Origin of the sequence: Actinomadura vinacea (assembly GCF_039532545.1) — a bacterium.
Lineage (GTDB): Bacteria > Actinomycetota > Actinomycetes > Streptosporangiales > Streptosporangiaceae > Spirillospora > Spirillospora vinacea.
Window position 1 is genome coordinate 57,672 of the sequence record NZ_BAAARW010000037.1, and the last position, 55,187, is coordinate 112,858.

The 55,187-nt window shown below is 73.5% G+C and carries 56 protein-coding genes and 3 pseudogenes (1 of these 59 only partly in view); 23 read left to right on the forward strand and 36 right to left on the reverse strand.

The window, feature by feature from the left end; all coding sequences use genetic code 11:
* Positions 1–146: 146 nt before the first annotated feature.
* A pseudogene (locus tag ABD340_RS48210) lies at positions 147–458 on the reverse strand (trimeric intracellular cation channel family protein); the annotation flags it as partial.
* Between the two features lie 284 nt (positions 459–742).
* Between ABD340_RS48210 and ABD340_RS39170 the strand changes: the two are divergent.
* Complete coding sequence (locus tag ABD340_RS39170) at positions 743–1,498, forward strand: cupin domain-containing protein (RefSeq protein WP_344596166.1); 756 nt, start codon at positions 743–745, stop codon at positions 1,496–1,498.
* On the opposite strand, the gene ABD340_RS39175 is transcribed toward ABD340_RS39170, so the two are convergent.
* The 6 genes from ABD340_RS39175 to ABD340_RS39200 form a co-directional block, all read right to left on the reverse strand.
* Complete coding sequence (locus ABD340_RS39175) at positions 1,416–1,751, reverse strand: alpha/beta hydrolase family protein (RefSeq protein WP_344596167.1); 336 nt, start codon at positions 1,749–1,751, stop codon at positions 1,416–1,418. The two genes, ABD340_RS39170 and ABD340_RS39175, sit on opposite strands and share 83 nt — an antisense overlap.
* Before the next feature lie 82 nt (positions 1,752–1,833).
* Entirely contained in the window at positions 1,834–2,136 is a 303-nt protein-coding gene (locus tag ABD340_RS39180) for an alpha/beta hydrolase (protein WP_344596169.1), read from the reverse strand.
* On the reverse strand, positions 2,133–2,729 hold the full coding sequence (locus ABD340_RS39185; protein WP_344596170.1) for a LysE family translocator: 597 nt from the start codon (positions 2,727–2,729) through the stop codon (positions 2,133–2,135). The genes ABD340_RS39180 and ABD340_RS39185 overlap by 4 nt, the downstream gene beginning before the upstream one ends.
* The gene (glmS, locus tag ABD340_RS39190) at positions 2,726–4,528 is read right to left on the reverse strand and encodes a glutamine--fructose-6-phosphate transaminase (isomerizing) (protein ID WP_344596171.1); all 1,803 of its coding nucleotides are present in this window, start codon (positions 4,526–4,528) and stop codon (positions 2,726–2,728) included. Before glmS ends, ABD340_RS39185 begins: the two co-directional genes overlap by 4 nt.
* Before the next feature lie 36 nt (positions 4,529–4,564).
* A complete protein-coding gene (locus ABD340_RS39195) occupies positions 4,565–4,828 on the reverse strand; it encodes a hypothetical protein (protein WP_344596172.1) in 264 nt (87 codons plus the stop codon).
* Positions 4,829–4,923: 95 nt separating this feature from the next.
* Entirely contained in the window at positions 4,924–6,201 is a 1,278-nt protein-coding gene (locus ABD340_RS39200) for a hypothetical protein (RefSeq protein WP_344596174.1), read from the reverse strand.
* 56 nt (positions 6,202–6,257) lie between these two features.
* On the opposite strand from ABD340_RS39200, the gene ABD340_RS39205 reads away from it, so the two are divergent.
* The 4 genes from ABD340_RS39205 (at position 6,258) to ABD340_RS39220 (ending at position 9,649) form a co-directional block, all read left to right on the forward strand.
* On the forward strand, positions 6,258–6,794 hold the full coding sequence (locus tag ABD340_RS39205) for an MMPL family transporter (RefSeq protein ID WP_344596175.1): 537 nt from the start codon (positions 6,258–6,260) through the stop codon (positions 6,792–6,794).
* A 93-nt stretch (positions 6,795–6,887) separates the two neighbouring features.
* Entirely contained in the window at positions 6,888–7,691 is an 804-nt protein-coding gene (locus ABD340_RS39210) for an ABC transporter ATP-binding protein (protein WP_344596176.1), read from the forward strand.
* 478 nt (positions 7,692–8,169) lie between these two features.
* Entirely contained in the window at positions 8,170–9,444 is a 1,275-nt protein-coding gene (locus ABD340_RS39215; RefSeq protein WP_344596178.1) for a lysine N(6)-hydroxylase/L-ornithine N(5)-oxygenase family protein, read from the forward strand.
* Positions 9,445–9,448: 4 nt separating this feature from the next.
* Positions 9,449–9,649 (forward strand): MbtH family protein, encoded by a 201-nt coding sequence (locus ABD340_RS39220; protein ID WP_344596180.1) that lies wholly within the window; start codon positions 9,449–9,451, stop codon positions 9,647–9,649.
* A gap of 82 nt (positions 9,650–9,731) precedes the next feature.
* Here ABD340_RS39220 and ABD340_RS39225 read toward each other — a convergent pair whose 3' ends face one another.
* Both ABD340_RS39225 and ABD340_RS39230 read right to left on the reverse strand, forming a co-directional pair.
* Positions 9,732–10,004, reverse strand: a complete 273-nt coding sequence (locus ABD340_RS39225; protein ID WP_344596182.1) for a hypothetical protein — start codon at positions 10,002–10,004, stop codon at positions 9,732–9,734.
* A 358-nt stretch (positions 10,005–10,362) separates the two neighbouring features.
* On the reverse strand, positions 10,363–10,761 hold the full coding sequence (locus ABD340_RS39230) for a hypothetical protein (protein WP_344596183.1): 399 nt from the start codon (positions 10,759–10,761) through the stop codon (positions 10,363–10,365).
* 268 nt (positions 10,762–11,029) lie between these two features.
* Between ABD340_RS39230 and ABD340_RS39235 the strand changes: the two genes are divergently transcribed.
* The 3 genes from ABD340_RS39235 to ABD340_RS39245 all read left to right on the forward strand — a co-directional run bounded on the left by ABD340_RS39235 (position 11,030) and on the right by ABD340_RS39245 (position 12,288).
* Positions 11,030–11,647 carry a hypothetical protein gene (locus tag ABD340_RS39235; RefSeq protein WP_344596185.1) on the forward strand — a complete coding sequence of 206 codons (618 nt, stop codon included), beginning with the start codon at positions 11,030–11,032 and terminating at the stop codon, positions 11,645–11,647.
* Between the two features lie 106 nt (positions 11,648–11,753).
* Positions 11,754–11,960 carry a helix-turn-helix domain-containing protein gene (locus ABD340_RS39240; protein WP_344596187.1) on the forward strand — a complete coding sequence of 69 codons (207 nt, stop codon included), beginning with the start codon at positions 11,754–11,756 and terminating at the stop codon, positions 11,958–11,960.
* Positions 11,961–12,039: 79 nt separating this feature from the next.
* Positions 12,040–12,288, forward strand: a complete 249-nt coding sequence (locus ABD340_RS39245) for a hypothetical protein (protein WP_344596189.1) — start codon at positions 12,040–12,042, stop codon at positions 12,286–12,288.
* A 1-nt stretch (position 12,289) separates the two neighbouring features.
* On the opposite strand, the gene selD is transcribed toward ABD340_RS39245, so the two are convergent.
* On the reverse strand, positions 12,290–13,294 hold the full coding sequence (selD, locus tag ABD340_RS39250; protein WP_344596191.1) for a selenide, water dikinase SelD: 1,005 nt from the start codon (positions 13,292–13,294) through the stop codon (positions 12,290–12,292).
* A gap of 55 nt (positions 13,295–13,349) precedes the next feature.
* Between selD and selB the strand changes: the two genes are divergently transcribed.
* The 4 genes from selB to ABD340_RS39270 all read left to right on the forward strand — a co-directional run bounded on the left by selB (position 13,350) and on the right by ABD340_RS39270 (position 18,617).
* Positions 13,350–15,095, forward strand: a complete 1,746-nt coding sequence (selB, locus tag ABD340_RS39255) for a selenocysteine-specific translation elongation factor (protein ID WP_344596192.1) — start codon at positions 13,350–13,352, stop codon at positions 15,093–15,095.
* Between the two features lie 225 nt (positions 15,096–15,320).
* Complete coding sequence (locus tag ABD340_RS39260) at positions 15,321–16,736, forward strand: MFS transporter (protein WP_344596194.1); 1,416 nt, start codon at positions 15,321–15,323, stop codon at positions 16,734–16,736.
* 130 nt (positions 16,737–16,866) lie between these two features.
* On the forward strand, positions 16,867–18,441 hold the full coding sequence (locus tag ABD340_RS39265; protein WP_344596195.1) for a hypothetical protein: 1,575 nt from the start codon (positions 16,867–16,869) through the stop codon (positions 18,439–18,441).
* Between the two features lie 53 nt (positions 18,442–18,494).
* Positions 18,495–18,617: a hypothetical protein gene (locus ABD340_RS39270; RefSeq protein ID WP_344596197.1), complete on the forward strand. Its 123-nt coding sequence runs from the start codon at positions 18,495–18,497 to the stop codon at positions 18,615–18,617.
* A gap of 2 nt (positions 18,618–18,619) precedes the next feature.
* Here the strand turns inward: ABD340_RS39270 and ABD340_RS39275 are convergent, their stop codons facing one another.
* Positions 18,620–20,761 carry a HelD family protein gene (locus ABD340_RS39275; protein WP_344596198.1) on the reverse strand — a complete coding sequence of 714 codons (2,142 nt, stop codon included), beginning with the start codon at positions 20,759–20,761 and terminating at the stop codon, positions 18,620–18,622.
* Positions 20,762–20,973: 212 nt separating this feature from the next.
* On the opposite strand from ABD340_RS39275, the gene ABD340_RS39280 reads away from it, so the two are divergent.
* Complete coding sequence (locus ABD340_RS39280; RefSeq protein WP_344596200.1) at positions 20,974–21,351, forward strand: sulfurtransferase TusA family protein; 378 nt, start codon at positions 20,974–20,976, stop codon at positions 21,349–21,351.
* A 10-nt stretch (positions 21,352–21,361) separates the two neighbouring features.
* On the opposite strand, the gene ABD340_RS39285 is transcribed toward ABD340_RS39280, so the two are convergent.
* The 9 genes from ABD340_RS39285 to ABD340_RS39325 all read right to left on the reverse strand — a co-directional run bounded on the left by ABD340_RS39285 (position 21,362) and on the right by ABD340_RS39325 (position 29,781).
* Positions 21,362–22,285, reverse strand: coding sequence for an NADP-dependent oxidoreductase (locus tag ABD340_RS39285; protein WP_344596201.1), 924 nt, complete (start codon positions 22,283–22,285; stop codon positions 21,362–21,364).
* 74 nt (positions 22,286–22,359) lie between these two features.
* A complete protein-coding gene (locus tag ABD340_RS39290; protein WP_344596202.1) occupies positions 22,360–22,830 on the reverse strand; it encodes a PPOX class F420-dependent oxidoreductase in 471 nt (156 codons plus the stop codon).
* A 120-nt stretch (positions 22,831–22,950) separates the two neighbouring features.
* Complete coding sequence (locus tag ABD340_RS39295) at positions 22,951–23,571, reverse strand: class I SAM-dependent methyltransferase (protein WP_344596203.1); 621 nt, start codon at positions 23,569–23,571, stop codon at positions 22,951–22,953.
* 23 nt (positions 23,572–23,594) lie between these two features.
* Entirely contained in the window at positions 23,595–24,443 is an 849-nt protein-coding gene (locus tag ABD340_RS39300) for a hypothetical protein (RefSeq protein WP_344596205.1), read from the reverse strand.
* Positions 24,440–25,222, reverse strand: coding sequence for a MerR family transcriptional regulator (locus ABD340_RS39305; protein WP_344596207.1), 783 nt, complete (start codon positions 25,220–25,222; stop codon positions 24,440–24,442). The genes ABD340_RS39300 and ABD340_RS39305 overlap by 4 nt, the downstream gene beginning before the upstream one ends.
* Before the next feature lie 33 nt (positions 25,223–25,255).
* Positions 25,256–26,650, reverse strand: a complete 1,395-nt coding sequence (locus ABD340_RS39310) for a glycoside hydrolase family 5 protein (RefSeq protein WP_344596208.1) — start codon at positions 26,648–26,650, stop codon at positions 25,256–25,258.
* 31 nt (positions 26,651–26,681) lie between these two features.
* Entirely contained in the window at positions 26,682–27,575 is an 894-nt protein-coding gene (locus tag ABD340_RS39315) for a carbohydrate ABC transporter permease (protein WP_344596210.1), read from the reverse strand.
* Entirely contained in the window at positions 27,572–28,447 is an 876-nt protein-coding gene (locus tag ABD340_RS39320; protein WP_344596212.1) for a carbohydrate ABC transporter permease, read from the reverse strand. Before ABD340_RS39320 ends, ABD340_RS39315 begins: the two co-directional genes overlap by 4 nt.
* Positions 28,444–29,781 carry an extracellular solute-binding protein gene (locus ABD340_RS39325; RefSeq protein WP_344596213.1) on the reverse strand — a complete coding sequence of 446 codons (1,338 nt, stop codon included), beginning with the start codon at positions 29,779–29,781 and terminating at the stop codon, positions 28,444–28,446. Before ABD340_RS39325 ends, ABD340_RS39320 begins: the two co-directional genes overlap by 4 nt.
* A gap of 183 nt (positions 29,782–29,964) precedes the next feature.
* Here ABD340_RS39325 and ABD340_RS39330 point away from each other — a divergent pair, with 183 nt between their 5' ends.
* Entirely contained in the window at positions 29,965–31,023 is a 1,059-nt protein-coding gene (locus ABD340_RS39330; RefSeq protein ID WP_344596215.1) for a LacI family DNA-binding transcriptional regulator, read from the forward strand.
* A 120-nt stretch (positions 31,024–31,143) separates the two neighbouring features.
* Here the strand turns inward: ABD340_RS39330 and ABD340_RS39335 are convergent, their stop codons facing one another.
* Positions 31,144–32,040 carry an NAD-dependent protein deacetylase gene (locus ABD340_RS39335; RefSeq protein ID WP_344596331.1) on the reverse strand — a complete coding sequence of 299 codons (897 nt, stop codon included), beginning with the start codon at positions 32,038–32,040 and terminating at the stop codon, positions 31,144–31,146.
* Between the two features lie 159 nt (positions 32,041–32,199).
* On the opposite strand from ABD340_RS39335, the gene ABD340_RS39340 reads away from it, so the two are divergent.
* Genes ABD340_RS39340 through ABD340_RS39350 form a run of 3 tightly spaced genes read left to right on the forward strand, consistent with a single transcriptional unit; the run spans position 32,200 to position 35,389 of the window.
* Positions 32,200–33,564, forward strand: coding sequence for a cytochrome ubiquinol oxidase subunit I (locus ABD340_RS39340; protein ID WP_344596217.1), 1,365 nt, complete (start codon positions 32,200–32,202; stop codon positions 33,562–33,564).
* A gap of 4 nt (positions 33,565–33,568) precedes the next feature.
* Complete coding sequence (locus ABD340_RS39345) at positions 33,569–34,567, forward strand: cytochrome d ubiquinol oxidase subunit II (RefSeq protein WP_344596219.1); 999 nt, start codon at positions 33,569–33,571, stop codon at positions 34,565–34,567.
* A 21-nt stretch (positions 34,568–34,588) separates the two neighbouring features.
* The gene (locus tag ABD340_RS39350) at positions 34,589–35,389 is read left to right on the forward strand and encodes a putative protein N(5)-glutamine methyltransferase (RefSeq protein ID WP_344596221.1); all 801 of its coding nucleotides are present in this window, start codon (positions 34,589–34,591) and stop codon (positions 35,387–35,389) included.
* 66 nt (positions 35,390–35,455) lie between these two features.
* Here ABD340_RS39350 and ABD340_RS39355 read toward each other — a convergent pair whose 3' ends face one another.
* On the reverse strand, positions 35,456–36,655 hold the full coding sequence (locus ABD340_RS39355) for a cytochrome P450 family protein (protein WP_344596222.1): 1,200 nt from the start codon (positions 36,653–36,655) through the stop codon (positions 35,456–35,458).
* Positions 36,656–36,821: 166 nt separating this feature from the next.
* Here ABD340_RS39355 and ABD340_RS39360 point away from each other — a divergent pair, with 166 nt between their 5' ends.
* A complete protein-coding gene (locus ABD340_RS39360; protein ID WP_344596224.1) occupies positions 36,822–37,124 on the forward strand; it encodes a DUF1905 domain-containing protein in 303 nt (100 codons plus the stop codon).
* 4 nt (positions 37,125–37,128) lie between these two features.
* Here ABD340_RS39360 and ABD340_RS39365 read toward each other — a convergent pair whose 3' ends face one another.
* From ABD340_RS39365 to ABD340_RS39405, 9 genes and pseudogenes are all read right to left on the reverse strand, one after another.
* On the reverse strand, positions 37,129–37,923 hold the full coding sequence (locus ABD340_RS39365; protein WP_344596225.1) for a DUF4097 family beta strand repeat-containing protein: 795 nt from the start codon (positions 37,921–37,923) through the stop codon (positions 37,129–37,131).
* A 3-nt stretch (positions 37,924–37,926) separates the two neighbouring features.
* A complete protein-coding gene (locus ABD340_RS39370; RefSeq protein WP_344596227.1) occupies positions 37,927–38,484 on the reverse strand; it encodes a hypothetical protein in 558 nt (185 codons plus the stop codon).
* A 119-nt stretch (positions 38,485–38,603) separates the two neighbouring features.
* Entirely contained in the window at positions 38,604–40,175 is a 1,572-nt protein-coding gene (gene dacB / locus ABD340_RS39375; protein ID WP_344596229.1) for a D-alanyl-D-alanine carboxypeptidase/D-alanyl-D-alanine endopeptidase, read from the reverse strand.
* A gap of 54 nt (positions 40,176–40,229) precedes the next feature.
* Entirely contained in the window at positions 40,230–40,982 is a 753-nt protein-coding gene (locus tag ABD340_RS39380) for an XdhC family protein (RefSeq protein WP_344596333.1), read from the reverse strand.
* On the reverse strand, positions 40,979–42,067 hold the full coding sequence (locus tag ABD340_RS39385; protein WP_344596230.1) for a molybdopterin cofactor-binding domain-containing protein: 1,089 nt from the start codon (positions 42,065–42,067) through the stop codon (positions 40,979–40,981). Before ABD340_RS39385 ends, ABD340_RS39380 begins: the two co-directional genes overlap by 4 nt.
* Positions 42,068–42,276: 209 nt before the next feature.
* Positions 42,277–42,954, reverse strand: a pseudogene (locus tag ABD340_RS39390) (molybdopterin cofactor-binding domain-containing protein); the annotation flags it as partial.
* On the reverse strand, positions 42,951–43,454 hold the full coding sequence (locus ABD340_RS39395) for a (2Fe-2S)-binding protein (RefSeq protein WP_344596231.1): 504 nt from the start codon (positions 43,452–43,454) through the stop codon (positions 42,951–42,953). The gene ABD340_RS39395 and the pseudogene ABD340_RS39390, both read right to left, overlap by 4 nt.
* Positions 43,451–43,717: an FAD binding domain-containing protein gene (locus tag ABD340_RS39400; protein WP_344596335.1), complete on the reverse strand. Its 267-nt coding sequence runs from the start codon at positions 43,715–43,717 to the stop codon at positions 43,451–43,453. Before ABD340_RS39400 ends, ABD340_RS39395 begins: the two co-directional genes overlap by 4 nt.
* A gap of 139 nt (positions 43,718–43,856) precedes the next feature.
* Positions 43,857–44,318, reverse strand: a pseudogene (locus ABD340_RS39405) (FAD binding domain-containing protein); the annotation flags it as partial.
* A 137-nt stretch (positions 44,319–44,455) separates the two neighbouring features.
* On the opposite strand from ABD340_RS39405, the gene ABD340_RS39410 reads away from it, so the two are divergent.
* On the forward strand, positions 44,456–45,379 hold the full coding sequence (locus ABD340_RS39410) for a LysR family transcriptional regulator (RefSeq protein WP_344596233.1): 924 nt from the start codon (positions 44,456–44,458) through the stop codon (positions 45,377–45,379).
* Positions 45,380–45,513: 134 nt separating this feature from the next.
* Here the strand turns inward: ABD340_RS39410 and ABD340_RS39415 are convergent, their stop codons facing one another.
* Together ABD340_RS39415 and ABD340_RS39425 are read right to left on the reverse strand one after the other, a co-directional pair.
* The gene (locus ABD340_RS39415) at positions 45,514–46,500 is read right to left on the reverse strand and encodes a glycoside hydrolase family 16 protein (protein WP_344596234.1); all 987 of its coding nucleotides are present in this window, start codon (positions 46,498–46,500) and stop codon (positions 45,514–45,516) included.
* A 288-nt stretch (positions 46,501–46,788) separates the two neighbouring features.
* Positions 46,789–47,346, reverse strand: a complete 558-nt coding sequence (locus tag ABD340_RS39425; protein WP_344596235.1) for a hypothetical protein — start codon at positions 47,344–47,346, stop codon at positions 46,789–46,791.
* A 157-nt stretch (positions 47,347–47,503) separates the two neighbouring features.
* On the opposite strand from ABD340_RS39425, the gene ABD340_RS39430 reads away from it, so the two are divergent.
* On the forward strand, positions 47,504–48,328 hold the full coding sequence (locus ABD340_RS39430) for an SAM-dependent methyltransferase (protein WP_344596237.1): 825 nt from the start codon (positions 47,504–47,506) through the stop codon (positions 48,326–48,328).
* 1 nt (position 48,329) lies between these two features.
* Here ABD340_RS39430 and ABD340_RS39435 read toward each other — a convergent pair whose 3' ends face one another.
* Together ABD340_RS39435 and ABD340_RS39440 are read right to left on the reverse strand one after the other, a co-directional pair.
* Positions 48,330–49,142: an alpha/beta fold hydrolase gene (locus ABD340_RS39435; protein WP_344596239.1), complete on the reverse strand. Its 813-nt coding sequence runs from the start codon at positions 49,140–49,142 to the stop codon at positions 48,330–48,332.
* The gene (locus ABD340_RS39440; protein WP_344596240.1) at positions 49,132–49,947 is read right to left on the reverse strand and encodes an MFS transporter; all 816 of its coding nucleotides are present in this window, start codon (positions 49,945–49,947) and stop codon (positions 49,132–49,134) included. The genes ABD340_RS39435 and ABD340_RS39440 overlap by 11 nt, the downstream gene beginning before the upstream one ends.
* 98 nt (positions 49,948–50,045) lie before the next feature.
* Here ABD340_RS39440 and ABD340_RS39445 point away from each other — a divergent pair, with 98 nt between their 5' ends.
* A complete protein-coding gene (locus ABD340_RS39445; RefSeq protein WP_344596241.1) occupies positions 50,046–50,654 on the forward strand; it encodes a TetR/AcrR family transcriptional regulator in 609 nt (202 codons plus the stop codon).
* On the opposite strand, the gene ABD340_RS39450 is transcribed toward ABD340_RS39445, so the two are convergent.
* Positions 50,637–51,824: an aminotransferase class I/II-fold pyridoxal phosphate-dependent enzyme gene (locus tag ABD340_RS39450; RefSeq protein ID WP_344596242.1), complete on the reverse strand. Its 1,188-nt coding sequence runs from the start codon at positions 51,822–51,824 to the stop codon at positions 50,637–50,639. The genes ABD340_RS39445 and ABD340_RS39450 overlap by 18 nt on opposite strands.
* A gap of 171 nt (positions 51,825–51,995) precedes the next feature.
* Between ABD340_RS39450 and ABD340_RS39455 the strand changes: the two genes are divergently transcribed.
* On the forward strand, positions 51,996–53,183 hold the full coding sequence (locus tag ABD340_RS39455; protein WP_344596244.1) for a hypothetical protein: 1,188 nt from the start codon (positions 51,996–51,998) through the stop codon (positions 53,181–53,183).
* A protein-coding gene (locus tag ABD340_RS39460) for an MMPL family transporter (RefSeq protein WP_344596245.1) crosses the window boundary here: on the forward strand, positions 53,180–55,187 show its 5' portion. 332 nt of this gene lie beyond the right edge of the window; only the first 2,008 of its 2,340 coding nucleotides appear in the window; the start codon lies at positions 53,180–53,182; the stop codon falls past the right edge of the window. Before ABD340_RS39455 ends, ABD340_RS39460 begins: the two co-directional genes overlap by 4 nt.

Consider the following 55,187-nt stretch of genomic DNA (forward strand, 5'->3'; position numbering starts at 1 on the left):
ATCGTTCCGGTGACGCTGAAGAGCGCGAGAGCGGCCGCGTCGAGCAGATCGTACGCGCGGAAGAGGGCCTCACCGCGATGCGCCTGCGCGGTGAAGAAGACGATCAACGCGGCGACCAGCGGGGCAAGGCCGTAGCCGATATCGGTGAAGGCCACCGGAGTCACGCCGATCACCAGGTCCCTGAACACGCCGCCGCCCAGGCCCGCCGCCTCCGCCAGGAGGATGGCGCCGAATATGTTGAAGTCCTTGCCGACGGCGAGCAACGCCCCCGACAGCGCGAACGCGAAAATGCCGACCCGATCCATGAAGTATTGGATCGTCTGCCACAGCTCCCCTGTAGCCATGAAAAGGTTCTCCTGCGGAGTCATCACTGCCGAACGAGCCGCGCACCGCGAATGGTCAGAACGAGCGGCCCCGGATCGGGCGCGCACGAAGCGAATGCGTTCCTCTGATCGCATGGTGAGGGACACGGTGGATCAACGGTCGGATGCGACTTCCCATAGAGCGCGCCAGTCCCGCTCGCCAACAGCGGTATCGCGGTCAGGATCACCCCGCCGACGACGGCCGCCAGAGCCGCGATCGGAGTAGCGCGAAGGTCGGTCACAATCCGGCATACGGAGCCCCCGGCATCCGGTTCACCTGCCGCTCGATTTCATTCGAGTCCGTTCAGGGGCGGACCGAGCGACCTGCCATTCGGGTGTGGACATGATCAGCGAGGTGATCGGCGCCGTCCGTGCCGGCAATGCGCACGCCTGCCGGATCACCGAGACCGGTCCCTGGGGCGCGCTGCACCTCCTTCGACAGTGTCGGATTCCACTTTGTGCTGGACGGCACGGGCTGGGTCATCACGAGGGGCGGCGAACCCACCGCGCTCAAGCCGGGCGATCTCGTGCTCGGCCCGTTCGGCGCCGACCACGGGCTCAGCCACACGCCCTGCGCGCTCGCCATGCTGCCCGCCGCGACCATGGGTGCGGAGTCGCGGCGTCCCGGCTCCTCCGACTTCGAGTTCCTGTCCGGCTGCTACCGCCTCGACCACGGTCAGATCCACCGGTTCCTGCGGGAACTGCCGGACGTCCTGGTCAAATCCCCCGACTACGAGCACCACCCGCAACTGCGGTCCCTGGCGGCCCTGCTCGGCGACGAGGTCGCCCAGTCCAGGCCGGGCGCCCACGCGTCCCAGCCCGCGATCCTCGACCTCATGCTCGTCCACGCCCTGCGCCAATGGCAGGAGCACTCCGGCGACGCGGCATGGCCGACGATCGCCGCTGGCCGCGATCGCCCGGCAGATCGGCTACTCCACCGAGTTCGCGTTCGCGAACGCGTTCCGCCGCGAGTACGGCATCTCCCCGGGACGGTTCCGGCGGAACGCGCAACTCGTCGGCTCCGCCTGACCAGGTTCACCCATGCCGAGCCGGTCAGGAGGCGCAATCGCTCGGCGCGGTGTCACCGGCGAAGCGGCCGGCTATCCAGGAGAGCGTCTCAGGCAGGGACGGCATGAGCACACCGTTGTGGTCACGTCCCTGGTAGGACTCATATTCGACACGGACGCCCTTGCGGCAGAGCCGGCCGACGAGTTCCGCCGTGGCCGACGGATCGACGATCCTGTCGGCGTCGCCCTGCTGGACGAGCGCCGGACCCGCCACCGGGCCGGCACCGGGCTCGTTCTCCGTCAGGAACCGCTCCATCTTCTGTGCGGCGCCGGCACGCAGGAGCTTGCTCCCGGTCAGGGCGCCGTAGGTCGCGATGACCACGTTCAGGCAACCGTTCCGCAGCGTCCCCAGCCGCGCCGTCGCGGCCCGGGTGAGGACTTGCGACGGACGCAGGCCCGGCCGGTCAGCAACCGCCCCCCGTAACGGTCAGCACCGCGATCCCCGCCCCCTCCGGCCTCGCCGCGTTCTGGGCGAACATATCGGCGAGGTCGCTGACGGGCGCGGGGGCCACCAGACCCCGATAGCCGGGATCCGTCCTGCCCTCCTTCTCCCGTCGGGCTATGAGCTCGCCCACCGCCACGGCGGCCTGCCCGCCCTGGGAATGACCGACCGCGATCCAGTCCCTGCCCAGGCCCTGTACGGCGCGGGCCGCGGGCAGCGCGTTGACGACATCATGTCCCGGGCGAAATGATTTGCCCAGTTTCACGGCCGCAGGGCCAGGCGGACGGCGAAGCCCACGAAGGCGGTTCCTGCGACGCGGTCGAGGCCGCGTCGCAGGGCGGGGCGACGGAGCCAATGGCCGAGGCGGTCCGCCAGGACGGTGATCGTCGCACACCACAGAACGCCCAAGGCCACGTGGATGCCGGCCAGCAGCAGGCTCCATGCCACCACGGGCGCGTCCTCCGGGACGAACTGCGGCAGCAACGACAGGTAGAACACGCCCACCTTCGGGTTCAGCGCGTTCGTCAGCAGGCCGCGGAGGAACCAGCGGCGGCCCGGCGGGTCCGGCTCGTCGGCCGGGTCGCTTCTCGTGAGCAGGAGGCGAACGCCCAGGTACAGCAGGTAGGCCGCGCCAACCACGCGTAGCGCGGTGTAGAGGGTGTGGGACGTGGCGAGCACCGCGGACAGGCCGAGGCCTGCCGCGGCGCCCCACCACAGGCAGCCCGCCTGGATGCCGAAGGCGGCGGTCAGCGCGGCGCGGCGGCCGTGGGCAACCGCCGTCCGCAGCACGAGCAGCGAGTCGGGGCCGGGCATCACGGTGAGCAACGCCGCGACCCCGACGAAGGTCAGGAGCGTCATTCGACCGTGACGCTCTTGGCCAGGTTGCGTGGCTTGTCCACGTCGTTGCCCAGCGCGACGGCCGCGTGGTAGGCGAGGAGCTGCAACGGGATCGTCAGCAGGATCGGGTCGAGCTCAGGTTCGCTCTTCGGCACCACGAGCGAGTCGTCGCCCAGTTCCCGATGCCCGACCGTCAGGACGCGGCCGCGCCGGGCGCGGATCTCGCCGAGCGTCGACTGGTTCTTGTCGAGAAGGTCGTCGTCCGGGACGATCGCCACGGTCGGCAGCTCGGGGTTGACCAGGGCCAGCGGGCCGTGCTTGAGCTCGCTCGACGGGTAGGCCTCCGCGTGGACGTACGAGACCTCCTTGAGCTTCTGCGCGCTCTCCCGGGCGATCGGCCAGCCGCGGACCCGACCGATGAACAGCATGCTGCGGTACGTGGCCAGGTCGGCCGCGAGCGCGGCGATCCGGTCCTCCTGCTTGAGGATCTCCTCGATCTGCCCGGGCAGCCTGCGCAGCCCCTCGCAGATCCGGCGGCCGTCGCTCGGTGACAGGTCGCGGATGCGGCCGAGGTGCAGGGCGAGCAGGGCGAAGACCACGGCCTGCGAGGTGTACGCCTTGGTCGACGCCACGGCGATCTCGGGGCCGGCGTGCAGGTAGACGCCGCCGTCGCACTCGCGGGCGATCGCGCTGCCGACCGCGTTGACCACGCCGAGCACCCGTCCGCCCTTGCGCCGCAGCTCCTGGACGGCGACGAGCGTGTCGTAGGTCTCGCCGGACTGGCTGACCGCGATGTACAGCGTGTCCGGCTCGACGACCGGGTTGCGGTAGCGGAACTCCGAGGCGGGCTCGGCGTCCGCCGGGATGCGGGCCAGCTCCTCGATCAGCTGAGCGCCGACCTGCCCGGCGTAGTACGCCGACCCGCAGCCGAGGATCTTGACCCGGCGGATGCCGCGGGCCTCGCGCGCGTCCAGGTTGAGCCCGCCGAGGTGCGCGGTGTGGAAGCGCTCGTCCAGCCGCCCGCCCAGCGCCCGCTCGACGGCGCCGGGCTGCTCGTGGATCTCCTTGCGCATGAAGTGCGTGTAGCCCTCGGCGTCGTAGGTCGCGTCGTCCGTCTCGATCAGGGACGGCTTCTTGCTGGTGGCCCGGGCGTCCAGCGTGGACGTGCGGAAGCCGTCGGGCCGCACGGTGGCCAGCTCGCCGTCGTCCAGGTGCACCACCTGGCGGGTGTAGCGGACGAGAGCCGCGACGTCCGAGGCGACGAACATCTCCTTCTCGCCGATGCCGAGCACGACCGGGCTGCCGTTGCGGGCGACGACGAGCACGTCGGGGTGGCGAGTGTCGGTGACCGCGATGCCGTACGTGCCCACGACCTGCGACAACGCCTCCCGTACGGCGTCCTCCAGCTCGGTGGCCTGCGAGCGGGCGATCAGGTGCGGCAGGACCTCGCTGTCGGTCTCGGACGCCAGGACGACCCCGTCGGCCTCCAGCTTGGCGCGCAGCTCGTCGGCGTTCTCGATGATCCCGTTGTGCACGACCGCCACCGTCCCGGTGACGTGCGGATGCGCGTTGACATCGCTGGGCTCGCCGTGCGTGGCCCACCGGGTGTGGCCGATGCCCGTCCGGCCCTTGAACCGGGCGGGCAGGTCCGCGGCCAGCTCGCCGACCCGGCCCTTGGCCTTACGGACCCGCAGGTCGCCGGACCGGCTCACGACCGCCAGGCCCGCCGAGTCGTATCCGCGGTACTCCAGCCGCGCCAGGCCCTCGACCAGGATCGGCACAGCGTACTGGGGGCCGACGTAGGCGACGATTCCGCACACAGTCTCTCCGTGGGTGTTTTGGGGAGAACATCCTGTTCATCCGTACACAATGCGACGCAACTGGCGCACCGAGAGTTCGGGTGGCGCCACCCGCCGCGCCGGCAGCTCGGCGGCGATCCGCTCGAAGATCTGGTCGTTGGTGAGCCCGCCCGCCCTGAGCTCGCCGTGCCTGCGGCGGACGAAGCCCTCGACCGGCTCGCCGAAGTACGCCAGCACGTCGGCGACCACGCGAGCGGCCTCGCCCGGGCCGAGCAGGCTGGTGCGGCACAGGTGCGCGACAAGCTCGTCATGACCGGACATGAAGCCCAATACTTCCCACACATGGCGCGGAATGCCAAGGATCCTGCCCGATATCGGGCAGGATCGCCGCGAAGCGGGGGCTGATGTCGGCTTCCCTACCACAGGCGCGCACGCTCGGCGAAGGGCCGACCCGCCGCCGAGCAGCCGTGGAACGGAATGATCACGTGCGAGGCATCGCCCGCGCCGGAGGCGGCGTTGAGGATGAGCTTCGTCCCGGCGCGCAGCGTGGTGAGCCGTGCTTTCTCGTCCTCGGAGGTGCCCGGCCGTTTCAGTTCTTTGCCGTAGCGCTCCTTGTCGAAAAAGATCCGCGTGTAGCGATCCTCGCCGAGGTCGGGGTTCCAGAAGGCCCGCATGTTGCGCAGCAGGTTCGGGTAGTAGCTCGTGAAGTCCTGGTGGATCACGTGGCCCACCGAGGTGCGGGCGTATTTCGGGTGGAGCTTGGTCGACAGGTCGACTTCGCCGCGCCTGCCTTCGGGATCCTGCGCCGGGAAGAGCACCGGGTTCTTGTTCGCCGGCTCGTCGCGGTAGGCGGCCGAGGTCAGCGTCGTTCTGGCGAGGACGACCTTGCCGTGGAGGATTCGGCCGTCGTCGAGAACGACGTCGAGCTCCTGGTCCTTCGGACGCTGCGTCGCCATCAGGTCCGCCGGGTCAGGCACTTGCTCCTGGGCGCGGGCGAGCTGGGTGGCCTGCTCGGGATCGTCCTTCTTGGGCTTGCGGTACTTCACCTTCTCGGGATCGGAGCCGAGCAGCACCAGCCGCTTGTCGACGGCGGTGCCGTCGGGCGGCGCGAGCAGGTTGTGCTGGCGCTTGGCCTCTGCGACGAAGTCCTTGGCGTGCGGGAAGAGGTCCCGTGCGGCGACGAGCATGTCGAGGTGGTCGACGTAAGCGCCCTGCTCGCGGGCGAACAGGGCCATGTCGGCCTCGGCACCGTGGTGACGAGTTGCTCGGCGTCGGCGCGATCCTCCGGTGTCCCGGGCCTGCGCGAGCTGGACGCGGGCGAGATCGACGCGGATCCGATGGTCGACGACGTCGGCGAAGACCTCCGAGAGGTAGAGCGCGAACATCGTCGTGTCATAGTTGAGCGAGTTGTACCCGGCGAGGTACGGATGCCGCGCCTGATCAAAGCCCGGATCCGTGTCGCAGACCGGGCGGAGGTCGGCCGGGTAGGACGAGGTCTGGCCGGGGTCGGTGACCTGCTCGGCGTCGGAGAGCCCGATGAGCTGGGCGAGCCGCAGATTAGCCCGCGGGGTCCGCAGGTCGTGGTGGGCGATGCGCACCGCGGGCAGGCCGGGATTGCTCCCCGTGATCGCCGCGTTGATGGCGTGCGGGTCGATGCTGCTTGCGAGCTGGTCGTCGTCGATGAGGAAGAACACCTCGAGTCATCGAGTTCCTCGCCGCGGTGCGGCGTGTAGGTGCAGACGCTGAAGACGTGCCCAGCATCGGCGCCGCGCTGGGCATCGTGGTCTGGATCTTCCAGGACGGCCACCTCGCCGGTCTGATCGGCGCCGACGGGCTCGGCTACGTGCACCTGACCGTCCCGGTGCTGGTCGGCGCCATCGCGTTCGGGCTGTCGGTGGACTACGAGGTGTTCCTGCTGTCGCGGATCCGCGAGCGCTGGCTGGCCGGGGCGGGCGCGCACGGCTCGGTCGCCGAGGGCCTCCAGCGCACCGGCGGGATCGTGACGGCCGCGGCGCTGGTCATCGGCGTCCTGTTCGCCGGGTTCGTGGCCGGGGGCTTCACGCCCATCAAGTCGATCGGGCTGGGCCTGGTACTGGCGGTGTCGCTGGACGCGACGCTCGTGCGGATGCTGATCGTCCCCGCCACCATGACGCTGCTGGGACGGCGGAACTGGTGGCTGTCGCGGGCGCTGCGCCCCGTCCACGAGCGGCTGGCCCTCTCGGAGGCCGAGCCGCGGCAGGAGAAGCCCGCACCCGGACAAGAAGACGGAGCCTTGGCCGCAGGCTGATCGCGGCGCCGCCGGGGATCGCGCAGCGAATTAGCTTAGGCTAGCCTAAGTTCGTGCTGACGTGCCGCCGACCAGGGGACGGAGAGGAATGCCTTGAACAGGCTGCGGGCGGAGGCCCTGACACTGGCGTACGAGCAGCGCGTGGTGGCCGAGGGACTGGGAGTGGAGATCCCCGACGGGTCGTTCACGGTCATCGTGGGGCCGAACGCGTGCGGAAAGTCCACCCTGCTGCGCTCGCTGGCCCGGCTGCTGAGGCCCAAGGAGGGCACGGTCTACCTGGACGGCGCGCCGATCACCTCGCTGCCCGGCAAGGAGGTGGCGCGCCGGCTGGGGCTGCTGCCGCAGTCGCCGATCACCCCGGACGGGATCACGGCCGCCGACCTGGTGGCGCGCGGCCGGTACCCCCACCAGGGGCTGCTGCGCCAGTGGTCGCGCGCCGACGAGCGGGCGGTGGCCGAGGCGATGGACGCGGTCGGCGTCGCGGACCTGGCCGACCGGGTGGTGGACGAGCTGTCGGGCGGGCAGCGGCAGCGGGTGTGGCTGGCGCTGGTGCTGGCGCAGGAGGCGCCCATCATGCTGCTGGACGAGCCGACGACGTTCCTGGACATCGCGCACCAGATCGAGGTGCTGGACCTGTGCTCGCGGTTGCACGAGGAGGGCCGCACGCTGGTGGCGGTGCTGCACGACCTCAACCACGCGAGCCGGTACGCGACGCATCTGGTCGCGATGCGGGGCGGCGAGATCATCGACCAGGGCCGTCCGGAGGAGGTCGTGACGGCGGATCTGGTGGAGCGGGTGTTCGGGTTGCCGTGCCGGGTCATCGATGATCCGGAGTGCGGCACGCCGCTGATCGTCCCGGCGGACCGGCGGCGCGCGTTGACGGCGAAGACCGCGTGAATCAGGTTAGGCTTGCCTAAATTCAGACGCGCTCCCGATCCGGCGCGGGATCGGGAGCGGGGCCCGGCTCCGGATCCGGCGCGGGATCCGGAGCCGCCGCCTGACCCGGGGTGCGAGGGCGGCGCCGCGCGGCCCGGCCGGCGGCGGCCCCGCGCGCAGGTCGCGGGCGCATCGGCGGGGAAATGAATGGGTGGCCGCCGGGATAGGAACACCTTCCGGTCAGAGTCCGGCTCCGATCTTCTCGACGGCCTCGGCCACCCGTTCGGCCTCGCCCTCGTCCGTGTCGACGCCTCTGCGACCGGGTCATGCGATCAAACTTAGGTAAGGCTAACCTTGTGCGTTTTTTGTAGGCAAGGCTAACCTAACTGACTGCGGTGGCCGACGGCGAACGAGTTGAACGTGCGGGCGCGGACGGCGGCGCGGCGGCCGCGGCGGGGCCTTCAGCACGCCCCGTACGACTAGTCACTGAGAGGCGCACATGGCGACACCCGTCCATGACGTTGTGGGCATCGGTTTCGGACCGTCGAACCTGGCCCTGGCCGTGGCGTTGGAGGAGGAGTACGGCTCCGGCGTGGACGCGGTCTTCTTCGAGAAGCAGCCGGCATTCGGATGGCACCGCGGCATGCTCATCGAGGGTGCCACCATGCAGGTCAACTTCCTCAAGGACCTGGTCACCCTGCGCAACCCGACCAGCCGGTACTCGTTCGTCGCCTACCTGCATTCCAAGGACCGCCTGGCCGACTTCATCAACCACAAGACGATGTTCCCGACGCGGCTGGAGTTCCACGACTACCTGGAGTGGGTGGCCGCCTCCTTCGCCGGGATGGTGCGGTACGGGACGGAGGTCGTCGCGGTCCGCCCGCACGACGCCCAGACCCTGCAGGTCGTGGTGCGGCACGACGACGAGCTGCGCACCTGCCTGACCCGCAACCTGGTGATCGGCGCCGGCCTCGACCCCGTGCTGCCCGACGGGGTGCGGCAGGGCGAGCGGATCTGGCATACCGAGGACCTGCTCACCCGCCTGGCGGACCTGGACCGCCTGGAGGACGAGCCGCGCCGGCTGGTGGTGCTCGGCGCCGGGCAGAGCGCCGCCGAGGCCGTCGAGCACCTGCACGGCCGCTATCCGCGCACCGAGATCTGCGCGGTGTTCACCCGGTACGGCTACTCGCCCGCCGACGACAGCGCCTTCGCCAACCGCATCTTCGACCCGCAGGCCGTCGACCACTACTACCAGGCGTCCGACGACGTGAAGCGGATGCTGTTCGACTACTCCCGCAACACCAACTACTCGGTCGTCGACCTCGACCTCATCGACGAGCTGTACCGCCGCGCGTACGCCGAGAAGGTCGCCGGGACCGAACGGCTGCGGATCATGAACGTGTCCCGGATCGAGGACGTGCGGGCCGGCGCCGACGGCGTCGGCCTCAAGGTGTGCTTCCTGCCGTCCGGGGAGGTCACCGCGCTGGAGGCCGACGCGCTGATCTGCGCCACCGGCTACCGCGAGCGCAATCCCCTCGACCTGCTCGGCGAGGCCGCCGAGCACTGCCGGACCGCGCCCGGCGGCGGGCTCGCGGTCGAGCGCGACTACCGGCTCGCGACCGGCCCCGAGTGCGGCTGGGCGGTGTACCTGCAGGGCGCGACCGAGCACACGCACGGGATCGCCTCGTCGCTGCTGTCGATGATCGCGGTCCGCACCGGGGACATCGCCGGTTCCATCGCCGGGCGCACCGCCCGCGTCGCCCAGGAGGCCTGACCCGGTGACCGACCCCTTCGACGACACCGACGGCCGCTTCCTCGTCCTGGTGGACGGCGAGAACCAGCGTTCGCTGTGCCCGGAGTTCGCCGACGTGCCCGCCGGATGGACCACCGTCTACGGGCCGGAGGAGCGCGAGCGCTGCCTGGAGTACGTCGGGCTGCACCGGAGCGGCCTTCGGCCCCGCAGCCTGTCCGACCGCTGAGACGGGGCCGCCGCTACGCCCGGGTGAGCCGCGCGAGGATCACCCGGGCATGCGCTGGGCGCAGCCTGGGCGATGGCACCGGTCATGGCCTCCGCGGCCCGCGCCGCCGGATCCGCCGCCACATGATCCGCAGCGCCAGCCGGATCGCGGCGAGCCGGCGGCGCGGCGCGACCATCCGCGCGCCACGCCACATCATGGGCAGCCCGCTCGCCACCTCGGCGCCGCCGCCGGCGTACACCATGATCAGCAGCGGGCGCCGGCAAGGCCGTTCCCCGGGCCGGCCGGCCAGGACCGGGAACTCGGCGGCCAGGCGGGGGTCCCGGCACGAGCGGGTCAGCACGTCCGGCGCCAGCACGTCCGCCAGGCGTATAACCGCCGAAGCCGCCGCAGCGCGGGTCGGTGTGCTCGGACTTGTCGTCGGCCGCCGCCTCGCGGCGTGCCAGAGCCCAGTCGAAGGGCACCAGCGTGGCCGCGATCGCCGCTGCGCCCAGGCCCTTGACCATGGCCCGCCGGGAGGCCGGCGGGTCGGGGATGAGCTCGCGGACCCGGCTCCGGGCGGCGTCGGCCGGAGCGGTGTCGCCAGCGGGGATCTGGTCAAAGCGCACGACTGCTCCCGGAGGGCTCGGCTGCTGAGGCGATCTGTGCGAGCAGGGCGGGGACGTCGGTGTCGCCGTAGACGAACCGGCGATCGGTCACGCGGCCCGTGCCGTCGATCAGACCTCGCGGAGGCCGCCGGTGACGACGCGAACCTGCGCGCCTGGCAACTGGCCGCGACCACCGCCGGGCCGGATGAGGAAGCGGCGGCCGCACTGGAACGCGCGGCCGAAGGCGGCGGCGACCAGCACGCTTACGCCGCCTATGAACGTGCCGCACGGCTCACAGAGGACCGGGAGGGCCGAGCTCGCATGCTGGCCGCGGCAGCCGCGGCGGCAGGGCGGACGGGATTGCTGCGCGGCGCCCTCGAACTCGCCGCGCAGGCGGTCGCGCTCACGGACGATCCGTTGACGCGGGCCGCCGCCGCCCGCGTCCAGGCCACCGTGGAATTGGAGCAGGGGGTGCCGCGGTCGGCCGGCCGCACCCTGGTCGACGGGGCGGAATTCGTCCACGGACATGAGCCGGCAGAGGAAATGCTGATGCTGGCGGAGGCGCTCCGATGCGGACTCCGGGCGGGGGACGCCGGGCTTGTCCGGGCGGCGCGGTGCAGGCTCGGCCCTCTCTCGCAGGCCACGCGTTCCCCGCTGGCCTCGTTCTGCCGGGCGCTGTCCGGCGTGGCGGCCTCTCTCGGCGGTGCCGAAGCCGATGATCCGGACGCCGTGCGGAAGCTCGCCGAGGCGGCGAGAGTCGGTTTGCCCCGCGGCGGCGGCCGAGAGAATCCTGCCGGTGCTGCTCGACCTGGCGGTCGCGGGTCTTGGCGAGTACCCGCCGGCCGAGACACTGATGGCGCAGTGCCGGGAGGCAGGTGCGACGCGCTTGTTGCCGTATGCGCTCCACGTGCTCGCCCAGGCGCACATGTACCGCGGCCGCCACGGTCAGGCCTCCGGCATCGCCACCGAGGGCCTGCGTCTGGCGTCGAAGAGCGGGCAGTTCCATCACGCGAGCCGGCTGAAGGGCCTTCTCGCCTGGCTCGCCGCCGTGGAGGGCGAGGAGGCCCTCGCCCGGTTCGAGGGCCTGTGGTCCGGCGGGCCGTTCCACGGGGCGGCCCGGCTCGCTCCGGACCACATCGAGGCGGCGGTCCGGTGCGGCCGCCCGGACCAGGCGAGCCGGCCGCTCGCCCTTCTCGAGGCATGGGCGGGCAGGAGCGGCGATCCCCTGGTGGCCGCGGTGGCTCTTCGCTGCCAGGCGCTGACGGGGCGCGGCAAGCAGGCCGCGCGATGTTACGAGACCGCCATGCGACTGCACGAGGGGATCGACCAACCCTACGAGCAGGCCCGCACCCTGCTCGCCTTCGGCGAGTGGCTCCGCCGCGCCCGCCGCAGGTCCGCGGCGCGCACCGGCTGAGCGCCGCGGCGGAGGCCTTCGGACGGCTAGGCGCCGAACCCTGGGCCGCTCGGGCCCGGGCCGAGTTGAAGGCGCTGAGTCCCGGCACCGCCCTGCAGAAACCGATGTGGGCATCCTCGGGCGGCTCACCCCGCAGGAGCGGCGGGTCGTCCGGCTGGCGGCGACGGGCGCGAGCAACGGCGAGATCGGTGCCCAGCTCTTCCTGAGTCCCCGGACCGTCAGCAACCACCTCTACCGGGCCTACCCCAAGCTCGGCGTCCGATCCCGCGCCGAGCTGGGCGAACTCGATCTCTCCGAGACCCAGCCGGGGTGAGCCCTACTCAACGCACGCCTGGGACGTACTCAACCGATTCCCTGTTCCGGTGCCGCGAATCGATGACGCTCGCGCCGAAATGGAGAAAAGCGTAAACCGCACCGCGTCCCTGGGGCTCGCGCTCTACGAGCAGGTCTCGGGAGAGTGGGTCCGCACCAATCTCGTCAGCATGAGAGGCTGCGGAAGCAGCAACACCACGCAGATCAAACCCGCCGGCGGCGGAGGTCCCGACTATGGCGCGTACATGCGGTTCAGGGTGTGCAAGCTGCTGCCGAACGGAACCTGGAAGGACTGCCGGGACACCTTCGGGTACAACCGGTACAACTAACTCAGCCGCGGAGCACCAGCGTCCGATCGCGGGGCGGGACGAGTTCGCCGATGACGGGGGCGCCGGGGATCTCGCCGGCGACCAGCAGGCCGCCCGAGGTCTGCGCGTCCGCCAGCAGCAGCGCGGTGTCCCCGTCGACGGTGCCGAAGTCGGTGTGCGGCCGCACCCAGTCCAGGTTGCGCCGCGACCCGCCCGGCACGTACCCGTCCCGCAGCGATTCGCGCGTCCCGTCCAGGAACGGCACCGCCGCCGCATCGATCACCGCGGTGACCCCGGAGGCCCGGGCGAGCTTGTACAGGTGACCGAGCAGCCCGAATCCGGTGACGTCGGTCGCGCACCGGTGGCCGGCGGCCACCGCGGCCTTGCCCGCGTCGGCGTTCAGCCGCGTCATGGCCGCGACGGCGTGCGGGAACACCTCGCCGGTCGCCTTGTGCCGGTTGTTGAGCACGCCGAGCCCGAGCGGCTTGGTGAGCGACAGCGGCAGCCCGGCCCGGCCGGCGTCGTTGCGCAGCAGCCGCGCCGGGTCGGCGACGCCGGTCACCGCCATGCCGTACTTCGGCTCGATGTCGTCGACGCTGTGCCCGCCGGCCAGGTGGCAGCCGGCCTCGGCGGCGATGGCGGCCCCGCCGCGGAGCACCTCGGCCGCGATCTCGTAGGGAATCGTCTCCCGGGGCCAGCACAGCAGGTTGAGCGCCACGACGGGGGTGCCGCCCATGGCGTAGACGTCCGACAGCGCGTTGGCGGCGGCGATCCGCCCCCAGTCATGAGGGTCGTCGACCACCGGGGTGAAGAAATCGGCGGTGGCGATCAGCGCCGTGTTCCCCTCGGTGCGGACCACCGCGGCGTCATCGCCGGCGTCGAGTCCGACGAGAAGGTCGGCGTGCGGGTCCCCCTTGGGCACGACCCCCATCCCGGCGACCAGGGACTCCAGTTCACCCGGGGGGATCTTGCAGGCGCAGCCGCCGCCATGGGCGAACCGGGTCAGCCGCTTCGAGGTGGTCGTCACGGGGCCAGCGTAAGATCTTGATCCACCGGTGGCATAGGGATTGCGGGGAAACCGCGTGCAAGTGATCGCCACGGCCGGCCATGTCGACCACGGCAAGTCGACCCTGCTGCGGGCGCTGACCGGGATGGAGCCCGACCGCTGGGAGGAGGAGCGCCGCCGCGGCCTCACCATCGACCTCGGTTTCGTGTGGACGGCCGAACCCGGCCTGGCGTTCGTGGACGTGCCCGGGCACGAGCGGTTCCTCACCAACATGCTCGCCGGCGTGGGCCCGGTGCCCGCGGTGCTGTTCGCGGTGGCCGCGGACGCCGGCTGGCAGGCCCAGTCGCGCGAACACCTCGAGGTCCTCGACGCCCTCGGGATCCGGCACGGCCTGCTCGCGGTGACCCGGGCGGATCTGGCGGATCCCGCCGCCGCCCGCGCGCAGGCCGTCCGGGAGCTGGCCGGGACCGGCCTGGCCGGACTGCCCGCCGTCGCGGTGAGCGCGGTGACCGGCGCGGGCGTGCCGGAACTGCGCGCGGAACTCACGCGGTTGGCCGCCCTGCTGCCGGCCGCCGATCCGGAGGCCGACATCCGGCTCTGGATCGACCGGGTGTTCACCGTCACCGGGCGGGGCACCGTCGTCACCGGCACCCTGGGCGCGGGCACGGTACGGGTCGGCGACCGGCTCCGCGTGGCGGGCGGCGGGGAGGAACTGCGCGTTCGCGGGTTGCACACGCTGAAGCGTCCGGTGGAGCGGGTCACCGCCCCGGTCAGGATCGCGATCAACGTGCGCGGCCGCGCCGCGGGCGGGCTGCGCCGCGGCGACGCGCTGCTCACCCCGGACCGCTGGCTCGACGACGACGTCGTCGACGTGCGGTTGACCTCCGCCGCCCGGACGCCTCCGCCCCGGCAGCTGACCTTCCACGTGGGCGCCGCCGCGGTCCCCGCGACCGTCCGCCCGCTCGGCGCGGACTTCTGCCGCGTCACCCTCCGCCGGCCGCTGCCGCTGCGGGTGGGCGACCGGGTGCTCCTGCGCGACCCCGGAGACCGCCGCGTCCTCGGTGCCACCGTCATGGACGTGCGGCCTCCGCGACTGCGCAGGCGCGGCGCGGCGGCGGACCGCGCGGCGCGGCTGGGACGGCTCACCGGAACGCCCGATGGCGCGGTCCTGGTGCGGGACCACGGGCTGATCCGGCGAGCCGATCTCATCGCGATGGGAGTGCGGCCGCCTGCGGAACCGGTGACCGGCGACTGGGTGGCCGACCCCGAGCACTGGGCCGCGCTCGGCGAAGGCCTCACCCGGACCGTCGAAGATCACGCGGCGCGGCACCCCGACGACCCCGGCCTGCCCGTCGAAGCCGCCCGCAGGCTGCTGGACCTGCCCGAACGGTCGCTGGTCGAGGCACTGGCCACGGGCACCCCGCTGCGGTTGCGGCGCGGCAGGCTCTTCGCGGGGCGGGACGTCCCGACCCTGCCCGCGGACCTGCGGCGCGCCGTCGACGAGGTCCGGGCCGAGCTCGCCGGCTCGCCGTTCCGCGCCCCTCAGGCGGACCGCCTGACCGCCCTCGGCCTGCACAGCCGCGCGCTGGCCACCGCGCAGGCCGCGGGGCTGCTGCTGTGCGTCGCCGACGGCATAGTGCTGCTCCCGGACGCGGAGGAACAGGCCGTGCGCATCCTCGGCGGGCTTCCCCAGCCGTTCACCGTCGCGCAGGCCCGGCAGGCGCTCGGCACCACCCGCCGCGTGGCGCTGCCGCTGCTGCAACACCTGGACCGCCAGGGCCGTACGGCCCGCGTCGACGACGCCCACCGACGGCTGCGCTGATGGGCCTGCCGAAGGTCGCCGCCCTCGTCGACCCTGGGACGCCCTGGTCGCCCGTGCCCTCGTCGGGTGACTATGATGGCGATCATGCCTGAGTCGGAAGAGCACGCCGCCCTCGCGGCGGCGTGAACCCCGGGTAACACACGGCTAGACGCTGCCGCATCAGCTCCAGTGCCGGTGCGGCGTCTTGCGCTGCCCGGCTCCGCCCATTGATTCGCGGAGCGTTCCGTGTCCGACATCCTTTCCACCACTTCTCCTCCCGTCGCCGGCGGCCATGGCACCGCCCGGCGGCTGCTCGTCCTCGGCGTCGTCCTGACCTCGATGCTGACCATCCCGCTGACGATCACCGGCGCGTCGGTCGCGCTGCCCGGCATCCGGGACGACCTGGACGCCGGACTGTCCGCCGCGCAGTGGGTCGTCAACGGCTACAACGCCTGCTACGCCGGCTTTCTGCTCTTCACCGGCTCGCTCGCCGACGTCCTGGGGCGGCGCCGGATCTTCGCGGGGGGCCTGGCGCTGTTCTGCGGCAGCGGTGCCGTCGGCGCCCTGGCCCAGCACATCGCGGTGCTCGACCTGGCCCGGGCCGCCGCCGGGATCGGCGCCGCCGCGGTCACCACGGGCGGGTCGGCGCTGCTGGCCGCCGCCTTCCAGGACCCGCGGGCCCGCGCCCGCGCGTTCGGGCTGGTCGGAACCGTGCTCGGCGTCGGGCTGGCGTTCGGGCCGACCATCGGCGGGGCGCTGGTCGACGCACTCGGCTGGCGCGCCGTGCCGGCCGTCCCGGCCGCCTTCGCGGGGGCCGCCCTGCTGCTGGTCCGCGCGCTGCCGCCCGTCCCCGGGATCCCGGGGCGGACGGTCGACCGGGCCGGCGCGGCGCTGTTCACCGGGGCGCTGCTGGTCCTGATCTTCGCGCTGGACGAGGGCCCCGCGCTCGGCTTCGGGCATCCGCTGATCATCGCCGCGTTCGCCGCCGCGCTCGCCCTGGCCGCTCTGCTCGTCCGGGTCGAGCGGCGCCGTCCCGACCCGATGTTCGCGCTCGGGCTGCTGGCCGACCGCCGCTTCCTGGCCCTGGCCCTCGCGGCGGGCGCGCTGATGGGCGTGCTGGTGCCGCTGGTGGTGTACCTGCCGTCGTACCTGATCAACGTGGCCGGCCTGGACGCCGGGCGGGCCGGCGGCCGGCTGCTGATGCTGACCGTCCCGACCGTGCTGCTGCCGGCGGCCGGCGCCGCGCTCGCCCGGCGGCTGCCCGCGCTCGTGATGGTGGCCGGGCCGGTCGCGCTGGCCGGGGCCGCGGTGCTGCTGCTGGCGGCCATCGGCCCCGACGCCGGCCCGTTGCGCCTCCTCCTGCCGTTCGCCCTGCTCGGCACGGCCGTCGGGATGTCGAACGGGGTGCTGGACGGGATGGCGATCGGCGGCGTCCCGCCCGAGCAGGCCGGGACCGCCTCGGGCATGTTCAACACCGCGCGGCTCGTCACCGAGACCGTGCTGCTCGCGGTGGTGGGCGCGCTGCTGGCCGCCCTCAGCGGCGGGCACCTGGAGGGCGCCGGCTTCACCGGCGCGCTGCAAACGGTCTGCCTGGTCCTGGGTGCCTTTGCCGCATTGGCCACGGTGGGCGCCGTCCTGCTGTACCGCTCGGCGACCCGCTGATCCGGCCGGGCTCTCCCACGTCAACGGACGTGGGAGAGCCCGGCCGGGTTCGTCCCGTCCGGAGGGTGAATTCACCGTGCGTTCACCCGCGCGGTGTCTTACTGCGCCGCCGGACTGGCAGGTTATCGGCGTGATCGCCAGTGTCGGAGCGACAGCGGCCCAGGACGAGGACGAGATCCCGGCGGGAGGCCGCGGCCGGGTGCTGCGGACGTGGCTGCCCCCCGCACTGCTGGGCCTGGCGGGCCTGGTGGTCCTGCTGATCCACCTGCGCGTCCCCATTCCGTCGGACCAGGCCAACTACCTGCTCGCCGCGCGCAAGTTCCCCGACCCGGTGACCGGCGGCACGGAGACGCACCAGATCACCCGGTTCGGACTCGTCGTCCCGACGGCCCTCGCGGTGAACGTCTTCGGCTACTCCCAGGCGGCGTACGCGATCGTGCCGATCCTGGCGACGCTGGCGCTGCTGCTCGGCACGTACGCGGTGGGAACGCTGCTGTTCTCCCGCGCGGTCGGCGTCGCCGCGGGGGTGGTCGTGGTCGCGGCCACGCCCGTCTTCAGCGATTCCACCGACCTGCTGCCCGACGTGCTCGCGATCGCCCTGTTCACCTGCGCGCTCGCCCTCGCGATCGCCGTCGGCGACCGGGAGGGGCCGCCGAACACCTGGGTCCTGGTAGGGCTCGGGGTGCTGCTCGCCTGGTCGTACATGGCCCGCGAGTTCATCGTCTTCCTCTGGCCGGTCGTCCCCGTCCTGCTGTACCGCCGCGTGGGCCTGGCAGGGCTGGCATGGATCGCGGCGCCGATCGCGGCGCTGGGCGTGATCGAGCTGCTGCTGTGCTGGCGGCTGTACGGCGACCCGCTGGCCCGGCTGCTGTCGATCACCGGCCACGGGAGCAAGCCGTCCACCCCCGAGATCGCCTCGACGTACCGGGACAAGCCGCGGATGATGTACGTCCTGCGGCTGCCCAACACCCTGCGGACCTATCCGGAGGGCGGCCTGCTGGTGGCGGCGATCGGCGCGATGCTGCTGGGCGCGCTGGCCTGGCCCCGCAGGCTGGCCGTGCCGGTGGCCATGTGCGTCCTGATGTGGGTGCCGCTGACGCTGCTGGGCGGCGTGCTCGATCCCAGCGCCCCCAAGCTGCGCCTCCAGCTGATCCGGTACTGGTTCCCGATCTTCCCGGCGTTCGTCCTGGGCGGCCTGGCGGCGCTGTGGCTGCTGGCGACGGTGCTCGGCGCGCGCCTCCCCGACCGGGGACGGGTACGGGCCGTGCTGCCCGCCGTGGCCGTGCTCGCCGCCGCCTCCGTCGTCACCGGGACCGCGGCGCGCGACTGGTGGGCGACGCCGCAGACCAGGGCCGGCGGCGCCACGCAGCTGGAGGCGTTCCGGACCTGGATGCACGAGCACGACGGGACGTACCCCCGGGTGTGGACCGACTCCGACACGCGCAAGATCCTTCCCATCTACCGGAACGGGCCCTTCGGCGGGGAGGCGTGGCGCGCCGAGATCATCGGGCTCCGGCCCGGGATGACCGGGCCCGCCGCCGGCGACCTGGTGCTGTTCTACGACACCGAGGGCGGCAAGGTGTGCCCGCAGTGCAGGTCGGAGGCCCGTAAGGCGTGGGGCGACACCAGCGGCGCCCGCCCCGGCTGGCGGGAGGTCTTCGCGACGCCCGACCGCGTGGTCCGCGCCTTCGCCGTCTCCCGCTGACTCACAGGGAACTGAGCCAGAGGTAGGGCGTCGGCGGGGCGACGATGACGAGCGTGACGACCAGACCGTACTTCGTAAAGGCCCAGAACCTGATCGACGTCGTCACGGCCGCGCCGCTGCCGCCCCGGCTCCTCGACGCCACCGAGACGGCCGGCCCGGCCGGCGGGCCGGCCTGAGGTCAGCCGGCGTCGCCGAGTGCCGCTGGCAGCGGCGCGGCGTGCAGGACGTGGAGCGCGCTGACCGCACGGGTGAGCGCGACGTACAGGCGGTTCAGGCCGCGCGGCTCCGCCGCCACGATCTCGGCCGGTTCGACGAGCACGACCGTGTCGAACTCCAGGCCCTTGGCGAGCGTCGCCGGAACGCACACCAGCCGGGAGTCCTCCATCGCGTCCTCGTTCTCCGCCAGCGACGCGGGCTCCAGCCCTTCGGCGAGCAGCCGCCCGTGCAGCGCGGGCAGAGCGGCGTCGGCGGCGATGACGCCGACCGAGCCCTCGCCCTTCAGGCAGGCGCGGCAGGTGCGCACCAGCATGTCACCGAGTTCGCCGCGTGCGGCGGCCGCGCTGACGCGCAGCGCACCGGGGGAGCGGCGGGCCGAGGCCGGCGCGCCCAGGCCGGGCGCGATCTCGGGCAGCAGCCGCGCCGCGTAGTCGATGATCTGCGCCGGGACGCGGTAGCCGCGCTCCAGCGTCTCGAGCCGGGCGTCCGGCTTGCCGAGATGGAGCAGCAGACCGGTCCAGCCGCCGACCGCCGACGGCGAGGTGCCCTGCGCGATGTCGCCCAGCACCGTCATCGAGCCGGTGGCGCAGCGCCTGCCGATGGCGCGGCACTGCATCGGGCTGAGGTCCTGGGCCTCGTCCAGGACGATGTGCCCGATCGAAGACGTGCGCTCGATGAGGTCGGCGAGCTCGTCCAGGAGCGCGGTGTCGGCGTCCGACCACTTCGCCGAACGCCACGACCTGGAGGGCTTGCGCCACAGCAGGAGCTCCCGCTCCTCCGGCGCGAGGTCGCGCTTGGCCGCCCCGGCGAGGAACTCCGCGTCCGACAGCAGCTTGAACAGCACCTGCTCGGGGGTGACCTTCGGCCAGACCTGGTCCAGAAGCCGCCGGACGGGCTGGGAACGCGCGACCGCGCTGTGCGTGCGGTCGTCGGGCGACTCGCCGCGCCGTTCCATCTGCACCAGGACGGCGTGGGCGATCCGCTTGGCGGCGGCGGTGCGCCCAGGGCCGTAGCGCATGGCGCCGCGCAGACCCGCCAGGATCTCGCTGACCTCGTGGTCGGCCACGCGGTGCCGGTACGAGCCCTTGGCGTACATGATCCCTTCGGTGGGCCGGGAGACGTGCGACCACAGGGCGCGGCGGAGCACTTCGGCCATCCGGCCGTCGCCCTTGACCCTGGCCACCGCCGGGTCCTCCCGGTGGTGCGCCGCGGCGCGGCCGATCATCTCCTCGACGGTGGTCTGGGTGACGTTGACCTCGCCCAGCGCGGGCAGCACCCGGCGGATGTAGGACAGGAACGAGCGGTTCGGGCCGACGACGGCGATGCCGGTCCTGCCGAGCCGGTCCCGTTCGGTGTAGAGCAGGTAGGCGACACGGTGCAGGCCGACCGCGGTCTTGCCGGTGCCCGGGGCGCCCTGGACGCACACCGTCCGCTCCAGCGGGGCGCGGACGAGGTCGTCCTGCTCGGGCTGGATGGTGGCGACGATGTCGCGCATCGGCCCCGAGCGAGGCCGCTCGATCTCGGCCGCCAGGAACGCCCCGGCCGCGCCGGCGCCGTCCCCGGTGCCGTCCCCGCCGTCGGCCTGGAGGCCGGTGAGCGGCTCGTCCTCGTAGGCGGTGAGCTCGGCGGCGCCGGAGAAGCCGTACCGCCGCCGCAGCCGCACGCCCTGCCGGTCGTCCCGGGTGGCACGGTAGAACGCGGTGGAGATCGGTGCGCGCCAGTCGATGACCAGAGGGTCGCCCGCACCGTCGTGGACGTGCCGCCGGCCGATGTACAGCCGCTCGACGTCCACCGAACCGGGGTAGGCGGTGCCCGGATCGAAGTCGAGACGGCCGAAGAACAGCGGCACGTCGGGAAGGTCGACCAGCAGCAGGGCGCGCATCTCACGGGCGCGCTTCTGGAAGAGCCGCTCGGCGAAGTTGTCGTTGTCCTCGGCGGCGGCCGTCAGCTGGGTCTCGGTGCTGACGACGTCGTGATGCATACGGTGCAGCGCGGCGCGGGCGGTCGCCAGGTACGCGCGCTCGGCGCGGATGTCGGGATCGTCGTCGCCGTGGACGTCGGAGGTGCGGGCATGCTCGGTACGCGTGCCGGAGGAATCGGCCATGGCAGGGCGGCTCGGCTTTCGGGTCGTCTGGCGGGAAGCGGGCTGGAGGCGGCAGACTCCGGATCCCGCCCCGGAACGACCCCGGTTCGTTTCGACCCTCAGCGCTGTTTCGAATCCCAGCGCGCGTGTTGCGGGCGCCTACCTCGAAAAGAAGCGGGAGGCACTCTAGCGCGCTCCCCGGCCCCGTGCCAACCGGGTTCCGCGGCGTTTCCGTGACCTGTGCGGACACGACGGGATTCGTCCGCGCGCTCGCCTATGATCGGGCCTGGGAGGGGGCGATGCGGATGGTGGGCGAACCCGAGACCGGCACCGGCGGGGCGGTCGTCATCGACGGCGGGGACCGGTCCTGCGTGCGGCTGCTGCTGGAGCTGCGCGGGCGGCTCGCGGAGATGCCCGCCGGGACGATCGTCCACCTGATCGCCGCCGATCCGGCCGCCCCGCTCGACCTGGCCGCCTGGTGCCACATGACCGGCCACGGCTACCTCGGGACGGTGCCGCCCCCGTACGGCGACACGCCCACCTACGCCCTGCGGGTGGCCGCGGCGCCGCGGCCCACCCGGCCCGAGTCCCCCTGGCGCCCGCAGTCCTGATCGGCCCGGGCTACCGGACGACGGTCAGGACGATCTTCCCCGCGGTGCGGTTGGTCTCGCCGCGCTCGTGCGCCTTGGCGGCCTCCTCCAGGGGCACGACGGTGTCGAGTTCGGCGCGCAGCCGTCCCGAGGCGGCCAGTGCCGCGAGCTCTTTCATGCCCTGCTGGTCGGGCTCGACCAGCAGGACCTCGGCGCGGATCCCGGGCGTGTCGGCGAGCCGGACGTCGCGCGGGGTGATGCAGACGATGGTGCCGCCGGGACGCAGCGTCCGCACCGAGCGAGGCCCGTACTCGCCGCCGATCGTGTCCAGCACCACGTCCACGTCCCGGACCGTCTCGGCGAAGTCGGTGGTGCGGTAGTCGATCAGCTCGTCGGCGCCCAGCTCGCGCAGCAGGGCGTGCTTGGGCTCGCTCGCGGTGCCGATGACGTACGCGCCCCGCGCCTTGGCGATCTGCACCGCCAGATGCCCGACCCCGCCCGCGGCGGCGTGGATCAGCACGCGCTGCCCGGCCCGCACGCCCGCGGTGTCGACCAGCGCCTGCCACGCCGTCAGCCCCGCCAGCGGCAGCGCGGCGGCCTGCACGTGGTCGATGCCGTCCGGCTTGCGGACGAAGTGGCGGGACGGCGCGGACACGTACTCGGCGTACGCCCCGGCGCCCTGCGGGTACCTGAGCATGCCGAACACCGCGTCGCCCGGCTTGTGCAAGGTCACGCCGATGCCCGTCTCCTCGACCACGCCCGACAGCTCCCAGCCCAGGACGAACGGCGGCCGCCCCAGGAACAGCCCGGACGCCCGGTGCTTCCAGTCGGTCGGGTTGACGCCCGCCGCGTGCACCCGGACCAGGACCTCGGTGGGACCGGGCTCGGGGCGGGGCAGCTCGACCTTCCTGAGCACGTCGACGCCGCCCAGAACGTCCTGGCTGATCGCTCGCATACGTCACTCCTTGATCGCGGTTCGGACTTTTGCACTCCTGCGGCGACCGCCCGGACGGCGACGGCCGCGGCGCGTCAGCCGTCGCCGGCGAAGCGGGCCGGGAAGCCGCCGGTGGCGATCGGTCCCCAGCCCTCCGGGGTGACCCGGATCAGCGACTTGCCCTGCTCGATCATCGCGGCGCGGTACTCGTCCCAGTCGGGGTGCTCGCCGGAGATGTTGCGGAAGTACTCCACGAGCGGCTCCACCGAGTCCGGCGTGTCGATCACCTCGGCGGTGCCGTCGATCTGCACCCAGGGACCGTTCCACTCGTCGGAGACGACGATCACGCTGACCCTGGGGTCGCGCCGGGCGTTGCGGGCCTTGGCGCGTTCCGGGTAGGTCGAGACGACCACCCGGCCGGAGTCGTCCACACCGCAGGTGACGGGCGAGCCCTGGGGCCTGCCGTCGGCGCGGGTGGTCAGCAGCAGGGCATGGTGCCGGGGCCGGACGAACTCCAGCAGCTCGGGCAGCGCCACGGTCCGGTTGGTCGCGATGGTGCGGGCCATCACCGCTCACCGCCGTCCGCGGCGAAGGGCGATCCGGCCTTGAAAGGTGTGCGTGATTCCATGTCTCGATTCTCCTCCCCGCGCGGAGGGCTTCGCGCGGCAGGGCGGCCGCCGCCGGGCTCAGGCGCCGGACCCGGGCACCCGGCCGCGGCGGGCCAGGAGGCGGCGCTTGGGGGCGTTCGGCTCGTCCGGGACGTTCCGCTGGCTGATCAGGACGAACGGGCCGGGCAGGTGCGTGGCGGGCTCACCCGGGTACAGGCACCATTCGGCGGGCAGCGAGGGACGGTCGCGGCGGGCGTCGGAGGTGAAGGCCTCCCAGCCCAGCACACCGCCGTCCAGCACCGCCTCCGCGGCCGGCGCGAACGACCGGCGGTCCCAGAAGGCGGTGCACAGCACCAGCGCGAAGGCCCGCGGCGGCGGCGTCCACACGCCCAGGTCGGCGTGCACGAGCGTGATCAGATCCCGCAGCCCGCGGCGCCCCGCCTCGCGGTCGAGCCGCTCGAGGGCGACCTCGGAGACGTCGACAGCCGTGACCCGGCGTCCGGACCCGGCCGCCAGCAGCGCGCTGCCGGACGGGCCGCAGGCCAGGTCGAGGACCGGCCCTTCCGGCAGCGGCAGGGACAGCGCCTGCTCGGCGACCGGATGGGCCGTGAACGACGGCCCCTGGGCGTCCTGGTACTTGGCGTTCCAGCGGAGCCTGTCCGGATGGTCGGGCGGCACCTCGTCCGTCACGTCGGTCATAGATCGAACACTATGCGCACGGCTCACGTTTCGAGTGCGGGTTCGGGGGACGGGCGGAGTGCGGCGAGCACGGCCTCCGGCGAGTCGGCGAAGAACCGGATGGTGCCGACCTCGGCCCGCCGGCCCAGCGGCCGGACGACCGTGACCGGCTCGGTCAGCTCGACGATCACGTTGGTCTGCGAGGAGACCACGACGGCGGCGGTGCCGTCCGCCACGCGGATGAAGCCCTCTTCGTTGCGGTTGCGGACGAGCCGGACCGAGGCGATCAGCTCGCGCGGCACCCGGACGTCGAAGAACGCGCCGTACCGGATGCGCAGTTCACCGGCGGTGACGACGTGCGGGCGGGTGACGCAGGCGGCGTGGACGGCGAGCGCGATCACGATCCCGTACAGGTCGATCACCAGGACCAGGACGCGCAGCCCGTGCGGGACGCCGAGTCCGCGCAGCAGCACCTCGACCCCGGCCGCCTCCACGACCATCGCGAACAGGAACAGCGACCTGGTGAAGGTCTCCTCGCGGAAGTAGGAGACCGGGACGGCGCCCGGCGGCACGCCGTCGCGGCGGCGGGCGGCCCAGAGTACGAGGCTGTGCGTCCCCTTGAGTTCGAATCCGATCAGCCTGGCGACCTTGTCGGGGACGAGCCGGTCGCGGACCTCGCGCAGCGCCGCCCGCCGGTCCGAGCCGCCCCGCCGGGCGGCCCTGAACAGCCGGTACGCCACCGCGGCCTCCAGGACGAGCACCGCCGCCACCACCGCCTCGGCCACCGCGATCAGCGGGGCGGGGACGGGAACCCCCGACACCAGCAGGACCACGAGCAGCAATTCGGCGGGGAGCAGGGTGAACAGCGCGATACGCGCGATCTTCAGCGTCACCGTCGTCCTTTCAAAATGGCCAGCAGCAGGCGGAAGGTCTCGGCCTGGGCGGGCGGCAGCTCGGCCAGCATCATGTCCAGCCACGCCGCGCCCTCGATCTGGTGGGGGGCGAGGGCGTCCCCGTCGGGCGGCCCCAGGTGCTCGAGCATCATCGCGGTCATCTCGGCGGGGAAGTGGTCGGCGAGGTCGGCGGCCAGCACGGCGACGCGGGGATCGTCGGGCCGGGCGCCGGCCAGCTCGTCCAGCCGCCGGTTGAGGTCGTGGCCGCGCTCGACCGCGTCGGGTTCGGTGAGGGGCTTGAACAACTCGAAGAGCTCGGCCCGGTCGGCCGGATCGGAACCTGTGTCGATCAGCCTGAGCATCTCCCGGTCGAACTCGGCGAACGCCGAGTTCCCGGACGGCAGTGCGCGCAGCATCGCCGCCAGATCGGGAGAGACCGTCGAGTCGGGGTTCAGGTCCGTCTCGGCCAGCAGGGCCGCCAGCCTGGCGCGCCGGGCGGCGATGGCCTCCTGCTGCCTGGCCAGGTCGCCGTCCAGTTCCAGGAGGACCTCGCGCAGTTCCCGGTTCGCGTCGTCGGCAAGAACGTCGCGGATCTCGTCCAGCGACAGGCCCAGCTCGGCCAGCCGCCGGATGCGGGCGAGGGCGACCGCGTCCCGCAGCCCGTACTCCCGGTAGCCGTTGGCCCGCCGTTGGGGCTCGGGCAGCAGGTCCAGGTGGTGGTAATGGCGCACGGTACGGGTCGACACCCCGACCAGCGCGGCGAGTTCGCCGATCCGCATGCCTTCATTAGAAACGTTGACGCTGCGTCAAGGTCAAACGGGTCGCGTGTGCTCGGTCAGGATGTCGACCAGGGGCTCGCGGTGGACGCAGGCGTCGAAGGCGAACGAGTCGGCCAGGGCGTCCAGCTCGCCGTCGTCGAGGCCGCGGAACAGCTCGGCGTACTCCACGGTCAGCGGCTGCGCGAAGAGCAGATGGCGGACCAGGTCGTTGGTGAACTTGCGCCGCCCGAACGGGTAGGGGTCGAACCCGGGGAACTCCTCGTCCATGAAGGCGTGGATGGGGTCGGTCAGATGCCGGACGCCCTCGCCGGTCGATCCCCAGTGGTCGGCCCCCAGCCTGTCCTTCTTGGCCTGGAACTCGCCGAACCTCCGCATGTACGGGCTTTCCGGGCCGGCGTGGACGAGCCCCTGCAGGCCCACGTCCTTGTACGTCCACAGCGACCAGCCGGCGTCGTGGACGTCGTAGATGTCGAGCTGGTCGCGCAGGATCTGGTAGCGCTGGGCGTCGCGTTCGGGATCGCCGGTGTAGACGGGCCCGAACTCGCCGACCCAGATGGGGGTGCCGGTCCGGCGCTGGTACCGGGTGCGTTCGAGGAAGGTCTGCTCCAGCTGGCCGCGGTCGACCCAGACGCCCTCGGTGCGCCCCGGATAGGGCCCGCCGTGGACGAAACCCGCGAGCGCGTAGTCGTGGCAGGTGTAGACCGCGTTCTCGGCCGGCTCCCCGAACATGTCGAACCGGGTCGAGTAGGTGTTGCCGTCCAGGAAGATCGTGTGGCGCGGGTCGGCCTCGCGGACGGCCTCCACCAGCCGGGCGTAGAACGGGCCGATGATCTCGCCGGTGGGGTCGGCGGGCTCGTTCAGCAGGTTGTGGCCCGCCACCCACGGGTGCCCGGCGTAGCGGTCGGCGATGGCCTGCCACAGGTGGACGAGCCGGTCCTGGAAGTGGGCGTGCTGCCAGAACGCGGGCAGGTGCGCCGGGTTGTCGCTGTGCCAGTGGTGGTTCTGCGCGCCGGGGGCGGCGTGCAGGTCGAGCACGGTGTAGAGGCCGTGCCGGCCGCAGGTGTCGACGAGCCGGTCGAGGTGCCGGAACCCGTCCTCGATGATCTTGAAGGGGGCGAGGTCGTCCTCGAAGTGCCGGTAGTTGAGCGGCACCCGCACGCAGTTGAGGCCGAGCGAGGCGAGGTGGGCCGCGTCGGCGTCGCCGAAGAAGGCGGTGAGCAGGCGGTCGAAGAACCGGTGGTAGCGCTCCTCGCCGAGGACGCCGCGCACCGCCTCGCGCATCAGGGTCTCGGTGGCGGGGTAGCCGGTGATGAAGTTCTCCATGTTCATCCACCCGCCGAGGCCCACGCCGCGCAGGCGCACGGTGGCGCCCGTCCCGTCGGCGAGCGCGCTGCCGGCCACGCGGAGGAACCGGTCGTCGTCGGTCATGAACACTCCATTTCTCGGATCTGCCGGAGGGCTACTTGCCGAATCCCGCGGTCAGGCCGCTCACCAGGCGGCGGCGGCCGAGCGCGTAGAACAGGAACACCGGCAGCACCGACAGCGTCATCGCCGCCATCAGGGCCGGGACGTTGGAGGTGTACTGGCCCTGCAGGCTCCACAGGCCCATCGTGAGCACCCGCTGGTCCTGCGACTGGGTGAGGACCAGCGGGAAGAGGAATCCGTTCCAGGCGTTGACGGCGACGTAGATCCCGACGGTGACCAGGCCGGGACGGCTCAGCGGGATCACCAGGGTGCGCAGCGTCCGGGCGGGGCCGCCGCCGTCCAGCTCCATCGCCTCGTACAGCTCCTCGGGGATGTCGCGCAGCGTGCTGGTCAGGACGAGCACCGACATCGGCAGCAGGAACGCCACGGTCGGCACCACGATCCCGGTCAGCGAGTCGTACAGCCGCATCCGGGTGATGATCAGGTACACCGGGACGATCACCGCCTGCGCCGGGATGGCCAGGCCGAGCAGCAGCAGCGAGAAGCCCGCGCGCAGCAGCCGGCCCCTGCCGCGCACGATGGCGTACGCGGCGGGCAGCGCCAGGACCAGCACCAGCGTGACCGAGGCCGCGGTCACGACGGCCGTGTTGAGCAGGTACCGCTCGAAGCCGCTGTCGAAGACGGTGGCGTAGTTGTCCAGGGTGGGGGAGGTGGGCGGGGACAGCGCGCCGTCGGTCAGGTAGTCCTCGCGCGTCCGCAGGCTCACCGCGACCAGGTAGTAGAGCGGCAGCGCCACGACCACCAGCCACATCAGGGCGCCGAGGGCGGCGAGGGGGTTGGCGCGGCGCGGCGGCCGCGCCCGCCGCCGCGGCGGGGGCGCGGCCGCGTGGCGTGGGGAGGCGGTCACCCGGTCGAGGGAGGCGGTCACAGTCCCTCCCTTGTGCTGCGCATGCGGGAGTAGCCCGTCGCGCGGACGATGACGACCGACAGCGTGGTGCCGACCGCGACCAGCAGGACGGCCAGGACGCCGGCGTAGCCCATCTCGAAGCCGGAGAACCCGGTGAGGTACATGTGCAGCGGCAGCACGCGGGTCGAGGTGCCGGGCCCGCCCCCGGTCATCAGCAGGATGGTCTCGAAGTAGGTGAAGGATCCGACGAGGATCATCACCGTGGACGAGACGACGGTGTGGCGCAGCTGCGGAAGGGTGATCGACAGGAACTGCCGGACCCGGCCGGCGCCGTCGATCGCCGCCGCGTCGTACAGCGCCGCCGGGATCTGCCGGGTCGCCGCCTGGTAGAGCAGCGCGTGATACGGGACGAACTGCCAGGACACCACCAGCACCACGGCCGCCAGGGCGCGCGACGGTTCGCCGAGGATGTTGCCGTCGCGGGCGGCCAGCAGCGGCCCGACCAGGTCGGCGAGGCCGAAGTTGGGGTCCAGCAGCGCCTGCCAGAGCAGTGCGACCGCGGCGTTCGACAGCAGCAGCGGCACGAAGAACACCGCGCTGAGCGCCGCCCGGCCCCGGCCGCGGCCGGCCGCCCAGACCCCGAGCAGCAGGCTGATCGGGGTCTGCACGCACCAGGCCGCCACGGTCAGGATCAGCGACAGCCGCAGCGAGCCGGGCAGCGTGGCGTCGTCGGCCAGCCGGGCCCAGTTGGCGGTGCCCGCCCACTGCGGGGTGCCGAGCCCGTTCCAGGTCGTGAAGCTGAGGTAGCCGACCAGCACCATGGGCGCCACCGCGAAGGCCGCGAAGTAGACGATCGCGGGGGCGGCCCACAGCGCTCCGGGACGCTCGGTCATTTCACCTTGTCCATGGCGGCGGTGAACTCTTCAGGGCCGATCTGCCTGAGGAAGAACTTCTGCAGGTTGGTGAGGAGGGCCTGGGACACCGACGGGGTGAGCGCCTGGTCCCAGGACTGGGTGAACTCGGGCGCGGAGCCGACCATCGAGTAGACGAAGGTGGTGTAGTCGGCGTCGGGGCCGCCGCGCAGCTTGGGCTCCAGTCCCTTGACGGCCGGGACCTCACCGACGCTGATCAGTCCCTGGAGGTAGGCGTCGGAGGTCATCGCCTCCTTGAGGAACCGGATCGCGGTCTCCTTGTTCTTGGACGCCGCGCTGACCGAGTAGAAGTTGGTGGGGTTGCCGACGATGTTGCGGGGGTCGCCCGTGCCGCCGGGGACGGAGGGGAAGGCCGTCCAGCCCATCCGCTTCTTCTTGATGAAGTCGGGGTTCTGGCCCAGCTGGGTCGCGTACTCCCAGGAGCCCATGAGGTGCATCGCGGCCTTGCCCTGGGCGAAGAGGGTGGAGGCGCCGCCCACGTCGTAGTCGACGGAGGCGAAGTTGGTGCCGAACGCGCCCCGGTCGACCAGCTGCCGGATCATCGTCAGCGCGCGGACCACCGCCGGATCGCGCCAGGCGCCGGGCGTGCCGTCGGCGATCGCCTTGAACCTGGCCGGGCCGCCGAGCCGGTCCAGCAGGTACTCCAGCCACATCAGCTCGGTCCAGCCCTGCGACCCGGCGAGCGCGAACGGGGTGGTCTTGCGGGCCTTGAAGGTGTCGACCAGCCGCAGCAGCTCCTCCCAGGTCTTGGGCGGCCGCGCGCCGGCGGCGGCGAAGACGTCCTTGTTGTAGAAGAGGACGATCGGCTGCATGCCGCGTTCGGGGACGCCGTAGTAGCGGCCGCCGAGCTGCGCCGTCTTCATCACCACGGGCAGGAACGAGCCGAGCCAGGCCGGGTCCTTGGTGAACTCGGGCGTCAGGTCGGTGACCTGGCGGGCGTCGACGTACTGCTTGAGATGGCCGCCGCCCCAGTTGAAGAAGACGTCGGGCGCGTTGGGGGCGCCCATCGCGACCTGCAGCTTCTGCTTGTAGGGGTCGTTGAGGAAGGTCTCGAGCCGCACCTTGGCGCCGGCCGCCTTGTTGAACGCCGTGACGCCGTCGCGCTCGACCTTGTTGACCGCGTCGCCCTGCAGCGTCCACGCCCGGATCTCACCGCCGGCGCCGCCGCCTGCCGGTCCGGAGGTCCCGCACGCCGCCGCCCCGGCCGACACCGCCAGCGCGGCGGCCGCGGCCAGCGCGGTGAACCTCGGGCGCGACCGGGCGCCGCGCCGAGCCCTGAACGAAACGTTGAACACCTTTCGCACCTCCCGAGGCGTCGCCCCCGGACCGCCGATGTTCTCGAAAAATTGCCGATATGTTTCGGAAAATATGGTCGGACCGAACGCCTGTCAATACGGAGCTGACCCCTTGTTCAGACGCGCGATAGCGCTCGAAATGTTTCGGAGTAGGATGCGACCATCAGGAAGGCGAGGTCCACCTTGACGAACGGGAACCAGCCGGGCCGGGACCGGCGGCGCGTCACGATCACCGCGATCGCGCGGGAGGCGGGCGTGTCGGTGTCGACGGTCTCCAAGGTGCTCAACGGCCGCGCCGACGTGGCCGAAGGCACCCGCAGCCGGGTGGAGGAGCTGCTCGACCGGCACGCCTACCCGCGGACCCGGCGGCGCGGCTCCGATCCCGCCGGGCTGATCGACATCGTCTTCGACGAGCTCGACAGCCCCTGGGCCGTGGAGATCATCCGCGGTGCCGAGGAGGTGGCGCACGCCTCGGGCGTCGGCACCGTCGTCTCGGCCATCCACGCCCGCTCCGAGCCAGCCGATGAGCCCGCCCGCCAGTGGCTGGACAACCTGGAGCGGCGCCGCTCGGAGGGCGTCATCCTCGTCCTGGACGAGCTGACCCCCGACCAGCAGGCCAGGCTCAGTGCCCTCGAGGTGCCCTACGTCGTCATCGACCCGCGCGGCGAGCCCGACCCGGAGGTCCCCTCGATCGGCGCCGCCAACTGGGCCGGCGGGCTGGCCGCCACCCAGCACCTCATCGACCTCGGGCACCGCCGCATCGCGATCATCAGCGGGCCGTCCGGCATGCTGTGCAGCCGGGCCCGGCTCGACGGCTACCGCGGCGCGCTGGAGAGCGCCGGGCTCCCGGCCGACCCCGCGCTGGTCCGGTACGGCGACTTCCACCACGAGAGCGGCTACGTCCAGGCCGGGCTGCTGCTGGAGCTGCCCGACCCGCCCACCGCCGTCTTCGCCGGCTCCGACCAGCAGGCCTACGGCGCGTGCGAGGCGGCACGCGAGCGCGGCCTGCGCATCCCGCAGGACCTCAGCATCGTCGGGTTCGACGACCTGTCGGTGTCGCGCTGGTTCTCCCCGCCGCTGACGACCGTCCGGCAGCCGCTCGCCGAGATGGGCTCGCTGGCCGCCCGGACGCTGTTCCGGCTGGCCCGCGGCGAGACGCTGGAGACACGGCGGGTGGAGCTGGCGACCGAACTGGTCCTGCGCGAGAGCACCGCGCCCCCCGCCCGGCGCGACACCCCCTAAGGGCGTGTCTCGAAGCGCCCCAGGTGCCGCGCGAGCGCGCTACCTGGCCGGTGGTGCGATGCCGAAGGCGAGCGTCACCGGGCAGATCGCGAAGCGATGTCGCGCTCGCACCAGGCCCGGTCAGGGTGCGAGCCGCCAGGCGAGTGCCCTGGGCCGGGACTGCGAGAACACAGCCCGGCCGGTGCCGTCCAGCCCGGCGACCAGGTCGTCCAGCGTGGGGCCGAGCGGTGCGTCCAGGGTGACCAGGGCGTGCTCGTCGCCGCGGGTCGGCCCCTGGTTGATGATCGCGACCGGGATCGACAGCCCGCTGGCGTGCCGGACGAACCGGAAGCCCGACATCACGGTCAGCGAGGAGCCCAGCACCAGCAGCGTCCCGGCCCGCTCGGTCAGCGCGAAGCACTCCCGCACGCGCGGCGCCGGCACGTTCTCCCCGAAGAAGATCACATCGGGCTTGAGGATCCCGCCGCAGCGCTCGCAGTCCACGATCCGGAACGCGGCGATCTCCTCGTCGCTCAGCGCCGCGTCGCCGTCGGGGTTGACGGCGGACGCCTCGGCCCGCCAGCCCGGATTGGCCGCGTCCAGCCGGTCGTGCAGGTCGTCGCGCGGGGAGCGGCGCCCGCAGCCCAGGCACAGCACGCGGTCGAGGCCGCCGTGCAGCTCGATCACCCCGTCCGCCCCGGCGGCCTGGTGCAGCCCGTCGACGTTCTGGGTGATGATCCCCGCGACCAGCCCGCGGCGCTGCAACTCGGCCACCGCGCGGTGACCGGCGTTGGGCTCGGCGCGGGTGATGTGCCGCCAGCCCAGATGGCCGCGCGCCCAGTACCTCCGGCGGGCGGCGGCGCCGCCCGTGAACGCCTGGTACGTCATCGGCCGGGCCTGCCTCCGGCGCCCGGTCTCGCCGCGGTAGTCGGGGATGCCGGACTCGGTGGACAGTCCGGCCCCGCTCAGGACCACCAGGTCGCCGTCCGCGACCAGATCGGCCAGCATCTCGCGCCGGCGGGCCGCCGTAACCGGCATCGCGTCTTCCACCCTTACATGGTGCCCGACGGCGGGCCGTCCCGTTACCGGCGCGTCGGCGGCGAGGTGTCATCGCATGTGAGGGGGTATGCAGCAGCCGACAACCGGAACCTGCCGGCGCGGAGGGGATGACATGGCGGTGCCGCCGGAGGGCGCCCGGTGAGCGGGCCGCTCGTGGCCGCCGTCACGGGCGCCGATCTCGGGGCCGCGCGGACGCAGATGGCGCTCTCGCTGGGCTGGCACATCGTCCTGGCCTGCCTGGGCGTGGGCATGCCGGCCATCACCCTGATCGCCGAATGGCGCGGGCACCGCACCGGGGACGACCACTGCAGGCTGCTGGCCCGGCGCTGGGGCCGGGCGATGGGCGTGCTGTTCGCCGTCGGCGCGGTGTCCGGGACGATCCTGTCGTTCGAGATGGGATTGCTGTGGCCGGGCCTGATGGGCGTCTACGGCGAGGTCATCGGGCTGCCGTTCTCGCTGGAGGGCATCGCGTTCTTCATCGAGGCGATCTTCCTGGGCGTCTACCTGTACGCCTGGGACCGGCTGCCGCCCGTTCGGCACATGCTGACCGGGATCCCGATCGTGGTCGCGGGTGTGGCCAGCGCGTTCTTCGTCGTGACCGCCAACGCCTGGATGCAGCAGCCGACCGGTTTCGACACCGCGGGCGGGCGGATCGTCGCGGTCGACCCGTGGGCGGCGATGTTCAACCCGGCCACCCCGCCGCAGACCGTGCACATGATCCTCGCCGCGTTCATGGTGGCGGGGTTCGCCATGGCGAGCGTGTACGCGGTGGCGATGCTGCGCGGGCGGCGGGACCGCTACCACCGGCTGGGGTTCCTCATCCCGTTCACCGTCGCGGCCGTCATCACCCCTGTGCAGATCGGTGTGGGGGACTGGGCCGCGCACTTCGTCGCCGACAACCAGCCGGTCAAGCTCGCCGCCATGGAGGGGGTCTTCCAGACCGAGCGCGGCGTGCCGCTGCACCTGGGCGGCATCGCCGTCGACGGCGAACTGCGGTACGCGCTGGAGATCCCCGACGGGCTGTCGCTGCTCGCGCACTGGAATCCCGACGCCGAGATCGCCGGCCTGGACCAGGTGCCCGAGGGGGACCGGCCGCCGGTCAACGTCGTGCACTGGGCGTTCCAGATCATGGTGGCGATGGGGCTCGCGCTGCTGGCCCTGGCGGCCTGGGCGGCGTTCTGCTGGTGGCGGCGCCGCGACCTGCCCCGCACGCCGTGGTTCCTGCGGGCGGCGGCGCTGTCGGGCGTGGCCGCGGTGCTGGCGCTGGAGGCGGGCTGGGTGGTGACCGAGGTCGGCCGGCAGCCCTGGATCGTGTACGGCGTCATGCGCACGTCCGAGGCCGTCAACCCCGCGCCCGGCCTCGTCTGGGGGTTCGTGCTGGTCAGCGCCGTGTACGTGGTGCTGACCGCGGCGTCGGTGTACGTGCTGCGGCGCATGGCCCGGGACCGGCCGGTGCCGGTCGCCCCGCAGGAACGCGACGTCACCGGCTTCAAGGTGGTCTGAGCCGATGCCGCTGCCGGAGATCATGCTGGTCGTGCTGTGGATCGGCCTGACCGCGTACGTGCTGTTCGGCGGCGCGGACTTCGGCGGCGGGGTGTGGGACCTGCTGGCCGGCGGCACCGAGCGGGGGCGGCCGCGGCGGGCGCTGGTGGAGCACTCGATCGGACCGGTGTGGGAGACCAACCACGTCTGGCTGATCTTCGTGATCGTGGTGACCTGGACCGGGGTGCCGCCGGTCTTCGCCGCGATCGCCTCGACGCTCTACATCCCGCTGACGCTGGTGGCGCTGGGCATCATCGCGCGCGGGGCGGCGTTCGCGTTCCGCAAAGCCAGCACTGAGGTGTGGCAGCAGCGCCTGTTCGGTGCCACGTTCGCGTTCTCGTCGCTGGTCACCCCGTTCTTCCTGGGGACGGTGGCGGGCGCGATCGCCTCCGGCCGGGTGCCGCCGGGGATCGCCGCGGGCGATCTGGTCACCAGCTGGGTCAACCCGACCTCGGTCGTCAGCGGCGCGCTGGCGGTCGGCACGGCCGCGTACCTGGCGGCGGTCTTCCTGACCCGGGACGCCGAACGCGGCGGTGCCACGGCGCTGGCGGAGGAGTTCCGGCACCGTGCCCTGGCCGCGGGCGCGGTGGTCGGGGTGCTGTCGGCGGCCGGGCTGGCGGTGCTGCACGCCGACGCGCCGCGCCTGTTCACCGAGCTGACCTCGGGGCGCGGGCTGCCGCTGCTGGCGGTGTCGATCGTGGCCGGGCTCGCGTCGCTGGCGCTGCTGTGGCGGCGCGCGTACGTGGCGGTGCGGGTCACCGCCGCGCTCGCCGTCGCGGGCCTGCTGTGGGGATGGGGCGTCAGCCAGTACCCCGACCTGCTCCCGGGCGTGCGGCTCGACGACGCCGCGGCGACCGACAGCGTGCTGTCCGCCAGCCTCGGCGCGCTGGCCGTGGGCGCGCTGCTGCTCCTGCCCTCCCTGTGGTGGCTCTACTCGACCTTCCAGCGGGACCACCGCGCCTGAGCCCGGTAGGCTGTGTTTCCTGTGTTCATCTCACCTTCTCACTCGGCTTCCCGCGTCGGCAGGCTGCGCGCCGCGGGGTGCGTCTTCGCCGAGGACGAGGCGCGGCTGATCGAGTCCACCGCCCGCACGCCCGGCGAGGCCGAGGCCATGGTGGAACGCCGCGCCGCCGGGCTCCCCCTGGAACACGTCCTCGGCTGGGCCGAGTTCCGCGGCCTGCGGGTGGCCGTCGAGCCCGGGGTGTTCGTGCCGCGCCGCCGAACCGAGTTCCTGGTCGCGCAGGCCGTCGAGCCCGTGCGCGCGGCGGCCCGGCCGCCGGGCGCGGTCGTCGACCTGTGCTGCGGCTCGGGCGCGGTGGGCGCGGCGCTGGCCGCCGCCCTCGGCCCGGTCGAGCTGCACGCCGCCGACATCGAGCCCGCCGCGGTCCGCTGCGCCCGCCGCAACCTCGCCGGGGTCGGCGGCCGGGTGTACGAGGGCGACCTCTACGCCCCCCTCCCGGACGGGTTGCGCGGCCGCGTCGGCCTCCTGACGGCCAACGTGCCCTACGTCCCGACCGGCGAGGTCGCGCTGATGCCCGCCGAGGCCCGGCTGCACGAGCCGAGGGTCGCCCTGGACGGCGGCACGGACGGCCTGGAGGTGGCGCGCCGCGTCACCGCCGGAGCTCCGGACTGGCTGGCGCCGGGCGGCCGGTTGCTGTTCGAGACCAGCGCGCGGCAGGCCGCCGGCGCCGTCGCGGCCGTCGAGGACGCCGGGCTGATCGCGCGGGTCGCCACCTCCGAGGAAATGCACGCGACCGTCGTCATCGCGACCAGGCCGCCCGCCTGAGCCGCCGCCGGACGGACTCCTCGCTGCGCCCTCCCCGCCGAACTCGGCGCCCCCGTCGCTTCGGGGTCAGAGGGTGACCGGCAGCGAGTCCAGGCGCCAGTTGCCCGGATCGGGCGCGCGCAGCTCCTCGACCGAGGAGGCGGCGAGCGCCAGGTCGGGGAAGCGGGCCAGCAGCGACGCCAGCGCGACCTCGGTCTCCACGCGGGCGATCGAGGCGCCGAGGCAGAAGTGCGGACCGTGCGAGAAGCCGAGGTGGCCCGCGGCGCCCCGTTCCTGGACGCGCGTGACGTCGAACCGGTCGGGATCGTCGAACACCCGCGGGTCCCGGTTGGCGGCGGCGATCGACACGGTGACGGCCTCGCCCTTCCTGATCGGGACGCCGCCGATCTCGACGTCCGCGCCGGCGAAGCGGGGGATCGACAGCAGTGCGGGCCCGCACCACCGCATGATCTCCTCGACCGCGCGGGGCATGAGACCGGGGTCGGCGCGGAGCGCGGCGAGCTGGTCGGGGTGGGTGAGCAGCGCCGCCACGGCGTTGGCCACCAGGTTGACCGGCGTCTGCCCGGCGATGACCAGGTGCCAGATCAGCGTGACCATCTCGGCGTCGGTGAGCTGGTCGGCGTGGCCCGCCTGGATACGGACCAGTTCGGAGATGACATCGTCGCCGAGCTCGGTCCGGCGGTGCGCGACGGCGGCCTTGGCGCCCTCCATGATGCCCGGCAGGGCATCGGCGAACTCGGGTCCCGCGCTCGCCGCGACGGTGCCGCCGTACTCGCGCCAGCGCGGCCGGTCGGCCGCCGGGATGCCGACCAGTTCGCAGATCACGTCGATGGGCAGCGGCCGGGCGAAACGCGGGAGCAGGTCCACCCGGCCGCCGGCGGCGTGCCGGGGCAGGTCGTCCAGGAGCGCGGCGACGAGCGGCTCGATCCGGGGACGGAACGCGGCGGCGCGGCGGGCGGTGAACGCGGGGGACACCAGGCGGCGCAGCCGGGTGTGCTCGGGGCCGTCCATCTCGCCCATCGTCCGCATGTACGGCAGGTACTCCTCGGGCACGTCGGGCCGCATGTAGCTGTCGGCGCGAAGCATGAACCGCGGGTCGCTGAGCATCTCCCGGGCCTCGGCGTGCCGCGTCACCACCCACATCGGGCCGATGTGGGGCAGCGGCAGCCGGGCCACCGCGGAGCGCTCCCGGGCCTGCCCGTAGGCGGTGAAGGGGTCGCGGACGGTCGCGGGGTCGGTGAGGTCGATCTCCGGCACGTCGTGCATGGCTCTCCTCCAGGCGAGAATCAGATGATGCTGTCATCTGGATGGTGACGGTATCCTGCTTCCCGGTGGACGGCAACGCGGCGCAGGACGGGGAGGCGCGATGAGTTTCGCGGTGCGGCCGGGTCGAACCCGTAGAAGAGCCGGACGAGCGGAACGGGGGCAGACCATGGCGCAGCAGGAACAGGCGGGCACGGCCGCCACGTTGGACAAGCGGTTCACGGCGACGCTGGTCACCAGCCCGAACCCGGGCGGCTGGACCTACGTCGTGATGCCCGGCTCCGCCGAGTACTTCGGTACCCGCGGGCTGGTCAAGGTGCGCGGGACGGTCGACGGGCACCCGTTCCGCGGCTCGTTCATGGCGCTGGGCGACGGCACGCACAAGCTGCCGGTCAAGGCCGACGTGCGGCGCGCGATCGGGAAGGGCACCGGCGACACCGTCACCGTCCACCTCGCCGAGCGGCTCTCCTGACCGGTCAGGCGCGGTGGATCAGGATGTCGCCGTAGGCGGTGCGCGCCCGCACCTCGACCGTCTCCTCCGCGCCGGAGGGAGCGGCGGCGGCGTCCAGGGCGGTCCTGACCTCGCCGTACGCGGAGACCGCGTCCAGCCAGGCGGCGGTGCCCGCGCGGACGCCGACCTCCAGTTCGCCGCCGGCGGTCTCCATGACGATCGATCCGCGCACCACCTCGCCGACCCGGATCCGGCCGTAGGCGGTCTGCGCGGCCAGGCCGGCCAGCGCCCGGTCGACGGAGATGTCGCCGTAGGCGGTCTTGACCCGCAGGTCGCCGCCCGCCGTGCCGATCGTGACGCCGCCGTTGGACGACTTGACCACCGCCGTGCCCTCGATCCCGCCGATCCGGATCTCGCCGTTGGCGGTGGTGACGTCGCAGGGGCCGCCGAGGGCGTCGGCCGCGACGTCGCCGGAGGAGGTGTTCAGCCGGGACGCGCCGAGCCGTCCCCGGCAGCGCAGGTCGGCCGAGTCGGTGCGGACGTCGACGCGGGACCCGGACGGCAGCCGCAGGACCAGGCCGACCGCCCCGCCGAGCCCGAAGAACCAGCGGGCCCGCGACTTGGGCGACCGGACCGACAGCGCGCCGTTGGCGTACTCGACCCGGGTCTGCGCGGCTGCCTCCACGTCGGCGTCGCGGCCCTCGTCGCCGGGGCGCACCTCCACGACGGTGTCGGCGCGGTCGCTCGCCTCGATCAGCACGTCACCGTAGGAGAGGTGCACGGAGGCCAGGATCGGTTCCGGGGTGTCGAAGACGGGCATCGGTCAGCGCACCCAGCCGGTGTAGCGCTGCCCGTAGCCCGGGCCGCGGGTGTGGCCGGACGCCTGCCGGCCGCGGTCGCGGCCGGCCGGTTCGACCGCGGCGGTCACGGCGCGGACGAGCCAGGCGTTGACCGACAGCCCGTCCCGGGCCGCGGCCTCCTCGATGCGCGGCTTGAGGTGGTCGGGGACGCGCAGGGTGATGCGCGAGGTGCCGCCGTCGTCGGCCTCCGGCGCGGGCGGGGGAGCGGGGCGGGGCGGCGCGTCCGCGGCGGCGGGGGCGGGGGCGGCCGCGTCCGCGTCCCCGGCGGGCGGACCGCCGGGCGGGGGCGTCACGACGAAGCCGGGGTCCAGCCCGCGCAGGCGCACCTCCACCGAGCCGGGCGCCAGCTCCCGGGTGATCTCGTCCGTGGCGTCCGACAGCGCCTTGAGGAGCGCGAGCCGGGCCGCCGACTCCAGCGGCGCGGTCAGCCGCCCGGCGAGGTCGCGGACGTCCTGCCCGCCGGTCGCCGCGGCGATCTCGAGCTCGCGGCGGAGATGGTCGACGTACGGCGTGAGATCCATGACGCCATTATGGCGTCACCGGCCGTGGCGGCGTGTTCGTGCCGGCCGCGCGGCCCTGACGGGCCGCGCCCGCCGCTCCGTCGGGAAGCGGCGGGCGCGGTGGCCGGGACATCCGGCGATCAGCAGCCCATCGTCCAGGAGCATTCCAGGTCGGGGCCGGTCGCGGGGGCCTGGCGCGGGGTGACGGCGCGCTCGGCCGCCTCGGGCCCGCCGGCCAGCCGCACGGCGATCTTGTCCTCGATGTCCTTGGGCGCCCCGCCGGCGTAGCCGTTGAGGACGACCGAGAAGATCAGCTGCCGTCCCGAAGGGTCGCGCACGTAGCCCGACAGCCCCGTCACGCCCGTCAGCGTGCCGGTCTTGGCGTGCACGTTCCCGGCCGCCGGGGTGCCCGCCATCCGGCTCGCCAGCGTCCCGCCGACCATCGGATCGGGATCGCCCGCGATCGGCAGCGCCTGGTACCAGGCCGGGAACCAGCTCTTGGACCGCGCCTTCGCCAGCAGGGCCGCGATGTCGCGCGGCGTGGTCCGGTTGGAACGGGAGAGGCCGGAGCCGTCGGTCAGCTCGAGCCGCTCCGCGGAGACGCCCTGGCCCGCCAGGTACTTCTCGATGACCGGGAGCCCGGCCTGCCAGCTGCCCTCGCCCTTGGCCTTGCGCCCGATCGCCTTCACCAGGATCTCGGCGATGGTGTTGTTGCTCAGCTTGAGGAACGGGGCCGTCAGCCGCGAGAGCGGCATCGAGTCGCGGCCCGCCAGCGCGGCGACCCCGGACGGCGTCCGGCCGGGCGAGGTCGTCCCGGCGACCTTGACGCCGTGCCTGCGCAGCGCGTCCCGGAAGACGTCGGCGGCGTACAGCGCGGGCTCCTCGACCGTGCGCAGGTTCTCCACCGGCTTGCCGCCGCTCGGGTACGAGCCCGACACCACGACGGTGTTGGCCCCGCCGGGGCGGTCCACCGCCAGCGTGGAGGCCGAGCCCGCCGCGCCCGTGGTGGCCCGGTTGTCGATCTTCACCACGTCGGTGGGCGGGTCCAGCGCCACCTTGACCGGCTCGCCCGCCGCGCCCGGGGCGACCGTCACCTTGATCGAGCCGGCGTTGAACCGGTCGTCGGGCGAGATGGTCAGCGCGGAGATCTGGGCGGCGTAGGCGAAGGGGAGGTCCCCGGCGGCCCAGCCGGGCGCGGTGCGCCGCGCGTCGAACCAGGTGTCGTCGGCGATCAGGTCCCCGGTGACCCGCGTGACGCCGCGCCCGGCGACCTGGGCGGCCAGCCGGTCGTAGTCGGCGGCGCGCATGGTCGCGTCGCCGGTGCCCTTCAGGTAGAGGTCCCCCTTCACCGTGCCGCCCGCCGGCTTCGCCGCGTAGACCCGGGTGCGGAACCGGTACCCCGGCCCCAGCAGCGCCAGGGCCGCGGCGGAGGTGTGGAGCTTCTGGTTGGAGGCGGGCATCAGCGCTGTCTCGGGGGTGCGCTCGTACTGGATCCGGCCGGTCTTGGCGTCCCGTACCAGCGCGCCGACCCGGGCGCCCTTGAGCCGCTCGTCGGCCAGGATGGCGTCCAGGTCGGTCTTCAGGTCGGCTGCCTGCGCGGCGGTGGAGACGGCCACCTTCGAGTCGGCGGCGGGAGCGAACGCGGCCACGGCGATCGTTGCCGCGGCCGCCAGTGTGGCGAGCGCGCTGCCCGCCGATCGACGCATGAGCATGACCGACGACTGTAGGGGCACCGTGCGCCCGCGCGAGGGACTTGGCGAAAAGTCCTATCCGCACTCGTGGCGGGCGGTCTCGTGGCGGACCCCGTCACGCGCCGGCGCCGGGCGGGGACGCAGCGACACGATCTCCGCGACGACCGACAGCGCGATCTCGGGGGCCGTGCGGGCGCCGATGTCCAGCCCTGCGGGCGTGCGGACCCGTTCGGCGCCCTCGATCCCCGCCGTCACCGCCGCGCCCCGCGCACGGCTCGCGATGAGCCCGACGTACGGGATCCCCGCCCGCAGCGCCGCGGTGAGCGGCGGCTCCTCGTCGCGGCCGTGCGTGGCGACGACGACCGCCGCGGCATCGGCGAGGACGGGCGCCGCGCAGTCCCCGGCGGGGCGCACGTCGTAGCCGGCCGCCGCGCCGACCCCGGCCAGGGCGCCGGCGACAGGCCCGTCCCCGAACACCTGGATCAGCGCGGGCGGGAGCACCGCCTCCAGGAACAGGTCGAGCGTTCCGCCGGACAGGCAGGGGTTGCTGACCGTCACCAGGCCCTCCCCGCCGGGCTCCTCCGGGCCGGGCGTGATGCGCAGCAGCGTCGACTCGCCCGATTCCAGCAGCCGCATCGCCTGGGCGCGCACGGTCGAGGCCGCGCAGGTGCCGCCGACGAAGCCCTCCAGCGTCCCATCGGCCAGGACAAGCGCGCGGTCGCCCGTTTTGGCGCTGGTGGGACGTTCCGTGCGCACGACCGTCGCCAGCACGAACGGCGTCCGCTCGGTGCGCAGCCGCTCCGCCCGCACCGCCAGTCCCGCGCTCATGGGATCGCCAGATCCTTGCCGGTGCCCGGGTCCACGTCCACGACGGCGATGTACGCGCCGAACGGATAGGTGAGGTTCGGCGGGTTGTAGACGGTGGTCGCGTCGAGATGCCCCTCCACGCCCTCGGGCAGCTCGACGCTGCCGTGCGCGGCCATCGCGATCTCCTGCAGCGTGGCACCCGCCGACGGGTCGCCGCGCACCGACCAGCGGCCGGGCGTCCAGTCCAGGTCCTCGGGGGAGGCTTCCAGCATCGCCCCGGCCACGATCCGGGCGCGCTCGCGGACCTTGCGCGCCACGACCGCGGCGGCCGCGCCCGACACCGGCGTCGAACGGGACCCGTAGGTGCCCAGCCCGAACGGGGTCTGGTCGGTGTCGCCGTGCACCACCTCCACGTCGTCCACCGGGATGCCGAGCTCGTGCGCCACGATCTGCGCGAACGTCGTCTCGTGCCCCTGCCCCTGCGTCTGCACGGAGATGCGCAGCACCGCCTTGCCGGTCGGGTGGACGCGGAGCTCGGCGCCGTCGGCCATGCCGAGCCCGAGGATGTCCATGTGCTTGCGCGGCCCGGCGCCGACGGCCTCGGTGAAGAAGCTGATCCCGACGCCCATCAGCGGCCCGGACCCCGCGCGGCGGCGCTCGGCCTGCTCGGCGCGCAGCCCGTCGTACCCGGCGATGTCCATCGCCTTGCGCAGAGCGCGCGGGTAGTCGCCCGAGTCGTACTCCCAGCCGGTGGCGGAGGCGTAGGGGAACTGCTCGGGCCGCAGCAGGTTGCGCAGCCGCAGCTCGGCCGGGTCCAGGTCCAGCTCCGCCGCCAGCACGTCGATCATCCGCTCGACCAGGTAGGCGGCCTCGGTGATCCGGAACGAGCAGGCGTAGGCCACCCCGCCCGGCGCCTTGTTGGTGTAGACGCCGGTGACGGCGCAGTGCGCGGCCTCGATGTCGTACGACCCGGTGAACACGTGGAAGAACCCGGCGGGGAACTTGGTCGGCTGCGCGGTGCCGTTGAACGCGCCGTGGTCGGCGAGCACCTTCACCCGCAGGCCGCGGATCCGCCCGTCCCGGGTCGCGGCGATCTCGCCCCGCATGTGGTAGTCCCGGGGCGAACGAGGTGGTCATCAGGTTCTCGGAGCGGTCCTCCATCCACTTCACCGGACGGCCCGTCACGATCGACCCGACGATCGCGCACACGTAGCCCGGGTAGATCCCGACCTTGTTGCCGAAGCCGCCTCCGATGTCGGGGGGAGACCACCCGGATCTTGTGCTCGGGCAGCCCCGCGACCAGCGCGTACACGGTGCGGTGGGCGTGCGGGGCCTGGGTGGTGGTCCACACGGTGAGCTTGCCGGTGACCTTGTCCATGTCCGCGACGATCCCGCAGGTCTCCAGCGGCGCCGGATGCACCCGCGGGTACAGCACGTCCTGGGCGACCACCACGTCCGATTCGGCGAAGACGCGGTCGGCGTGGCCGGCGTCCCCGGCCTCCCAGTCGAAGATGCGGTTGCCGGTGCGGCCCTCCAGGTCGTCGCGGATGACCGGCGCGTCCTCGTCCAGCGCCTTGCGCGCGTCGACGACCGGAGGCAGCGCCTCGTAGTCGACGTCGATGAGCTCCAGCGCGTCGCGGGCGGCGTAGTGGCTCTCGGCCACGACGAACGCGACCTCCTGCCCCTGGAAGCGCACCTTGTCGGTGGCGAGCACGGCCTGCACGCCGCCGGACAGCGTCGGCATCCACGCCAGGTCGAGCTCCGCCAGGGCCGCGCCTGTGATCACTGCCCTGACCTGCGGATGCGCCTCGGCGGCCGTGGTGTCGACCGACAGCAGCCGGGCGTGCGCGTGCGGGCTGCGCAGCACCGCGCCGAACAGCGTCCCGGGCAGCCTGATGTCGTCGACGTAGGTGCCCTTGCCGCGGATGAAGCGGGCGTCCTCCTTGCGGTGCACGCGGCCGAACCCGTTGCGGGTCTCCTCCGTCGCGGTCATGGCGTCACGTCCTCGGTCTCGGCCGTCTCGGCCGGCCGCCCGGCGGGATGCTCGGCGGCCCAGCGGACGGAGCGCACGATGTTCTCGTAGCCGGTGCACCGGCAGATCTGCCCGGAGAGGGCCTCGCGGATCTCGGCCTCGGACGGGTCGGGCCGCCGGTCCAGCAGCCGGCGGGAGGTCATCAGCATCCCCGGGGTGCAGAACCCGCACTGCAGCCCGTGGCACTCGGAGAAGCCCTTCTGGACGGGGTCCAGCTCGCCGTCGCGCTCCAGGCCCTCGACCGTCCGGACCTCCTTGCCGGCCGCCATCACCGCCAGGACCGTGCACGACTTGACCGGGACCCGGTCGAGCCAGACCACGCACGCGCCGCAGTTGGAGGTGTCGCAGCCCCAGTGCGTCCCGGTCAGGTCCAGCTCGTCCCGCAGGAAGTGGACCAGCAGCAGCCTGGGCTCCACGTCCCGGGTATGGGCCTCCCCGTTCACCGTCACCGTGATCTTCATGTCCGGCACCTCTCGTAGGCGCGGCGCAGCGCGCGCGTGGTCAGCTCACCGGCCAGATGCCGCTTGTAGTCGGCCGGGCCGCGCTGGTCGGACCCGGGGTCGCAGTTCTCGGCGGCCACCCGCCCGGCTTCGCGGAACAGCTCCGGCGACGGCTCGGCGCCGCGCAGCACGTCCTCGGCCTCGGCGGCGACGAAATGCGCGGCGCGGACCGCCGTGAGCCCGATCCCGGCCTCGGCGATCCGCCCGGCGGCGTCCAGCCGCAGCGCGGCCCCGGCGGCGGCGAGCGGCCAGTCCCCGACTCCGCTCGACCTTCTCGTACGCGCTGGAGCCTCCCGGCCGGATCGGGACGCGCAGCTCGGTGAGCAGCTCGCCCGGCTCCACGACCGTCTCGTACGGGCCGGTGTGGAACTCCCGGATCGGCACCGTCCGCTCCCCGTCCGGCCCGCGGATCACCGCCAGCGCCCGCAGCGCCCCGAACGCCGCCGACAGGTCCTCGGACGGATCGGCCTGGCACAGCGAGCCGCCGACGGTGCCGCGGTTGCGCACCACCGGGTCGGCGATCACGCGTTCGGCGTCGTGCAGGATCGGGAAGTGCTCGCCCGCCGCGGCCGAGTCGAGCAGCTCCGCGTGCCGCACCATGGCGCCCACACGCAGCGTGTCGCCCTCGATCCCGATGCGGGACAGCTCCGCGACGTCGTTGATGTCCACCAGCGCCTCGGGCTCGGCCAGCCGCAGCTTCATCATGGGGATCAGGCTGTGGCCCCCGGCGACCACCCGGGCCTCGGGGCCGTGCCGCGCCAGCAGCGCCAGCGCCTCCTCGACGGTGGCCGCCCGCTCGTACTCGAAACTCGCCGGAACCTGCATGCCGCCCCCTCGGGGTGGGATCGGGGCCGTGATGATCGAGCTTTGTCGATCGGGATTGTCGCCCGGCCGGAGGCGGCCACAACGGGCGGATAAGCGAAGGGTTAACCCGGGCCGTTCCGGCGATCACACTGGCGGGCATGACCCTCACCCAGCTGGGCGCGTTCGTCCTGGTCGCCAGGCTCGGATCGGTGACGCGGGCGGCGCGGGCGCTGAACGTGAGCGAGCCCGCGGTGTCCCAGGCGCTGGCCGCGCTCCGGCAGCACCTGGGGGACCGGCTGATCGTCCGCGGGCCCGGCGGGATGACGCTGACCGAGGGCGGCGCCCGGCTGCTGCCGATCGCCTCCCAGATGGTGGTGCTCGGCGCCGACGCCGAGGGCGCCGTCCGCGCGGCGCGCGGCGCCCCCGAGTCGCTGCGCGTGGTCGCCACCGCCGAGGTCGCCGAGTTCGTCGCCGCCCCGCTGCTGGACGCGTTCACCCGGCGCACCCCGCGCGAGGTCGAGGGCGGCGCCGGGGTGGGCGCGGGGAGCGAGATGCCCGTCCTGCTCCACAACCGGCTCGCCGACGTCGCGCTCGGCCCCTACCTCGGGGACGAGCCCGGCCTGGTCAGCGAGCCGGTCTTCCGGGCCAGGCTGGTCGCCGTCGGCACCGTGCCCGTCCCGCGCCCGGTGTGGCTGGTCGACCCGTCCGGCGCCGACCCCGGGAGCGAGACCAGCGCGCTGCTGCGCCGGCTCAGGGTGCCCGAGGAGCGGATCCGCGTCTACCCCAACCAGACCGCCGCCTGGGCCGCCGCCGCGGACGGCGGCGGCCTGGCGATCGCGCTGGCGCACCTGGTCGCGCCCCGCGTCCAGCGCGGCGAACTGCGGGTCGTCGGCACCCCGGTCACGCCCGCGGAGATCCGCTGGCACGCCACGACCCTGGCGCCCGAGCGCAGGCCGCCGCTGGCCGGGGCGTTCCGGCGCTTCCTGGGCACCGCCGACGCGCTGCACCTGATGCGCACACCGGGCTCGGGCGTCCCGCCGTCCCGCTTCCGGCCGCCGGTGTATGTGACCATCTGGAGCTGACCGTGCCTGGGCGAGCGCGACATCGCTTCGCGACCTGGCCGGTGAGGCTCGCCTCCGGCATCGCCCCACCGGCCGGGTAACGCGCTCGCGCGTTTACGCCTGCCCGCGGATGCGCGCCGGCCGCAGGGCCCGCTTCATGCTCCGCTCTGCCAGACCGCGACGTAGTCGACGACCATGGGCCGCCCCGACACCGTTGCCTCGGTCGGCGTGCCGTGCCCGGCGACGCCGTTGGGGAACGCGCCGCCCATCGCCACGTTGAGCAGCAGGAAGTAACCGGCGTGGCCGGTCATGTTGTTCCACGTCGTCGCGTCGAACCTCGCCTGCGAGATGCTGTGGAACTGCTGGCCGTCCACATACCAGCGCAACTGGTTCGGTGACACGCTCCGGTCCCATTCGAACCGGTAGGTGTGCATCCCCGACTGGCAGGACGCGCCCGGGCAGGCGCGGCTGGCGCCGATGCCGTTGCTCTCGTTGCACGGGCCGCCCGGGTTGGTGCCGCAGTGCAGCACGCCCCAGACCGAGTTGATCCCGTTGACGTTCTCCATGATGTCGAACTCGCCGATCGCGGGCCAGTTCTGGTAGTTGCCCCGGTAGGGGGAGCCCAGCGCCCAGAACGCCGGCCAGTACCCGAGCGCCTGGGCGCCGGTGACGTTCGGCATCTGGACGCGGCCCTCGATCCGGAGGATCCGCCCGTCGGCCGGCTTGAAGTCGGTGCGCCGCGTCTCGATCCGGGACGAGGTCCATTCACCGGACGGGCCCTTCACCGGCGTGATCGTGAGGTTGCCGGAGCCGTCCAGGCGCACGTTGGCGGGGTCGGGGGTGTAGCGCTGGATCTCGCCGGTGCCCCAGTTGGGCGGGCCGCCGGGGTAGCCGTGGCCGGTGCTGATGAGCCAGTTGGCGGAGGACGGCGGCGAGCCCGCGGAGCCTTCGAAGTCGTCGCTCCACACCAGGCTCCAGCCCGGTGGCGGAGGCGGCACGGAGGCGCCGGCGGGGGACAGGGCGGCGGCCGCCACGACCGCCGGGAGCGCGACGATCGCGGTGAGGGCGGCGAGCACCGCGCGCCGCCGGGACTTGCGGTCGGGAGCGATGAGGGCATGCCTCGATGGGCGTGGACGCGGCATAGCGGGGGGCCTTCCACGAAGCCGGTGGATGACGGGGTGGTGGGTCGGCACCAGCGGTTGCCGCACAATGTCACCCCTCCGGACCGGCTTGTCAAGAGATCATCTACTTGAGAGCGCGCTCCCAATTTTCTCGTGATACGCCCAACGTCGGGGGTGCGCGGGCGGCGGCGCGGCACCTGCTGGAACGCGGCCGGCGGCGGGTCGCGACCATCGCCGGCCCGCCCGACATGACGGCGGGCGTTCCTGCCGACCGAGCGGTGATCCGGGAGTCCGGCTGAGCCGGACGCCTCACGCGCCGGCGGCGTGCGATTCGGGGGCGTCGAACCAGTCGCGGCCCGCGGCCCAGTGCCGTACCCAGCCGCCGAAGCCGGGCGCGGCCGTCGTGTGGCCGAAGGGCGCCCCGAAAGGCTGGACTCCGACATCGGTGAACTGCCAGACGTGTCCGCGGTGCCGGCCCGTCACCACCAGCCGCCAGTCCATCGCGCAGCCGTCGGTGCCGAGGTAGAGGGTGCCGTCCTCCACCGCGGCGGCGCTCAGGCGCTCGGCCTCTCCGGCTTCCGGCGCGCCCTCCCAGAGCCAGGGCGCCGTCAGCGGGAAGGGACGGGCGGGGGCGTTGCCCGGCTCGACGGAGTGGTCGAGCCGGACGAGCCCGTAGAACGGCGGGCCGGACGGGCACCCGTCGCCCACGGTGGCGACGAAGCGCCGGAACGGCTCAGGCAGCACGATCGCGTGCCGGGCTTCGAAGGCGCGCACCGCGTCCCAGCCCGCGGGCGGGCCCAGGGGCGCGTCGCCGAACGCCTTCCGCAGCGGGGCCGCCGCTTCGCCGTCGAAGGGATCGGACCGCATGAGGGAAGAGTGGATCACGAGTTCCTCCGGCCGCACAACCTGACGGCGATGACGGTTTTCTCGCCTCCGCCCGGACCGTGCCGGAAACGCCGGACCGGGGCGAGATCGATGTGAAAGCCTGAGATCGTCCGCCCCCCGACACGCGCTGGAGGCCGATGTGAGCAGCGACGACGCCTCGTCTTCCTGGCCCGGAGCCGGCACGGATCCGCCGCGGGACATCGACACGGGCGTTCCGCAGTCGGCCCGGATCTGGAACTACTGGCTGGGCGGCAAGAACAACTATCCCGTCGACCGCGCGGCCGGCGACGAGGTGCTGCGGGTCTACCCGCGGATGCCCGACGCGGCCCGCGCCGCCCGGCACTTCATCGCGCGCGTGGTGCGGCACCTGGTCGCCGAGGCCGGCATCCGGCAGTTCCTGGACGTCGGCACCGGCCTGCCCACCGTCGACAACACCCACGAGATCGCCCAGCGCGCCGCGCCCGAGTGCAAGGTCGTCTATGTCGACAACGACCCGCTGGTGCTGGCGCACGCCCGCGCCCTGCTGACCAGCTCGCCCGAGGGCGTGACCGTGTACGTGGACGCCGACCTGCACGACCCCGAGACGATCCTGCGCGAGGCCGGGCGCACGCTCGACTTCGGCCGTCCCACCGCGCTGATGCTGATGGGCATCCTCGGGCACATCGACCACGACGTCGCGCTGACGATCGTGCCGCGGCTGATGGCCGGGCTCCCCTCGGGCAGTTATCTGGGGATCTACGACTTCACCGACACCGGCGCGGGAGTCAAGGAGGCCGAGCGGCTGTACGAGGAGAGCGGCACGCTCCCGTACCACCCGCGCCCGCTGGAGAAGATCGCGGCGCTGTTCCAGGGGCTGGAGCCGGTGCCGCCCGGCGTGGTCGAGGTGTCCCGCTGGCGGCCGGACCCGTCCCCGCTCCCGCAGACGCCGGTGGACGTGGCCGGAGGCGTGGCACGCAAGCCGTGACTCACGGGCAGCGGCTCTCCAGGAATGCGGCGACGGCGCCGGCGAAGGCGGCGGGATCGTCGTCGTGCGCCCAGTGCCCGCAGCCGGGCAGCTCGCGCAGGACGGTGCCGGGCCTGCGGGCGGCCATCTCCCGTGCCATGCCGGTCGGCAGCACGAAGCTGTCCAGGCCGTGCACGAGCAGGGCGGGGCAGGTGGAGCCGAGCCAGTCGGGCCACCAGTCGCCGATCAGCGCCTCCTGCGACTCCACCATGGCGTCGTGGTCGAACAGGAAGCCCCAGCCGTCGTCGTGTTCGACGGCGCTCTCCAGGAAGTAGGCCGCGTCGGGGACGCCGTGCGCCTCGACCCCGCGGCGCAGCTCGGCCAGGGTCGCGGCGCGCCGGGGCCAGGGACGGACGTCCAGGACGGGATGGGGGATCTCGGGACGCCGGTTGAGCGCACCGCCCTCCTCGTTCACCAGGGCCCGGACGAGGCCGGGGTGGCGCGCCGCGAGCCGGAAGCCGACGACGCCGCCCATCGAGTGGCCGACGACGATCAGCGGGCCGAGACCGAGCTCGCGGGCGAACGCGGCGACGTCCTCGACGTAGGCGTCGGGGCCGTGTTCGGCGGCCCGGTCGCTGTGTCCGTGCCCGCGCAGTTCGAGCGCGATGACGCGGTACCCGGGCGCGAGCGCGGCGGCGAGCGGGGCGAACATCCGGGCCCGGCCGAAGTGCCCGTGCAGGGCCAGGACGGGCGTGCCGGTCCCGCCGAAGTCGATGTACGCGAGCCGCAGCCCGCGTATGTCCGCGTACTGCTCGGCGTGGTTCTCAAGGGCCATGGTCGTTCCTTTCCTCGGCCGGCCGGCGGCGCGTGCCGCGCAGGGCGAGCGCCGTGACGAAGGAGGCGGCGAGCGCGAGCGCGGCGGCCAGCAGCGCGGCGCGGCCGAGCCCTGCCGTGAACGCCTCGCGGGCGGTGGCGGCGAGCCGTTCGCCGTCGGCTCCGCCCAGCCGCCGGGCCGCCGCCATGGCCTCGGAGATCGACTCGGTGGCCAGGGCGCGCGGCTTCGGCGGCAGGGCGCGGGCGGCGGGCGCCAGCCGTCCGGCGAGGTGCCCGGCCGGGACGCCGCCGAGGACGGCGACGCCGAGGCTGCCGCCCAGCTTGAAGGCGGTCTCGTTCAGCGCGGCGGCGGAGCCGGCCCGCTCCGGGCCCGTCGAGGCCATGACGCCGGTACTGGCCGCGGTGACGGTCGCGGCGTTCCCGGCCGCCAGCACGGCCAGCGCGCCACCCCCGCCCACGCGGCCATCGCCCCGGGCAGCTCGTCCGGCGGGAACACGGCGCGCACGATCGCCGGCGTGGCCGGCATGATCATGGTGGCGCCGGCGCCCAGCAGGGCCCGTGCCGCGATGAGCTCGCCGGGGGAGCGGGCCGGCGCCGCCAGTAGCGAGGCGGCTGCGAACACCCCGAGCCCACCGAGCAACCGTGGACTCGGTGATCCACTGCAGCTGGCCGGTGGTGGCGCGCAGGTCCCGGGCGATGGCGGGCAGCGCCACGGTCACCGCCATCACGCTGACGCTCATGACCAGCAGTCCGGCGCAGAGCGCGGCCAGGACGGCCCGGCGGCGGGGATGGCCGGAGGAGATCATGGCGATTACCATAACGACTGTTTTGCCATTTGCATAACGATCGTCATGTGCCTAGGGTGGGCGGGCACGCCACCCGGACGCCCGCCAGGAGGACGGCCATGGCCAGGCCCGCGGACCCGCGGCGGCGGGCCGAGCTGCTCGACGCGATCGTCGAGTACCTCGCCGCGAACGGGATCGCCGGGCTGTCCCTGCGCCCCCTCGCCAAGGCGCTCGGGCACAGCACCTACGTCCTCACCCACCACTTCGCGACCAAGGACGACCTGATCGCCGCCGTCCTCGCGCACCTCGACGAGCGCCAGCGCGGCCGGCTGAGCGCGCTGCCCGGCTGGGAGGAGGGGCGCGGCCTGGGCGCGGTGATCCGGGCGTCGTGGGAATGGCACCTGGCCGAGGACCTCCCGCTCACCCGGCTGCTGCTCGAGATCGAGGGGCTGTCGGCCGCCGGGCGGCTCAGCGGTCCCTACGTCCCGACGATGCTCGGCGACCGCGCCGGATTCGTCGCCGAGGCGCTGCGCAACCACGGCGTCCCCGACGAGGTCGCCCGCAGGAACGCCACCCTCCTCAACGCCGCGTACGCCGGGCTGCAGATCGACTACCTGACCACGGGCGACCGCGAACGCGTCGAGGAGGCCCTCGAAGAGCTCATCGCCCTGGCCGACGAGTGGACGCGAGCGAAGCCGGGTGATCGGGGGTCAGTCGATGAGGCGTAGCCGGCGGCCGGCGGCGGCGAAGGCGTCCACGATCCGGTCGACCTCCGCCCCGGTGTGGGCGGCCGTCACGGCCACGCGGACGAGCGCGCGCCCCTCCGGCACGCCGGGCGGGACCATGGCGTTGGTGAACACGCCCTCCTCGAACAGCTCCGTCCACAGCCGCAGGCACGGCAGCGTGTCGCCGACGTGCACCGGGATGGTCGGGGTGCCGTCCCGGCCCGCGTCGAACCCGAGCGCGGCCAGTTCCGCGCCGAGCCGCTCGGCGATCGCCAGCACGCGCCGCCGCCGCTCCGGCTCGGTGCGGATGACCTCCAGCGCGGCCAGCGCGGCGGCGGCGCACGGCGCGGGCAGCGACGCGGAGAAGATCGCCGCGCGGGAGTGGTGCCGCAGGTAGCGGATGACCCGCTCCGGGCCGGTCACGGCGCCGCCGAGCGTGCCGAAGCACTTGGAGAAGGTCAGGGTGTGGACGTCGACCGCGGGCAGCTGCCCGTAGTGGTCGGCGGCGCCGCGGCCGCCGGGGCCGAGCACGCCGATGTCGTGCGCGCCGTCCAGGATGAGCCGCGCGCCGTGCTGCGCGGCCAGCTTGCCGATGCCGGGCAGGTCGCACAGGTCCCCGGTGGTGGAGAACATGCCCTCGGTCAGGATGATCAGCCCGTCGCCGGGCTCGGCGGCGTCCAGGAGCCGGCCGAGGTGGGCCATGTCGTTGTGGCGGAAGCGGCGCAGCCGGGCCTGGCCGAGCCGGGCGGCGTCGATGAGCGAGGCGTGGATGTGCTGGTCGGCCACCAGCGTGTCGTGCGGGCCGAGCAGCGGGCTGAGCGCGAGGTTGGCCTGGAAGCCGGTCGAGGTCACCAGTGCCGCCTCGTGCCCGAGGAAATCGGCGAGGCCCGCCTCCAGTTCCTCGTGCAGTGCGAGCGTGCCGTTGGTCAGGCGCGACCCGGAGGTGCCGGCGCCGAACCGGCGCAGCGCGGCGGCGGCCGCCGCCTTCGTCCGCGGGTCGGTGGACAGGGCCAGGTAGTCGTTGGAGCCCGCCATCAGGAGCGTCCGCCCGCCGACACGGACCTCGTTGAGGCCCGTCCGCTCCTCGATGGCGTGGTAGTACGGATAGACGCCCATGCGCGCGGCGATTTCGTCCTCACGCCAGGAAAGGCACTTGCCGAAGGCGTCCACCACGATGCCGCGTCCCCTCTCGCCGTGCGGCCACGTTCCGTGACCGGTCAGGTCAGGATGCTCGCCGAGCGGGGCGGGCTTGGCGAGTGTCTCGCCTGGTGGTTGCGCTATGTTGATCGACTTTTGGGCCGAGGGTGCGCGACGCGGAGTGATCGTCTAGCCATACTCGTGTGCATGTCGTACGACGTCCGGCCCTGGGGTGGCGCGCCGACCGCCGAGCGGCCGGCCCGGCCGCCCCGGGTCGTGGCCGTGCCCGTCCGAACGCGCCGCGACGTGCGCCGCTTCGTCGAGTTCCGCTACCGGCTCCACCGCGACGACCCGAACTTCGTGCCGCCGCTGCGGCGCGACGCCCGGCGCCTTCTCGACCGCCGCCGCAACCCCTTCTTCGCCTACGGCGACGTGGGCCTGTTCATCGCCGAGACGCGCGGACGCGTCGCGGGGCGGATCGCGGCCGTGCACAACCCGCGCCACAACCGGGTCCACCGGACGCGCGACGGCTTCTTCGGGCAGTTCGAATGCGTCGACGACCCCGCCGTCGCGGCCGCGCTGTTCGCCGCCGCCGCGCGCTGGCTGCGCCATCGCGGCCTCCAGACCATGCTCGGACCGGTCGACTTCACCATGAACGACGAATGCGGCCTGCTGGTGGACGGGTTCGACTCGCCGCCGCGCGTCCTGATGCCCTACAACCCCGCCTACTACCCGGCGCTGCTGGGCCGCTGCGGGCTGGAGAAGGCCACGGACCTGTGGACGTGGGAGTGCGCCACCGCCCCGCTCGACCCCCGGCTGACCCGCATCGCCGAGCACGTCCGGCGGCGCGACGGGCTCACCGTCCGGCCCGCCGACCTGCGCGACTTCGACGCCGAGCTCGCCCGCATCAAGCGGGTCCACGACTCGGCGTGGCGGGACAACTGGGGTTTCGTCCCCATGACGGACGCCGAGTTCACCGCACTGGCCCGCCGGCTGCGCCGGATCGCCGACCCCGGGCTCATCCAGCTGGTGGAGGCCGGCGGCGAGCCGGTCGCCGTCGGGCTCGGCCTGCCCGACTTCAACCAGGCGCTGCCCGCCGCGCGCGGGCGCCTGACCACTTTCGGCGTCCCGATCGGGCTGGCACGCCTCGCCCTGGCGGCGCGGCGCGTCGACCGGGTGCGGGGCGTGCTGTGCGGTGTGGTCGCCGAGTACCGCCGCCGCGGCCTGGAGGCGCTGCTCTACGCCCGGGTGTGGGACGCGATGGCCGCCGGCGGCTACCGGGGCGGCATCGAGATGGGCTGGACGCTGGAGGACAACCGCGCCATCAACCAGAGCATGCAGGCCCTCGGGGCCGTCCACGCCAAGACCTACCGCATCTACCGGCGGGACCTATGAGGGGGAGCGGGCCTGAAGTAAGCAGGCCCGCTTGGAGCGGCCTGTCCCGGTACCGGCGGCTCGTCCTTTGGCTCGCCGCCGCGGGGTTCCTGCTGGCGCTGTTCGCAGGGCACGACGTCCACGACCGGCTGACACCGGGCGGCACGACCGCCATCGGATCGGAGTCGGGACGCGCACGGGAACTGCTGGAGAACCGCTTCCGCGCGGGCGACCCCGACCTGGTGCTCGTGGCGCGCGCCGGCGGCCAGGTGGACAGGCCCCGCACCGCCGCCGCCGGAGTACGTCTGGCCGCGCGGATCGCGCACGCGCCCGGCGTCGACCACGTGGCCTCGTACTGGGACGTCCTGTCACCGTCCCTGCGCAGCCGCGACGGGCGCTCCGCGCTGATCCTGGTGCGCCTGCGCGGCGACGACATGCGCCGGATCGCGACCGCGCGGACGCTGGTCCCGCAGGTGACCGGCAGCAGCGGTCCGCTGACCGTCACCGCCACTGGCAAGGCCCAGGTGAGGGCCGAGACCCAGGACCGCAGCGAGCGCGATCTGCGCCGGGCAGAGCTGACCGTCGCGCCGCTGACCCTGGCGATCCTGGCGGTGGTCTTCGGCGGTGTCACCGCCGCCGCCCTGCCGGTCCTGGTCGGGGCGCTCGCCGTCGCCGGCACCATGGCCGTGCTGCGCCTGCTCAGCGGCCTCACCGAGGTGTCGGTGTTCGCCATGAGCATCGCCAGCGCGCTGGGGTTCGCGCTCGCGCTCGACTTCAGCCTGTTCATCGTCACCCGGTTCCGCGAAGAACTCGCGGCGGGAGGCGGCAGCGCCCGGGCCGTCGGCGTCACGATGCGCACGACCGGAAAGGCCATGGCCTATTCGGCCGTGACCGTGTCCCTGTCGCTGTCGGCGCTGCTGCTGTTCCCGTTCACCATCCTCCGGTCGATCGCCTACGGCGGCATCACCGTCACCGTCCTGGCCGCCGTGGGCAGCCTCGTCGTGCTGCCCGCCGTCCTGGCCCTGCTCGGGGAGCGCGTCAACGGCCTGGCGATCCCCGGGCCCTGGCGCGCGGGATCGCCCCTTCCCAGCCCCGGCGCGCGGCCCGGTCTCTGGTTCCGGATCGCCATGGCCGTTATGCGGCGCCCGCTGCGCGTCGCGATCCCGACCGCGCTGCTCCTGGCCGCGCTGGGATCGCCGTTCCTGGACGTCCGGTTCGGCACCTTCGACGACCGGCTGCTGCCGCCGCAGGCCCCGGCGGCGCAGGCCGCGAACCGGCTCCGCCACGACTTCGACGCGCGCGACAGCGTCGGCGCCACCACCGTCGTCCTGTCCGGGATGCGCGCCGCCCCGGGCGAACCGGCCGACCGCGTGCGCCTGGACGCCTACGCGCGCGGCCTGTCGGACCTGGACGGCGTCGTCCGGGTCGACGCCGCCACCGGCTCGTACGCGCGCGGGGCACGGGTCGGGGAGGCCATGCCGGGCGCCGTCGCCCGTTTCACCCGGCCCGCGGCGGCCGGGACGTGGCTGGCCGTCTCCACCGCGCACGAGCCGTACTCGGTGGAGAACGGCGAACTGGCCGAGCGCGTCCGCGGCCTGCCCGCCCCGGAGCGGGCGCTGGTCGGCGGGCCGGGCGCGGAGCTGGCCGACGTGCGCGCGGGCATCGCCGGGACGCTGCCCACGGTCCTCGCGCTGATCGCGCTGACCACCTTCCTGCTGGTCGCGGCGCTGACCGGCAGCGTGGTCCTGGGCGTCAAGGCGCTGCTGATGAACGCGCTGAGCCTCGGCGCGACCTTCGGCGTGCTGGTGCACATCTTCCAGGAGGGCCACCTGCGCGGGCTGGTCGGCGACTTCTCCGTCGCCGGGAGCACCGACGCGCTCGTTCCCGCGCTGCTGTTCTGCGTGGCGTTCGGCCTGTCCATGGACTACGAGATCTTCCTGCTGTCGCGGATCGTCGAGGAGCACCGCCGCACCGGCGACACGGCGCTCGCCGTGGCCACCGGGCTGGAGCGCACCGGGCGGCTGT

What these genes read in the sequence shown, in the direction of transcription:
- ABD340_RS39170 (WP_344596166.1), top strand. Translation starts at nt 743, where the DNA reads ATGCGCACGCCTGCCGGATCACCGAGACCGGTCCCTGGGGCGCGCTGC.
- ABD340_RS39185 (WP_344596170.1), bottom strand. Translation starts at nt 2,729, where the DNA reads ATGACGCTCCTGACCTTCGTCGGGGTCGCGGCGTTGCTCACCGTGATG.
- ABD340_RS39195 (WP_344596172.1), bottom strand. Translation starts at nt 4,828, where the DNA reads ATGTCCGGTCATGACGAGCTTGTCGCGCACCTGTGCCGCACCAGCCTG.
- ABD340_RS39215 (WP_344596178.1), top strand. Translation starts at nt 8,170, where the DNA reads ATGGCGACACCCGTCCATGACGTTGTGGGCATCGGTTTCGGACCGTCG.
- ABD340_RS39230 (WP_344596183.1), bottom strand. Translation starts at nt 10,761, where the DNA reads ATGTCCGTGGACGAATTCCGCCCCGTCGACCAGGGTGCGGCCGGCCGA.
- ABD340_RS39245 (WP_344596189.1), top strand. Translation starts at nt 12,040, where the DNA reads ATGGAGAAAAGCGTAAACCGCACCGCGTCCCTGGGGCTCGCGCTCTAC.
- ABD340_RS39275 (WP_344596198.1), bottom strand. Translation starts at nt 20,761, where the DNA reads ATGGCCGATTCCTCCGGCACGCGTACCGAGCATGCCCGCACCTCCGAC.
- ABD340_RS39285 (WP_344596201.1), bottom strand. Translation starts at nt 22,285, where the DNA reads ATGCGAGCGATCAGCCAGGACGTTCTGGGCGGCGTCGACGTGCTCAGG.
- ABD340_RS39290 (WP_344596202.1), bottom strand. Translation starts at nt 22,830, where the DNA reads ATGGCCCGCACCATCGCGACCAACCGGACCGTGGCGCTGCCCGAGCTG.
- ABD340_RS39295 (WP_344596203.1), bottom strand. Translation starts at nt 23,571, where the DNA reads ATGACCGACGTGACGGACGAGGTGCCGCCCGACCATCCGGACAGGCTC.
- ABD340_RS39305 (WP_344596207.1), bottom strand. Translation starts at nt 25,222, where the DNA reads ATGCGGATCGGCGAACTCGCCGCGCTGGTCGGGGTGTCGACCCGTACC.
- ABD340_RS39310 (WP_344596208.1), bottom strand. Translation starts at nt 26,650, where the DNA reads ATGACCGACGACGACCGGTTCCTCCGCGTGGCCGGCAGCGCGCTCGCC.
- ABD340_RS39320 (WP_344596212.1), bottom strand. Translation starts at nt 28,447, where the DNA reads ATGACCGAGCGTCCCGGAGCGCTGTGGGCCGCCCCCGCGATCGTCTAC.
- ABD340_RS39335 (WP_344596331.1), bottom strand. Translation starts at nt 32,040, where the DNA reads ATGCCGGTTACGGCGGCCCGCCGGCGCGAGATGCTGGCCGATCTGGTC.
- ABD340_RS39345 (WP_344596219.1), top strand. Translation starts at nt 33,569, where the DNA reads ATGCCGCTGCCGGAGATCATGCTGGTCGTGCTGTGGATCGGCCTGACC.
- ABD340_RS39355 (WP_344596222.1), bottom strand. Translation starts at nt 36,655, where the DNA reads ATGCACGACGTGCCGGAGATCGACCTCACCGACCCCGCGACCGTCCGC.
- ABD340_RS39360 (WP_344596224.1), top strand. Translation starts at nt 36,822, where the DNA reads ATGGCGCAGCAGGAACAGGCGGGCACGGCCGCCACGTTGGACAAGCGG.
- ABD340_RS39365 (WP_344596225.1), bottom strand. Translation starts at nt 37,923, where the DNA reads ATGCCCGTCTTCGACACCCCGGAACCGATCCTGGCCTCCGTGCACCTC.
- ABD340_RS39370 (WP_344596227.1), bottom strand. Translation starts at nt 38,484, where the DNA reads ATGGATCTCACGCCGTACGTCGACCATCTCCGCCGCGAGCTCGAGATC.
- dacB (WP_344596229.1), bottom strand. Translation starts at nt 40,175, where the DNA reads ATGCTCATGCGTCGATCGGCGGGCAGCGCGCTCGCCACACTGGCGGCC.
- ABD340_RS39380 (WP_344596333.1), bottom strand. Translation starts at nt 40,982, where the DNA reads ATGAGCGCGGGACTGGCGGTGCGGGCGGAGCGGCTGCGCACCGAGCGG.
- ABD340_RS39385 (WP_344596230.1), bottom strand. Translation starts at nt 42,067, where the DNA reads ATGCGGGGCGAGATCGCCGCGACCCGGGACGGGCGGATCCGCGGCCTG.
- ABD340_RS39395 (WP_344596231.1), bottom strand. Translation starts at nt 43,454, where the DNA reads ATGAAGATCACGGTGACGGTGAACGGGGAGGCCCATACCCGGGACGTG.
- ABD340_RS39410 (WP_344596233.1), top strand. Translation starts at nt 44,456, where the DNA reads ATGACCCTCACCCAGCTGGGCGCGTTCGTCCTGGTCGCCAGGCTCGGA.
- ABD340_RS39415 (WP_344596234.1), bottom strand. Translation starts at nt 46,500, where the DNA reads ATGCCGCGTCCACGCCCATCGAGGCATGCCCTCATCGCTCCCGACCGC.
- ABD340_RS39425 (WP_344596235.1), bottom strand. Translation starts at nt 47,346, where the DNA reads ATGCGGTCCGATCCCTTCGACGGCGAAGCGGCGGCCCCGCTGCGGAAG.
- ABD340_RS39435 (WP_344596239.1), bottom strand. Translation starts at nt 49,142, where the DNA reads ATGGCCCTTGAGAACCACGCCGAGCAGTACGCGGACATACGCGGGCTG.
- ABD340_RS39440 (WP_344596240.1), bottom strand. Translation starts at nt 49,947, where the DNA reads ATGATCTCCTCCGGCCATCCCCGCCGCCGGGCCGTCCTGGCCGCGCTC.
- ABD340_RS39445 (WP_344596241.1), top strand. Translation starts at nt 50,046, where the DNA reads ATGGCCAGGCCCGCGGACCCGCGGCGGCGGGCCGAGCTGCTCGACGCG.
- ABD340_RS39455 (WP_344596244.1), top strand. Translation starts at nt 51,996, where the DNA reads ATGTCGTACGACGTCCGGCCCTGGGGTGGCGCGCCGACCGCCGAGCGG.